This window comes from Scytonema sp. PRP1, assembly GCF_036697665.2.
In the GTDB taxonomy this organism is placed as follows: domain Bacteria; phylum Cyanobacteriota; class Cyanobacteriia; order Cyanobacteriales; family Nostocaceae; genus Kalymmatonema; species Kalymmatonema gypsitolerans.
This window is the reverse complement of sequence record NZ_JBAHYJ020000046.1, coordinates 173,015-230,685: the sequence shown is the minus strand read 5'-3', so window position 1 is coordinate 230,685 and position 57,671 is coordinate 173,015. Positions and strand designations below refer to the sequence as shown.

Here is a 57,671-nt window from a genome sequence, read left to right as displayed (position 1 = left end):
GCGAAGGCCCCACCATCGCGAACTGGAAGCGCTATCCGGACTTCAACTTCCTGCACTTCACCCAGAATACCATCTGCAATTAATTTCTCAATAGCAAGAATTGGTTCGTTAAAACAGTAATTCTGGTTTTCAATCAACCAGCGGTTGTGAGACTGCGCAAACGTCCTTAGTTCTTGAAACTCATCGTAGGTGGGTGTAATCGGCTTTTCACAGAACACGTGTACACCTGCTTCCAGACAGTCCTTTGCAATCCGCTTGTGGGTATGCGGCGGAGTGAGAATGTGTACAACGTCAGGCTTCACTTCATCCAGCATCTGACGATAGTCGGTGTAAGTCGAATCGGCACCAAACCTTCGGGCTGCATACCTAGCAGCGACTTTTGAAAGGTCACAAACACTGGCTAAATGTGCGCGCTCAGATTTGGAAAGAAAACTGAGATGTTCTTTGGAGATAGCCCCTGTGCCAATGACTGCTGATTTTAGTTTTGTTACCATTGATATTTTTTACTCTCCGTTATAGTGTTTTGTCAATTAGTGATTCATTGCATTGATTTTGATAGGTTGAGATAGTTTGTAGTCAAGGCTCAAGCGCTTACTACATACAAAAGAAAGGTTGTCTCAACTGGTTGAAGCTGCACCTTTGTACTCCACTATGCTGCGCTGTCGTTTCAATAGCCTAAAGATGTAAAATTCAATTTTACCCAGCAATTGTGGGTATTTCTCTATCGCACAAAACAGGGCGTAGACAATAGCATCCTTTTGCTGAAAACCTCTACGCAGTGTACGACGATACAGTCGGTAAGCTACCAAAGTATGAGGAATTAACAGTAACAGTATGCTTAGCCCCCGAGTTGGCAATAGACCAACAACCGCCAACAAAGGCAAAACCGCAGCCCACAACCAAATCCTGTTACTCTCTCTCACCCAATGCCGATCGGGAGTGCGACCGTATAGCCAAGCCCCCTCAGTAAAAGCATAACCACTGCGAATTGAGCGCTTCCACCATTGACCAAAACGGGTCATTTGCGCATCGTGCAATGTCATCTCTGCATCGATACGTAAAATTTTGCCACCAGCCCGACGCAGTCGCAAACACAATTCTGGTTCTTCTCCTGCAATCAATTTTGGATTGAACCCTCCCACGTTTTTGAATGCACTCACCTTCATCATCGAGTCACCACCACAGGACTTTGCTTCACCTATAGCAGTATTCCACTCGATGTCGAACAGCCGATTATAAATAGAGTTATCTGGGAATTCTTCCCGACGCCGACCACACACTACGACAACCTCAGGTTGAGCAACTAATTCACGCACGGCACGTTCCAACCATCCCTCTACAACCCGACAGTCTCCATCGACAAACTGGATCAATTCCAACTCTGGTTGTACTTGCAATAGGTATTCAAACCCTGCATTCCTGGCACGGGCTGCAGTGAATTTAATAGACAAATCGAGTTCCACAACATGGACACCAAGGGAGCGCGCTAGTGCCACACTACCATCTGTTGAGCCAGAATCAACGTAAACTACCCTTCTCCCTTCTCCTATTACTGATAGCAAGCACTGACGGAGACGATTCCCTTCGTTACGTCCGATGACAACAACTCCAATAGATTGCAAAGCCATACCTCCTATAGTATTGATTTATGTTGTACACAGTTTTAACTAACACGCAAACAGCTTTTCTTCCTTAAGATGTTATTTTCTTGAATTTGTTTTTCTGATTTATAGTAAAAACAACTGTTATAAACAAAACCCAATACACGTTTGCTAAATGCATCAAATAACTCTCTGTCACATTATTCATTGCCAAAAACGAGAGATAAGCTAATGGCCAAAGGTCTTCTGGATTTCTAGTTGCATAAGCTCGTTTCAATGCCTGAGCAAAGGTTGTGAAATAACTCATTAAAAAAAATGATAAACCAATGAAGCCAACATCAAGTAGTAAATCAATTAAGCCATTGTGAGCGTGAGGTGGAACCCAACCAGACCCTATTGCATTACCTGCTTCAATTGCATACTTACTTTTCGGTGCCCAGAATGCAGCATAACCATAACCCAACAATGGTCTTTCCATTAATCTAGCTAGTGCAGCACCCCACAGGGGCGTCCGTCCAGTTAAAGTGGGGTCTCTTCCTAAACCAGTTAACAGTTCTACCCAATAAGTGAAAATAAGTAGAGCAACACATCCCAGAATCAGAATTCCAATATCTATGAAAATTACGCTTATCTTTCCCTGCCACCGATAGTTTTTATAGAACATCATTAATAATATCAGCAAAATAGAGAGAACAAGAGAAGTTTTTGAAGTTGAAAGTAGCATCAAGACCAGCGACAAGCTCAAACCACCCCACTTATATATATTTGAATTTTCTTTTGGCAAGGCAAGAAAAGTTAATGCGCTTAAAACCATCATGCTGCCAAGACCATTTTTGTGTCCGTATACTCCTTTCCATGCTCCTGGATGAGATTCTATTCCATCTGCTTGATGTATCCCAATGGAAGGTAATCCAAGGGCAAGAATTGTACTCAATAAACTCCCTATAAAGAAAGTACAGGCAACAAGTTGTACCTGTTCTTTCAAGCTAAATCGTGTGGCAAAATATAAGCCAAAAGAGGTCATCATCAAGACATCTCTGGCATTAAATAATGTAAAGTCTGGATATTCTGACCATAGAAATGATACCAGGGCTAATACCGTTAATAGACACAGTAATTTATTTCGGCTGGCTGTAATTATCGTACTTTTCCAGAACAGACAAACGAGAATTGTTGACATTCCCCAAACAGAGAATCTCACTAATGTGACAACGAATTTTGGAAGCACAGCACCCAAAGCGTGTACACCAAATACTCCTGAAAAGAAACTTAAGCCTAAAATGATAAAAGCTTTCTCGGCAAATCTAAGAGATTTACTCACAACTGTATGTCTCTATATGAAATTTAGTCTTAGTTTTTGAATACCAGTAACTTAGGATGATAAACATCTAAAAAGTGAATCATGTCAAATATTTCTTTATAAAGTCACTTCGCTGTTGATAAACAGTTTCTTCATCAAAAAACTGACCAGACAGTGCAGCCGCTCGAACGAACTCACTCAATCTTGCTCGGTCTGAATTAAGTTCAATGACTAAATCAGCTAGTTTTTGCCAGTCGTTCATTGGCGCGAATACACCACCTCCATGTTGTGAGACAAGCCCTTGGGGATAAGAACTGCCATAACCGACAATAGGACAACCGGAGACTATTGACTCAACTAGACACCGAGGCGATTCTGGTGTTTTATGGCAAAAGAGGAAGATATGACTTTCTCGGATCGTTTGTAAAATTTTGCTTCGGTCACTAACAAATCCGACTAAATGGACACGATCAGCAATGCCCAACTCTTGAGCCAACGACTTCATCTTTGGTAGAAGCGGTCCATCTCCAAGCCAAGTCGCTTGGACATCAACGCCAGTTTTGCAAACCCGATCCACAGCATGCAGCCAATCGAGCGGACCTTTCATGTCTGCTGCTCGTCCCGCATAGCAAATCAGTAAAGGTCCACCACACAATAGTGACTCGATTTTGAGGTCTATGCTTGGTTCGTCAATCTGATCAGACTTTTTTGTGTGAACATCGTAAACGCAATGAGGCTGTTTGCAAAAAGGTGAATATGCCGAATAGCAATCTTGTCCTTGAAAAAGTCCTAAATTACTTTGACGAATCAAGTATTGTTGGTAGCGTTTCATCAATGGTAAGGTCAAAACCTCTTTAATCCGGCGCTTGAGAGGCAGACTTTGCAACGTTCGACGGATGACCTCATAATTAACGTAATCAAACCAGACAGCATAAGGTCGTTTAAGCTTAATAGCTTCCAAACAAGCGATCCCTCCCCAATCTCCAATCAGCCCAGTAAGGCTAAAACAAAGATACTGGGTCTTCTGGATCTTTTGTTTCAACAATTGGCGTGTAGCTGTATACGTCTTTATAAAGTCTTGTACTTTGTATGCATATGGTAGTGTTACTAATTCCAGCCGATCTGCACATGGTAAACTTGCAATTGGTTGCCATGTGGTTGCGGCAGTTGAAGAATCTTGTTTTACAGCTATGTGTTCTGGTAACGCAGGACCAGCCATAAGAACTCGCTCAAAATTCTCTGCCCAGCGAATCAAACCTTCGCAGGTTTGGTCATCCAAGCCCCATTGACCGTTTAGTTCCCGAAGCGGAACTGCGTTTACTAGCAAAATCGTATTCTTTTGGGTCGATGGTTGTTGAATTTTGTTCATAACCTTTTGCTTGAATCTCGAATTGCAATATCTCCATTAAGAATCAGCAGGATTAACTGAGTCCCTTTGGGTACGAACCCATACGCTTTGAGGCTTCACTAAAAACTTGAGATAAACTGGAATTTTCCAGAGAACATAAAAAGGAACAGTTAAAAGTTGCAACAGAGGAAGGTCTTGACGAGCGAATTTAGCCCAAGCTGTCATAATTGCCATGAGGAAACAAAGCCCTGCTGTAGCTACAATAGCTGCTGGTATCCATGAGACTGCCAAGACTGCAAACAGCAAAGTCACTGCCATCAGTCCTAACCAAAGAACAACAAGCAGAGATAAAGGTGGCACACACAAATCCAGAATGTTCACCAACAAGTCGAACCTTTTTTGATAAACTGCTTGTTTAAGCAGGGTAGGGACATAAGTCTGCATAATTTGTAAATGACCATGTTCCCAACGGGTTCTCTGACTTTTAGCAGCCTGCGACTGCTGCGGCAAATAGCCAGTGACTTTTGCTTCTGGGCAAAACACTGGTCTGTGTCCGGCTATAGTCAAATCCAAGCCTAGTTTCAAATCTTCAAGGAGGTGACCGTTGGCTAAACTTACTGATCGAATGACCGACCAAGGGAAAGCCATACCTGTGCCAAGCAACGGGCAGGACATTCCCAAGCGGGCTAATCCATGGGGACGAACCAGATTCCTAACGATGTTGGAAAATTGGGAAACGAAGTCTTTTGACGATTGAGAGTTTTTGGGTCTGAGCATCAAGTAGGTTGCTTGGACAGGTCTGAGTGTGGCGATCGCACACTGAGTTAGCTGCTCAATTGCACCTGGATAAACTGTACAGTCAGCATCAACAATCACAACCACATCAGGAGGATCTGACTCGATAAACTGTAAGCCATAGTCTAAGGCGTATCCCTTGCCTCTTTGCTCGAGGTTCTGACGCTCGATCACTGTCGCACCCATTGTACGAGCAATCTGAGCTGTCGCATCACTACAATTGTCAGCAATCACAACCAAACGGTCTTGTTCTTTTAATGCAGGGATCAGTGTTTTGAGAGTTGAACCGATGACAATCTCTTCATTGTGTGCTGGCACTAAGACAGTGACTTTAGCATTTTTGCGGTCAGCTCCAGGAGTCGAAGCTTTCGCAAACAAAGCCGCAGTACATTCAATGAGAAAAAATAGACAAACAATAAATAGACCTGATGCGCTAACTAACAGCACAACATTAATACACGAAGCCACGAACTGGCTAACTGACATGGCATTGTTACCTCAATACAACAGCATTGTTATCAGACTTTTGAAGAAGGAATGATTCTTGCAGGTATCCCAACTGCCGTTGCTCCTGCTGGAACATCGGACAGAACCACAGCATTAGCACCGATGCTTGCGTTATCTCCAATGGTGACGTTGCCTAATATCTGTGCGCCAGCACCAACATCGACACGTTTACCTAGCTTGGGCGCATCCATCGGACGATCTAGGTAACGCATTCCTAAAGTCACCCCTTGGCGTATAATACAATCGTCGCCAACACAGCAGTGTGAGTGAATAACTATTGCTCCTTGATGTTGAATCACCACACGGCGACCAAGCTGGACAGTGTAAGGCAGTTCAATTCCGTACGTATTCCGAACCTTGCGATATAGCATTCCATACAAAAGGCTGAAAGGCGCTTGTAAGAGTTTGGGCTTAATCTTCTTACGCCAAACCCCAAAACGGTGAATTGCGACAGCACGGAATCCAGGCTTACTCCAATCCCGTCCATGGGCAATCCAATCTTCTTTGATTTGTTGCCACAGATCTAAGGTAGAAGCTTTCGCTTGGTTTGTATTTGCCTTCAACTCTATTTGTGCATCCATTGTTGAGTCCCCGTTTGAGTTTCTGCGACATCCAGCCCGGATCAAGGGTTGGAAGAGTAAAACTAGTTGCTAGGCTCCAACCTTAGGTTCAAAGCGTTATTCTTTGATTCCCAAAATATAAGGCGAGAATCAATAGCTTTTGTGCAGCCTAAAATACTGAGCAGTTCGATTTGGCTGTATAAAACGACTAACTTCTGTTCGGACGGTATCTAGGAAGCTGGTTGTCACCTGAGCAGGGATACGTCTAATAGAAACAAATCCAACTTGCTCGCACAGTCTCTTTAAGGTGATCGGAGTAAAGGCATTAATATGTTCAAGTGGGTGAACAGCATGAAACTCTGAAAAATTTTGAGGTTGGCTAATTCCTCGGCAATCAGGAACTTCCACAATTAAAATTCCGCCATCTTCCATTGTGTTTGCAATTTTGCTTAGGACTGCTAGTGGATCTTCAAGATGCTCTAATACTTGAAAAAGTGTTACAGCATGCATTTTACCAATCTGATAAGACTCCAGACTTTCCAAGTTATTGAAAATAGCGATGCCCATTTTTGCCGCTCTTTCGTTACGGACACTGCTGAAATCAATCCCGTAAGCGCCAAAACCAAAAAGCTTGGCTAGAGCCAGGAAGTATCCATCACCACAGCCATAGTCTAGAACGCGACATCGCTCTGTTGTATTTGGCAACAGAAGCTTTTGCAGTCGCAACAGATGCTTCATACATTGTCGCCCACGTTCAAACAGAATCTCTCGCTCGTTACCTGTTTGATACTCCGCTTCCATGTGTTCGATTTGGGCATCATTAATCCACTGGCTATACAGCAAGTTTAACCATTCTGGTGTGAGAATCCGCTGGTGGAAAACCATGCCACAGTTTTCACAACGTACCAAGGAAAAGGTTTCCTCTCCTAGCAAGGGTATAACATCTTGGCTGTAGTGACACCTCTCAATAAAAGAGCGAGTGGGTTGATCAGTAAATCGCCCCTGCCAAACGGGATATAGCTTGGAGGACTCACAGCTGATGCAGTGCGATCGCTCTCTAAATGCGACAGTTTTTTTAGAGACCAGTTTTGAATTGATGTTGTTTATGGTCAGATCTATTTGTGCGTCCATTGTTCAGTCCCCACTTCAGTTTCTACCACACTCTGTCCCACTCGAGCGCTGGAATAGTAAAAGTAGCTGTCAGGTTCGTGCTTCATGTTGACAGCGTTGGCAACCATTCCTAAAATGTTAGCGTCAGAACGTTCTAGCAGGGATTTTGCTGCGGTAGCGCTTGCTGAATCCACAACACCTGGTCGAACGACTAGCAAAACTCCATCTGCCATTTTTCCTAAAACTGCTGCATCAGCTGTCCCAACTAAAGGAGGAGTATCAAATACAATGTAGTCGTATTTGTCAGAGAAAATCTTAATCACAGAAGCCATGCGATCAGAGTCAATCAAAGCCAAGGGGTTGGGAGGTACGACTCCAGCTGTAAGGACAGACAGGTGTTGTGTAACTGTTTGCACACCTTGTGGAAATTCAGCCTGACAAACAATGATGTTACTTAAACCGACTGAGTTGATCACACCCCACAAATGATGTTGCGTTGGTTTACGCATATCTGCATCGACTAGCAGAACTCGTCGTCCCGCTTGAGCCAGTACCGCAGCTAAATTAGCAGAAACTTCTGATTTCCCTTCCCCAGCTACAGAACTCGTTACCACAATTGTGCGAACTTTTTTATGGCTAATGAACTTGAGGTTTGCCTGAAGCATTTGATAAGCTTCATGAATCACCGAGCGAGGAGAAGTTGCGACAATAACTCGAGCAGAGACTCCTTCTGACATCAATTTCGTAGGAGCAGATGTGCTATTGGATTCAAACTTGGGAATTAGCCCAAGCATTGTATACCCAAAAAATGTCTCGGCTTCCTTAACTGTTTTCAACGATCTGTCTACTAGATCTACAAAGAATGCAGCAGCAACACCAAGCAGCAACCCAACAAATACGCCACCTCCTGCTAAAAGCAGTACGAGTTTGGAGAGAACTGGTTTTTTGGGAACCTTGGCAGGTTGAATCTCTTTAGCATTGCCAACGGTTTGCTTTTCTGCGACTTCGATTTCCTGTAGTCTGGTCACAAGGTTTTCATAGTTCTTTTTCGAGATAGATAACTTTCGCTCAAAATCTCCTTGCTTTTTCTCCAAATTTGGCATCATCGCAAGCCTTTGCTTATAACTGGCTTGGATGTTAGACAAAGCTTCTATTTTGCTTTCCAAACCTTGGCGTTGCGCTTGTATTCTTGCAAATTCGCTTGTCAGATTTTCCTTAATTTTCCCTACCTGTAATTTACCAGGGGGAACGTTTTGTTGAGTTCCTAAAACCTGCTTTATTCCTTTAGTTCCTAAAACCTGCTCAATCCGTTCCTGTAATAAAGCATTTAAAGTGACTTCTTGATTTTTTAACTCAGCAATGTCTGGATGTTCACTGGTGTAGCGTGCTTTTTCATTTGCTAGCTTAGTTTGCACCTTTTGTAACTCGCCTAAGACTTCTTGTACACCAGGTATCTGACTTATGGAAGTCACTTCCACAGCCTGATCTCCAGCCAAATTTAATTGACTGTTCATTTTTGCTTCCTGAGCGCTCACATCTGCTAGCGCAGCCCGCGCTTGATTTATTTCCTGATCTATCTGACCAAGATTTTGAACAGCAGCGCTCGCCTCTTCTGGAAGCTGGATGATTTTATACTGAATTTTAAACTGACGTAATGCTTCTGCTGAGCGATCTAATTCTGCCCGAGCGTGTGGCAATTGCTTTTTAATAAATTCACCTGCGGCAAAGACTTGAACTCGATTGGACTGAATGTTGTTTGCAACATAGGTTTTCATCACCTGATTGACTACTGATGCCGCCAATTCAGGGTTTTCTGAAGTGTAGGAAACCTTCAGTACGTCTGTGCCTACAATTGGTTCAACCTTGATTTTTAGTGACTCTGGCTCAAGAGTATTCCCTTTTTTATCTTTTAACCCTAGGGTCTTGATGACTTCTTCTAAAATCGGCTGAGATTCCAAGATGACAGCTTGCGTTTCTAGCGGATTCCCCTCGCGCATTAAGGATTCAAGATCCCCTATCTTTTCTCCTACTTTTGTAAGCGATGAGGTTCGATCTGATTTAAAAAGAAGCATTCCACTCGCCTGATATTCAGGTTTTTGCAGGAACACCGCAAACGTCGTTAATCCTATGGAAGCTAGAACAACTCCTGCCACAATTGGCCAACGCCGTTTCAGAACAAGCCAATATTTTTGAATATCTATTTCTTCTTGATAGCCTTTAGTCTCCATACAACTTTCCTAGCCGTAGTTCCTTACGAAATTGGAGCCAAAAATGAAATTTGATATGAATATCTTAGCTTCATAGCATCGGCTATCTTTTAACAAATTCAAATTGATTTTGATTGCTTTAAACATAATGCTACTATTGTACTAGCGTGCCTCCACAGTAGGCGCGCTCAACAAGACAATTCAAGTATTTTTGCAATCTTACTCCATCCACTATGTGAGCGCTTTGCGCTCCCTTCGCGTATACAAGCCTTGGATTGATCTAGAATTTCAAGATATGTCTCATGTGGTTTGACTGATGAAGTTACTGGCTAGTACCGCAGGGCGGAAGTCAAAAGTCACGCATTCAAAAGTCAAAAGACTTATACCGTAACAATGAAAGCTGGTTTGTAATGGTGAAGCAGCGCTCTTGGTAGGGTTTCCCGGAGCAGGCGACTGCTGTGCCTCCTAACGGAGGAGCTGCGCTAACGCCGTCAGGCGTGCCGAAGGCATACCCGAAGGGTAGCTTTATTTCCGCCGTCATGTAGTAGTAAGTGCTTCGAGTGATGCTCATTTTACTTACTCAATCAAATTCACAAGAGCTGTTTGGTTTACGATCTTGCCTGCCGTTTTTACTGATTTTGGTAAATGCACAAACTTGCATATTTATTTTAACCCTGTTTATACTTCAATTTTTGAGAACTACAAAACACTGGTCAAATGAGTGCGTACTAGCTATAAAATATGCTTTCATCAGAAGCATTTGGCTCTAGGCACAATCTCATTTTTAACAATCTTCAGTTGTTGAGATTGCCTACTGACGAAGTTAAATATAACTTTAATTGCCAGTAATTTCAAGTATAAATAAAATTTTTTTTTCAACAAAATGTAAAGCTTGCGGATTTGCTGATGTAGGAAAAGTAAGAAAAGTATGTTTTGTAAGCCAAGACTTGTATAACTGAGATTCAAATTAGTTTAGTCACGAATAGTTCCTGTAAAGTTGATGTGCAAAGAAAGAGCAACTTTAATTTTAACTATCTGTTAAAATCAATACATTTTTGCATTATTTTATAGCGTTATCAGTCTCAAAAAAAGTTTGTAGTCAGCACTTAAGCGCTTATATAGCACTCCTATTTGATAGGTAAAAATTATCAACCGCTCCTGAGGCTTAGACGCAAAGCAGCGTGCCGTAAGCTAGAGCGCCAAGAGAAGAGAGAATTTTACGTAAGTCCTGCGGACAGGCTGCGCCAACGCGTAACATGCCCGTAGGGCTTATGATTTAGGATTGCTATAGCAAATTATGTCTCCTATAGGTGACCCCCACCCTGCCTGTCGGCTGAGGGTGAGGACTTCCGCAAGCCTGTTAAGCTACTTAGTAGGCACCTGTCTTACCAAGGACAACCTTGACAGTTTTCAGCAAAATTTGCAGATCCAGCCACACAGACCAATTTTCTATGTAACCGATATCTAATTTCACCCCATCTTCAAAATTCTCGATATCGGAGCGACCAGAAACCTGCCACAATCCGGTAATACCAGGCAGAACTTCTTGCCGAATAAAGTGCTTTGTCTTGAACCTTTCTACGTCCCTCATAGGGAGAGGACGCGGACCAACCAAACTCATCTCTCCAAGGACAACATTAAACAGTTGTGGCAATTCGTCCAGACTGTAACGGCGCAGGAATTTGCCTATCCGTGTGATCCGAGGGTCGTCTTTCATTTTAAAGAGAACCCCATCCTTGATTTCATTCTTTGCTTCTAGCGCCGCCTGCAACTTTTCGGCGTTAGTAACCATCGTGCGGAATTTCCAAATCTTGAAACTCTTACCATGCAGACCAATTCGATTTTGTCGGAAGAACACTGGTCCAGAAGAATCTAACTTAATGAGTGTAGCTATCACCAGATAGACAGGAGACAGCAGGAGTAACAGAACAATCGAACCACAAAGGTCAAAACTCCGCTTTACCCAAAAATCGCCGCCTGCGATGATTGGTGCTGGTATTGTCATGCAAGGGACTTCACCAATCATCCAAAATACGGCTGATTTAGGGTGATGAACTTCACTCTCAATTGGCAGTATTCGTAGGGTAATGCCAGCTGTTTGGAAACCCCAGCAAACATATAAACGGTTCTTAATGGCATTCCAAGAAACAAAAGCCTCTTCTATACCCTGTGTGCGTAGATATTCAAAGGTTGCCTCTCGGTTCATCCGATCCAAACTGCTAGAGTCAGCAATTCCCTGTACGGTGTAGCAATTCTCTTTCTCTATTAACCGAATATGGCTTTCTTTGTCTTCGAGATCCGTAATCAGAAAAACGGGATGGCGAATTGCTCCTTTACTACGAAGCACTCTTGTGGCTACATCACAGGTAAAGCGAGCGGTACAGATGAAAACTACAGACAACAACCAAAACAGTAGAAAAGTTGAGCGCGAGACATAGCTGTCTGGTTCGTAGAGAAAAGCAATCAGCAACAGTAGAAGTTCTGACAGCGTGACTGCTTTAATCAGACCAGGATAGTTACGACGATTTCCACCTGATTTATACAGTCCTCCAGTTGCAATCATGCCTATTTCTACTGTCAGAATGAGCAGTAGAAAAGAGGCTTTTTGTGTCCAAGGGGAATCTAATGGAGTGCCATTAATGATTGCTAACTTCCATGCTAAGGTCAGAGAAATGACATCTAGCGAGATAAGTGTTCCTACCCGCAGAAATTTGCTAGTTAATCCTTTCTGTATCCTTGTGCCACTTGCTGACCTTAAATCTGGTTTAAACCCTGAAACTAATAAAGATTGAGATGTCACGATTCTTGTTACCCCTGTATTTATACTGTTAACTACATTTGCGCGATTTACTGCCTTGTCACTAACTACAGGTAGTTACGGAGTTACAGTCTATGTGGAAACACTATGGAATATACGCTTGCCATAACATTCGATACTAACTGAACTTAAGTATAAGTCCAATGGCAAGGGACGCTTAGTATTGTGATGACGGTCGAGAGCGCTTTCTTAAAAGTTTTGTAAACCGTTCCTGTAGAACCCGATAAAAAAACAGCGGATTGCCAACCACATAACGATGCCATAAGCGTTGTGGTTCTGTGATCAATCGTGTTAACCACTCTAGTCCGCTATTGGTCATCCAACGTGGGCCTCTGTTGACATTGCCAGTATAAAAATCAAGACATGCACCTAGAGGCAGAAACACTTTTGTCTCTATTTTCTCTGCATTATTTAGAATCCAACGTTCTTGTAACGGCATACCAAAGCCAATATACAAAATATCTGGCTTAAATTTATTGATTTCTTCGATGACAGATTCATTTTCCTCACCAGACTTGTCAAAATAACCGTGATGTCCTTTCACTTTTAAATTTGGTGCAACCACTTTTAGCTTAGCGATCGCTTTATCTACGGTACCTGGCTCGCCAGCAAGCAGGAACAAGGAAACATTTTCCCGTTCACAAGCTTTGGCAAAATCCTCAATGTAATCTGGACAGGTCATGCGATGAGATGAATCTGCGTTGCAGCCGCAGAGTTTTGCTCCTACTAGAACACCAAATCCATCGCAAAAGACTAAATCAGATTTGTTGAGAAACTCTCTATACCAAGGGAGTTCGTAGGCAAAGTTCATTCCCCGAATATTTACGTGACATATGGTGGTTTTCTTGTCAAGTTTTGCCGCTTTGACAGCGTAATCGATGAGTTGATTAACTTTGAGTTTATGAAACCTAGTTCCAAGTAATACTATCTCATCAAATTTGTTCATTTAGATAGTTCCTCCAAAGATTTTCTACACAACTGCTAAAAAAAAACACCATTTTTTTGGAAAGCGGTTCTCAGGTACTTAAACATGAACGGGAGTAAGTGCCTGTAAATGCAGATTGGCATTCAAATATGTCAAACACTGTATCAAGCTGGGTAACTTCAAAAATGATTTTAATTGTGGGCGACACAGAGCAAAGACTCAAGCTCCGTCCTAATCGCTGAGCTAACTTTAGCCCTGATACTAAAGCCATCAATCCGGCACTGTCCAAGGATTCTACTTGCTCTAAATCTATTAATAAGGTGGCACAATCATTTTGCATTATAGCTGTTGTCAATTCCCGCTCAAAGTCCAATGCATTAGCGGCATTTAAAGAACGTTTGAGTCGAATCACTGCAACCTTATTGGCAAGCATTTTTTCCATAATTTGAGTCGAATTAGCAATAAGTTTTCAATTCTGCAACAAAGAAAAGCTCGATGACTTGAGAAGGGTGTAGGGTCAACGTTTCCGAGCTTGATCAAACGCTCTTGCCATAGCATTCCATGCCAACTTGGGTTTGAAGCTTGAATCTAGTGGCAAAGGACGTACTGGCGCACCATCTGAGCGGGGAGTAAACGTTGAAAGCCAGGTGTGTCTATCGCTCAATCCCCAATTTAATACCGCAATCACTGCTTTTTCATCTAGCACCACCGAAAGATAGTCTTCGTATACACTGGCGACAATGCGATCGCGAACAGCAGGATCTAAAGGTAATTTTTGGTCTGACACATCTAGTTCGGTAATCAGAATTTTGAGACCAAGACTAGCCACATCAGAGAGAAAACTCCGTAGTTTTTTGGCATTTAACGCACCTTCTTGAGCAACTAGGTGAGATTGGATACCAAGGGCATGAATCGGTGTTCCTCTAGATTTCAAACGTTCTAATAGTTTCAGAACAGCGGTTCTTTTGACTTCTTCTTTGCGACCGCTATACTCCAGCGCGTTTTCGTTGTAGACTAACATAGCTTTCGGGTCCGCTTGAGCTGCAAGGCGATAGGCAAGCTCTATGTAATCTGGACCTAAAAACTCGAGCCACGGACTTTTTCGCAAGCCTGCTTTTTGTCCATCATCTGGTTCAATAGCCTCGTTGACAACATCCCAAGAGTGCATTTGACCAGCGTAGCGTTTAGTCACAGTTGTTATATGTTCCACGAAAAATTTTTCCGCATTCTGGCGGTTAACTACCTCCTTAAACCACTCAGGTAACTGCTCATACCAAACTAAAGTATGTCCTCGAAAAAGCATTTTGTGAGTGCGGGCAAATTGAGCAAGCCAATCTGATTTGCTAAAGTCAAATACGTCTGGACGAGGGCGTAAAAATTGCCATTTAAGCTCGTTCTCCGGCACCAAAATGCCGCACTCTCGAACAATACTAGCTTGTAATGTTTTGTCTGAGGCAAGAAAATCTTGCCCAGATGCTGCTCCATAAATTAATCCCTTAGCCGTAGCACGCCCTTTTAAAGGAGTTAGCCCTGCAACTTTAAAATCTCTTGTTAGGTTGTTAACCGCTTGGCTAGGGTAGATTGGTAATCTATCTTTTGCCACTGCAACAGCGATCGCCCCTGCCAAACCTGATACACCCATGTATAACAAACGACGTCTGCTCATTGAGGACTTTTTAAACATATAAATAAAGGCAATTCAAACCAATCATATCTGTATTTTTCACCCAATTTGCTAGTGACTCATTAACAGGTAATTACATAATAGAATCCCCTCCAAAATATCTTTGGAGGGGAGCATGGTTAACGCTACCGATTGTAACTCAGAATAGACATGCTTAGTATCGTTAACAAAAATCCAGTAGAGTACAGACCTGATGAAAGAAGTTCTTGACATTATCCGATATGCAACCTGATTTGCTTAGTATTGTTGACTCGATTCCAGACAAAAGATTTAGAATGAACGATGATAATCCCAGTGACGGTTATCTTCAGAGATTTTCTTCAAAACACAAATATTATTGAAAAGAAATTTGATCCCTCCGTATTCTCGTTCAAAGGGATTCTGAAGAAAACGTTTTGTAGATTTCGTTAAACCTTGCCAAATACTGGCTTTGGTATCAACCTTCGTCAACTGATAATCCCTGTTTCTTAAGATATAAGACACAAGTTTTCTAATTCCAGGCATCCATATATCATCAAAAACGACATACCCGCCTACCTCTAACAATTTGTCAACGTAGAAGAAATCTACCAAAGTGTAATCGAAATGATGTGAGCCATCAATGAACGCAAAATCAAGTTTTTCTCCTTTGGCTACAAGTTGAGGTAAAGCTTCGTCAGAACAAGCCTCTAAAAATCGTACTTTGTCTGCAAAACCGGCTCTTTCAACATTCAATAATCCAATGGATTTCCATACGCTATTTTGCATTGGGTCAATGGCAGTATGAATTCCTCTACCCTTGTCATGGTGTGCTTGACAAATAAACAGAGTAGACAAACCATAAGCCATGCCTATTTCTAGCGTTCTTTCCAGATTGTTTTTTTGGATAAGCTCATTGAGAATCGTGCCAATATCATAAGGAGTAGCGGTAGGAAAAGGATTTATTGAATTTCCTTGAGCATCCTTAACAGATTTGGTTGAATAAATTTCCTCTAAGAGTTGATTCATAACTTAGTTCTCCTTGGTAAACTAGATGGGTTTTGTGACGAATGCCGGCTGCAACGCCGTTCAACTTTCAAACGGGAAATCTTTGCAAGCTCCGTAGTCAAGCCTCTTTGCATGTCTGCGAGTAAATTCTCCGACAGAAGGGTTTCCATCGGGATGAATGACCCCCACTGCTTGCTGCCAAATTTTTCGTGGTGCTAGCGACACTTGATAAGTGCAAACCTTCTGAAGAGCCCCTTTGCTAAGGATCTTTTGAACGCGATACCATTTCGTTTCTTGGCAGCGATCGCACCAGAATGCTTCCAACCATGCACTTTCTAAATGAACTGCGGTTTCAGTTTCTACCAATATGAGGACATTGTGTCTACTGAGTCCTCCTGGCTGGAGTGGTGCGGTGCGATTAGCAAACAATGAATATTTTTGACTGACACTATCGAGATAGCATCCATGAATCGGACAGTAAATAGCGCGTCGTTTTGAACGTTTTCGATTTCGGTCACACCTTCTATGCAATTCAACCTCCCTCATTGATAAATACACCACAGATAACAAGAAGGTTTCGTTGGCGGGACTGAGATCAAAAAGACCATCGAAGCCCAAAGAAAGCGCCTGAAAAATTATTTATTCTATTTATTCAATTGTCGTTTAATACATCGTTAACAGACAAGAGTTTGAGAATCCTTACACAAGCAAAGTCATCATAACTCAGAAATCAGAATTGGTGAATTTCTGCTGGGTTCTGTGTTTTACTCTCAGGATTCATATATTTTTGTAAGAGGTTTAATCTTTCAAATCTCCTGTCACACAAAGCTATCTGTAGAAAACACTTCATCTCAAGTTGTGCCTCAGTTTGAGTATCTGTAGACAATAAAAGAAAGGAGTGAGAGCAAAAGAACTATCAAAGCCTAACTTTACGCCTCAACAATTAGTTATTGACAGCGCTTATTCTATGGTTACGCTACAAATCTTAGGTAGGGCTAAAGCCCATAAAAGCTTATGCAATGAACATTTGAGATATTGGTGACCGATGACCACAAACAAAGAAAACTCAACAATTAGCTATTTCATTTACATGCTATTTAATTTACATTCAGATATGTGGCTAGTCAACAACAGTTTAAAAATCCGGACGCTGTAAGTGTCTAAACTAAGAGTTGGCATCCTTACGCTCTATAAAAGCTAAAATTTGATTTCTCAAATTACCTCAAACAGAGTGTTAAGTTGGGAGATGGTTTGCACGACATATTCCCAAACATTCTCTTAAATTTAGTCTCTTAAATTTAGTAGTGCTTGCGGTCATAATACAGCATCAGTATTTTTTTTGGCAACTAGTAATTCATGTGATTCATCATACAGCACTATAGATTTATTAGGCAATCCCTTTATATTTTTTAAAATCTTTAATATATTATTTATAGTTTTATATAATTAACCCAGAAAAGTCATGATTTGACAATAAATAATCTGAAAAAAGTAAGAAAAGTAGGTTAATATTTGAATTCCATTAAACATGATTTTAGAAATTTTTTGTTAATGGTAGGAAAGGTAAGAAAAGTATGTATAAACTTTTGCTTATAGTCTGACAAGAATTGCTCTATGGGAAATAGAGCCACCAATATAGCCCCTTTACAAACATAGGTCTACTTACCCTGCCCCTGCAATTATGTCTTGAGAAGGATGAATTTGTATGTTATATTTACAATCATACTTAAGTCAATTGCCTAAAAGACTGAGAGTAGCTTTCCACCTAAATATTAGATTTTCAATTATTTTGAAAACGGGAAGACTTCTGAGCAAAGCAATAGTTGACTTGTAGAAAGCGTCGGTCAGAAACCCCACGGATAAATCCGGGGGCTTGAAAAGCCCATCTGACAAGCCTGAGTTCTTACTGAACTACGTTAGAGGCAAGAGTGAGCAGGCATTTCTACAAATCAAAGCACTGCTGTAGCCCGTTGGGGTGACTCGTTTTTACACTAATAGCTGGGAGACCTATAAATGTCACTATTAAATGTCACTATTTAGAAGCTTTAAGAAGTATGAACTTGACAAATACAATCTATAGAAGATAAAAATAAACACGTAAACCTAAAATTCTCAAACTAATATTTTATACCAGTAAAAAGTTGTGAAGAATTTGTCTTTCCAACGTGGTTTCTGTGGATAGCATCATAATGAGTTGATTCAGTGCTAAATGAGTTGATTCAGTACTAAGTAATAAAAAGTATAATTGGATGCTAAAATGCCAAGTCTACGACACCTTCAGATTTTCAAATGAACCGTTATACATATCAAGTTGGCGGTAGTCTAACGATTGATGCTCCTAGCTATGTAGAACGAGAAGCTGATGAACACCTCTATGAAGCGTTGAAGGGGGGTGAATTTTGCTATGTCCTTAACTCCCGGCAAATGGGCAAGTCCTCACTTCTGGTAAGAACTCGGCATCGCCTGCAACAAGATGGGTTTAGATGCACCACTGTAGATATGACTAATATTGGCTGTGAAAATATTACTCCAGAGCAGTGGTACAAGGGAGTGATTGCTGAGTTATGGTTAGGTTTCAAGCTGCTTGGGAAAATGAACTTAAAAGCTTGGTGGCGGGAGCAGGAAGATATTCCTTTACTTCAGAGACTGAGCCGGTTTATTTCCGAAGTCCTGCTGGTTCAGTTTCCTGAGGAAAGACTGTTCATTTTCATTGATGAAGTTGATAGTATTCTCAGCCTCGATTTTTCTGTTGATGACTTTTTTGCCTTGATTCGGTTTTGTTATAATCGCAGAGCTATCGACCCAGAATACAAGCGCATCACATTTGTCATCTTTGGTGTGACAACACCATCAGATTTAATTCAAGATCCAAAGCGTACTCCGTTTAATATTGGTAAAGCGATAGAGCTCAAGGGCTTTAGTATAAAGGAAGTACAGCCATTAGCTCATGGATTAGACGTTAAAGGCGGTGATGCCCAGGCAATTCTGCAAGAAATTTTAGCTTGGACAGGAGGACAACCATTTCTGACGCAAAAACTGTGTAAGTTGGTTGTCAGTTCAAGTCAAGATACAGTGAGTGGGACGATGATGATTCCCCCTGGTACCGAAGCATTTTGGGTGGAAAGTATCGTTAGGTCACACATTATCCAGAAGTGGGAATCTCAGGATGAGCCGGAACATTTGCGGACGATCCGCGATCGCCTGCTTGCGAACGAGCAAATTGCAAGTCGAACACTTGGCATATATCAACAAATTCTGGCTCTTGAAGATGTGCCAACCGATGACAGTCGAGAACAAATTGAACTGCTTCTGTCAGGTTTGGTTGTGAATCAGCACGGATACCTGAAGGTGAAAAACCGAATCTATCAAGCAGTTTTTAATTCAGAATGGGTTGCCAGACACATGGATAATTTGCGTCCTTACGCGCAACGCTTCAAGGCTTGGATTGCTTCCAATCAACATGATGACTCGCAGCTTCTTTTCGGAATCCCATTGCAGCAAGCACTGGCTTGGTCAAAAAATAAAAGGCTCAGTGACTTAGATTATCGCTTTCTCGCTGCCAGCACCGAACTTGCCAAGCGAAAAGTTGAAACTGATTTAGCACAAGAAAAACAAGCAAGACAAATCGAACGAGAAAAGGCTGAATTTGCCGTATTTGCCGCGCAACAAGCGAATCAAATACTGACTGACGCACGCAAAAGCGCGAAACGAAACGCCCAAAAACTAAATTTGGGCAAACGTTGGATTACGAGCATTGCCTGTGGAGTTGCTAGTTTGGTTATTCTTGTACGTTTTACCGGGCTACTACAGGGGATGGAGTGGACGATGCTAGATCGCTTTTTTCAGACACGTCCTGCAGCAGAAGTTGACCCTCGCATTACCATTATTACAATTGACGAGCCAGATATTGTGCAAATAGGTCAGTATCCTCTGCCGGATCGGGTGTTGGCTCAAGCAATCCAGACATTAAAAAGCTCTAAACCCAGAGCGATCGGGCTGGATTTGTATCGAGATTTGCCTGTGGAACCAGGTTATCAGGAATTAGTAGAACAGTACAAAACAACTCCGAATCTGATTGGCATTCAGAAGGCGGTGGGGAACCAAGTTGCGCCGCCCCCAGTTTTAGCACAATTAGGTCAGGTGGGTCTTGCCGATCAGGTTTTAGATGGGGATGGTAAGTTACGTCGCGCCTTGCTTAGCGTTCAACTCGAAGACTCTTCGTTACACTTTAATCTGGGTTTGCGGTTAGCACTAAGCTACTTAGAAGCTCTTGGCATCACCCCCAAACCCCAAAGCAACAATCGTAACCAAATTCAGCTGGGGAAAGCAGTTTTTGTTCCCTTTCAACCCCATGACGGAGGCTATGTCCAGGCTGATGCAGGTGGTTTTCAAATTTTGCTCAACTTTCATGGCACTCAAAAACAGTTTGAGACCTTTTCTCTTACAGATTTGTTAGCTAATAAAATACCACAAGAAAAGGTGCGCGATCGCGTCGTCCTGATTGGCTCCACAGCGGAAAGCCTCAACGACTTATTTCAAACACCTTACAGCAGCCAGATGTTTGATTTCCCTAAACAAATGGCAGGAGTAACGATCCATGCTAATATCACTAGCATGATTTTGAATGCTGCGCTGGAAGGGCGACCACTGCTAAAGGTTTGGTCTAAACCAGTTGAGTTGCTTTGGATTTTGCTGTGGGCTGCAGTCGGGGCTGCGTTAGGTTGGCAGAGCAAGTCACCCACATCTATAGTCACTGCCATTGTGATTGCAGCGGTTGGGCTGATGGGAACTGCCTACCTTGCCTTTTTACAGGCTTGGTGGATTCCTACTGTCCCCCCGATGATTGGACTTGTGGTTGCTGCTATTACCCTGCCGATGGTCACGAATCGGCAATTAGAAAAAATTCAACTTCGTCAGACAGTAGAGTTGTTAGTTGCAATTTCCACCGAGCAACCTGCTGTTGGACAGATTGCGATTGAATATCTTAAGCAAGCTGAAAGCCAAGAAAATTTGGCATTCATTGAGCAGATTATTAGTGATGCTCGGCTTTGGACAGAGCTTCGCTAACATAATTATTTGAAAGATTTATACTTAATTACTTATTCCTTCAGACTCCAACAAGTCTCGCCAGATGGCTATCAATTTGGCATCCTCAGGATTCAATTGCTTTGCTTGCACAATTGTGCTGAGCATATCGTACCAGTAGCCCATTTTACCATACCATGCCACTTGCTCAATCGCAGTTTTTTTTTGCCTCAGTTCACTCTCCAACTCAGATGTTCTCGGCACCCTCTGCACCCAACCCATAAATACAGGATCGTCTGGTTGTACAGTTTCTCCACAGACAACCACTAAAGACCATTGGTAACTTTTGCTCACAGCCAAGGGTTTCTTTTGCTTGGGTAGAGTAAAACCAACAATTGCATCGTGAGAATTGATCGGTAAAAATGCTCTTTCGTAAAACTGCCCTGTTTCATCTCGAAACATTAACACGACTTGACGTGCAGATGTTTTGGGCATCTGGATGAATATAGTTGGGCGCTCCTGCAATGTTAACCCGTAGTTTTCTTTTGGCATGAGAGGTCGAATTGCACCTTCTTTGTGGGAACACTTGAGTTCACTGCGTGAACCGGCACCAGAGGTCTGTTTTGGTTTCCCTTCTTTGGGTGGGATAAAATTCTCTTGCGATACAGTTGTATTTTTTTGTAATAAAGCAGCACTTGTTACTTTTAATTTTGGTTGAGCGTCTGCAGTTAGGCTCAAACTCAGTAAGAGTTCTAGGGTTAACCCTATTGTTAACAATTTTAAATACTCACTTGATGCCATCAGTAAATGCCGTATAGAACATCACGTCAGAAATTTTACAACAATGAATATAAATATTGGATAAACAAAATATGGTATTTAGGGTCTGGAGTTAAAGTTTTATGCAGAAAGGTGTACATACTCAATAATGAATGACCCTAACAATAATCAATCTTTACTTAATTGAACGAAATTTTTATACTCAATACGAAAGCTCAAAGCCTTATATTGGCGAGAAAATTCAATGAAAATAATGTAACTTTTAGCACTTTTTTTTCTTGTAAACGGCTTTATACTGAGGTGTGCAAGATCTGAGACAATCATAATATTGATTTGAAGTCTTAAGTAAAGTGGGAAAAAATGGGATTTTGAGGATTCTATAGCAACAGCCAAGGTGGTTAGGACATCAACAGATGATAAAACCTAGACACAAAAAGACTTTTCACCCAGTCCCCAGTCCCCAGTCCCCAGTCCCCTGCTATATCCGACAAAAAAGTGGAAAAAGTAGGAAAAGTGGGATAAAAAGTAGGCAGTCTGATTCTCCCGACTAGCGGGTTTCCAACGAGTCACCAACCTCTGACCAGATAGCCAAGCACGACTAGCCGAGCAAAAATTACCGAAAAAGAATTCAGGAGTCAGGAGCCAGGAGTCAGAATGAACTCCTGTCCGTAGGCGTGGGTGAATAATGGTCGCGCATCCCCCGGATTTATCCGTGGAGAAAAAGAAAAGCGATAGCTTCTTTACCGAAACCCCCGAATTCATGAGCCACTCCGTTGCGGGGGTCTCCCCCGTTGAAGGATGTGGCGTTCGTGGGGTTATTCTGAATTGTGAATTGTGTCTTCTGACTCCTTCTCATTGCCAATTTCCCACCAGAACAAACGCTGCCCAGTAGTAAGGATGTTTGTACTGAGGTGAATTTAACAAAGAGAGTTGGCTGTGGCGCAGTGCTTCAGCTTTGGTGACGCCAGGTTGGGTAAAGCGGCGGTAAAATTCAGCCATCAGTTGAGCAGTGGACAAATCCTGTACTGACCAAAGCGTTGCCAAGGTACTCCTGGCTCCAGAACGGACAGCAACTCCAGCGAGTCCTAAAGCAGCTCGGTTATCGCCTTTAGCAGTCTGACAAGCACTGAGAACTAAGAGTTCAATCGGTTGGCGATCGCGCAGAGAACTGTTTTTGCCCTCTCCTGTTAGCAGTCGATCCAAATCTTTGACATGAATGCGATCGTCCCAAGCTAGGAGAAAGGTGTCTTCGGCTTTCGAGCTAAATTGACCGTGGCTTGCCAGATGAATTACAGAAAACGGTTGGTTCTCAACTCGGTCTAGGAAATTAGAGCGAGTAAACTTTTCGTTGAGTAAGACTTTTGTTGAGAGGGTAGCAGCAATTTGTTGAATCTCTGTTTTTACGCCAGGTAAAGCAGAAAACCCTTGACGCGCCTCAGATAAACCCCCAGCCAAAGTTTTTATTTGTTGAGCAGATAGAGCACGCGAATCTAAAAGCTGCAAACCTGGAGCCAGGGCAATATTATACCGCTCTACCAAATACTGCTGACCATCGTGGAGAACTGCCATCGGCAGACTGCGTAAAAAATCATCGAGGACAAATACCAACGTTTTAATTGAGTGACGCTCTAACTCTGCCGACATAGGACGCACCAGCCAATCATAGACCTGTTGCGCGGGAGGTAACACCTCGTTCGGCAAAAAAACAGGGTTCAAAGACTGACGCAATTGTGCAAACACTCTCGCTGTTTCTTGTGGTGAAATCTCGATTCCGTAATGTTGCAATGGCTGTCCGGGCAGGGAGAAAATCACTTCTAAGCGTTGGTGAAGCACGATAGGATAGATAACAGCTGCTGTTGGGTCAATTGTCTCGATCGCTCTGGGTTTATATGTTAGGCAAGCTTCCCGGAAAAAGTTTTCTAACTCAGCCAGTTGCAACGCCTCAATCACTTGCCGAGAGCGTTGGAGGCGTTGTTGCTTGTTCGTTTCAGGTAAGCTGTCTACATTTTGCAACAGCAATTGCACCAACTGGCGATAGAGAGGTTCAACCTCGTCTCGGAAAGAAAACTGCACAACAGGATTTACTGCCACTAAGTCCTGACGCAAAGATTGTAAAATAGTGACTGCTTGGTCATAAGCTGCAATCGCTGCTGTTGTGTTGCCTTGTGCGTTGAGAATTCGCCCCTGTTGCCAGTACCAGGTTGCGGCAATATCTGTTGCCTGTATTTTCTGAGCCAGAACAAGTGCTTGTTGTGTGAGTATCAGTGCTTCTGACCATTGTTGAGTTTGTTCGTACAAATGCCCCAGTTGTCCCAACGCGTAAGATTCTCCCCTAGAGTCTTTTAATTCTCTTGCCTGTTGCACTGCCCGAACTAATATTTGAGAAATATCCTTTGTGTTTTGTTTTTTATTAAAAACTATTGACAACTTTGTCAAGCTTTCTGCTAAATTAACCTGAGCGTAGACAACAGCATGACTAGGAGGAAGGTTAAAAAGACGCGCTTGAATTTGAGGAAGTAGTGACAGCGCTGCTTGTTGTTGCTTTGTTGTCACCAAAAGACTAAGTTGATTAAGTTGAGCCTCTAACTGGGTGCGCGGATTTTTGCTTGTGTTTGTTGCTTGTTGATAAAACGCCAACGCAGCCTGAAAATCCCCTATTGCCCTAGCAGTGTTCCCCAATCTAAAGAGGGTTTCTCCGATATCTGGTGTCGAATTTAGCTGTTTGGCAATGGTTAAACTCTCGGTTAAAACGGTTTGAGAGTTTTGCAAATCTCCCACAACTTGCAAAGTCACACCCAAACTCCGCAATTGTCTGGCTTTAAGCAAGGAGTCAGGCAAGGCAGCCAGGTCTTGATTGACTTGCTCTAGTATACTTCGCGCTCTTCGATACAGTCCCAAGGTTTGCAGTGCTTGAGCTTGGTTAATTTGGCTAAGAACAATTCCCGTCACATCCTTGAGGGAACGATAACGTTTCTCTGCCTGTTTCCAAGTTTCCAAGGCGGTTTCGGCATGACCTGTATTTAGCTCGATACTGCCTTGGGTATTGAGGACTTGAGCGTAAAGCAAAGGAGCATCAGTACTTGGCAAGAGGTTGAGAGCTTGGGTACTGGCTTTTTGTGCTGCCTTCCACTGTCCTAAGTCTTGATACACAATCGCGAGATAGTTGTAGCTGATGGCTTGATTGTGCCGTTCTCCCTTTTGCTCAAATGCAAAAGCCGCCTTTTCCCACACTTGTGCAGCCTCTGCAAACCGTCCCGCATCGTAAAGTTGCTTTCCTTGTTCGAGTAGGGTAACTGGAGAATTCGTATTTTGTATCTCGTATTTCGTTGTACTTCTTGAATTTTCTGCGGCGTAGCCCTTCGCGTAAGATATTTTTAATTTTGAATTGAATTCGGCTGCGGCTGGTAAAACTGTGATCACCAGTAAAAAAGTCAGCAGTGCTAAGACTAGGTGGTGATAGGGTTTCACATTCTACCGTCGCTACAACTTACGCCAAAAAATTGATTATGTACCTTCAGCCCAATGTTCGGTTTGAACTATTTTTAAGATGCATGATATCAAGTCCGGTTAAATACTTATCATTACCCTAAGAACCCCACCCCGGTAAAGCTGCGCTTCACCTCCCCGGACCGCTGGGGGGGAGGGGCGGCGCGGGGTGGGGTGCAGTTAACGTGGTAATCATAACCAATTAGCCGGACATAATATGAGTTCGTCTCAATGAGAACATTCAAGTTGAAAATACATATAAAAAGTGAGGAAATAATGAGCATTTTGTAATTTTTTGAACAAAAACTTGTTTACAGCGGTTCTCTGTAAGGTGGGCATTGCCGCCAGTATCTCAAATGCCTATTACATAGGCTTTTATGGGCAATACCCAGCCTACGATTTCTAGTGCTTTCAAAACTGTAAAGTGCGTAAGTCCTAGTTGCGTTTCAATTTAGTACAATCAATTTCATCATTCCCAAAGCTGCGCTTAACTTGTGGAGTATTTGCCACCAGTTCTACCTGTCCTTGGGCATTGATCAGCCATCCCGTCGCTTCAACAAGCGAAGCTGGTTGTTGGTTTTTTGCTATCAACTGAGATTGAGAAATCCTCTCCTGCTCCTCAATGAGTTTACTACCACTTGTCAGACGTAAATCCTGCAGAATAATCTGACCTCTGAGCGTCTGTCTGGGGTCTTCCGGTAAGCCGCCTCGTCCGGTGATTATAAAGTAGTTTCCTTGATCTGCCGGACAGCCAGTGGCAATACCATCGCTCGCTTGTGTAAAATTTTCTGGTAACTGAACTAATCCTTGAGCGGGGTTAATCTCCCCGGTATCGAGTTCCACTGTTCCATTGAACTGAGGACTGAGGTTAGATGTGGCGGTGATGTCACTTTTTGGTGTCAGTTTATTCCGAAACTGAGTGCCAAAGATTCCTTGTGCGGTGATGCTAACTCTCCCGCCAGAACCTGCTCTAGCATTGGCGGTGATATCGCTATTTTCCCAAGCCAATAAGGTATCGGTATTAATATTGATGTTACCGCCAATAGAACTATCCGCATCGGTTCTAATCCGGCTACCACCGCGCAACCGTATGTCTCGCGCTCGTAGGTTAATATTTCCCCCTGCACCAGAGCCAGTAGAGGCATTAATGCTACCTTGGTTGCTAAGGGCGATCGCATCCGCTACAACGTTAATTGTACCTGCATTTCCCACCCCAATACTCTCGACATTCACAGTTGCCCCATTCTGGACAATTAACTTTCCTGTGGTCAAACTGAGATTTCCCGCTGCGCCTGTCGGGTTAAATGGGTACAAAGATGTAAGTAACCGATCCCCAGACGCTGTCGCTATCCCACTGGGGGGGAACTGAGTATCTCTGGTTTTTCCACTGACTTGCACCGATTGGGAAGCGTTAATAAAGATGTCTCCTCCCCGTCCCGTATCTAGAGTCGTGGCTCCTACTCCACCTCCATCTTGGACAATTAATTGCTTGGTATTAATTCTTAAGTCACCAGCATCAGCACTTCCAAGCGTCACCGTAACAATTTGAGAGGGGACATAAGGAGTGTTGGCTGAGGTACCAATGACTTTGACAGAGTCCGAGGCATTTATGGTTACGTTTCCACCCCGACCGCTAGAACGAATCAGTCTATTTCTTGTTGTTGCTGACCCACTTGCAGAAGTTATCGTCGCTCCCCCTTCTACAAGCACAGAACCTGTATTTATCTCTAAGTTTCCCGCCTTTCCTGTACCACGAAGAGTGCTAGTAGATAAGTTAGTACCAAACGAATTATTTTCTCGATATGTTGATAATACCACGGAGTCAGAAGCTCTCACGATGAGATTCCCGCCTTGTCCCGCACTGAAAGTGGTTGCAGATACAATTGCTCCATCCCGGACAATCAGCTTTCCTGTATCAATGACTATATTGCCTGCGTTTCCTTGATTAAAAGCTGTGGCTATCAATCCAGAGCCATTCACCTCTACCAGTTCGGAGGCGCGAATTAAAATATTTCCTCCAGATCCTGTACCAAATGTCGGGGTAACTATTAATGAGCCATCTTGAAGTGTTAACTGTCTGGTATCAATTGTGATATTTCCTGCTCTTCCCGCACCTAGAGTCCCGGTAGAAAAAACACTTTCCCGAGCACGCAACATGTCAGGCTGTCCATCCAGACTCGGTTGAAGAGAAAGGTTGACAAAGTTCTCAAATCCGATTCCTTTAAGTTCTACAGAGTCAGCGCGGACAGCAATATCCCCTCCCGCAGCCGTACTTGAAGTCCCAGCTCCAACAAATGCCTGGTCAAAAAGCTTGAACTGTGTTGCATCAATTGTGATACCGCGACCGTCAAGACTTCCTATAGTATCAGAAGCTAGGTTTGCGCGATCGCGTAACATCACACTTGCTCCCCTGACTTGGATAGCGCCACCACCCAAGCCACTAGCAGTCACTGAGGCTGTACCCGATAACTCGATGTTGCCGAAATTTTGGATGTCTGCATAGTTAAAAGCCAAGCCTGTTGGAGTTGGAATAAAGCTTACTAAGCCGGGACTCGCCACACTACCTAGTAGAATATTTCCTTGGTAAGCCGTGAGATTGCCGTTATTAAAGGTAAGATTACCCCCCACCAGTGCCAATGTTTGACCGGGCTGGACTTGGAGACCAACATTACTAGGAATTGGAATTGCGCTGTCGATGGGTGGAAGCGGTACCAAACTCGTTGCTTGAGATTGATTAATAATGCTGCCTGGATTTGACCCAAACTGCAAGCCTATTGGAACATTAATCGTTAGCAGTGGCGGCGCGCCTGGATTTATGGCACTGAAGGTGCTACCATCTGCAAACTTAATGCTACTCGCTGTAGAGCCGATGAACGAGCCACCAATATTTAACTGAGCATTCGGACCAAAGATAATTCCGTTAGGGTTGATGAGAAATAGGTTAGCAGTACCATTAGCTCGAATTAACCCATTAATATTAGATATGTTTTTCCCCGTGACGCGATTGATAATATTTTGAATATCCAGCGCATTGTTAAAGAAAGCTTCACCGCCAGTAGGCACGGAAAACTCAGAGAAGCTGTGGAACAGTTTGCCACCAACTCGCGTGCCATTCTCGATTAAGAAAGTGTTACCATTGGTTGTTACACGTGTATTACTTGGCAGCGTTCCATCTGGCTGAATTTGTGCTTCTGCTATGCTGGTATGACCTAGAAGGCAGAGGACAAGACTATTAAGCAACCAGAGATACTGACGACTTAGTTTCTGGAAAAAAATATCCATCTAAAGCTCCACAAGAGTACTCCCGCCACACCGCTCTTTGGCGGTGAGGGGAATTGTGGGGCAATTGGACTGGGTAAAAGCCCCTCCAATTGGCAATATAAGCGAAATCTTTAAAGTGCGAAGTCTCCCAATACCAGTGATTTCACGGTATAATAAAACAGATCGAGTCAGTAGTCCACCGTTCGGGTCGAAGACCGGAAAACAAAAGCCCAATCGAACGGACTGAACCTTGACAACAGAGTGTAGGGGGTTCCAAGGAGGAAAGATGTTTGACATCCCCGTTCTTTGGGTAAAACACTTTACGGATAAAGCATTGAGCATTTAGATACCTACTTGTTCAAAACAACGGAGAGGACGCTTCGTTGCCTAAGGTGGAGGATACGGGGTTACCCGTCCGATGAATCAGAAAACTCTAACTGTGAGGTTAGATGCTCCCGCTAACCTTCGGTGTAGCGGGAGAGTCGTCACAATCTTGTTTCCTCTAGCTACTCGCGGGTGAACTTCTAAAACATCTCGCCCGTTGCGCTGTAATTCTCTAAGTCTGCAAGATGATTAGGTTGATTCAGAGCAGCATTGAGCTGGATAGCCCAGGAAATAGTTGGTATACCAAACATAAAAGTTATTAATATAATCAGATCCAGATGGGGCTTGTGTAGCTGTTCCTCTGCTCGTTGTGTTATTACAGCCTGTGGAACAATCTTACGGAGTAGAATCATAATTACACCCCTTTTGTGTAAATTTTAATGACTTTATACGATTTATATTTGTGAAAATCTTATCAGCAAGCGAGAGAAGTTTATGACGGAATAATATAAAAGTTTCGTATATCTTTAATAATCGGCGTAAGTTGACTGAGAAAATCTACTTTTCCTACTTTTTTAATCAGGGTAAGAGCATCTCAATCAGGCTTGACACAAGGAATCAGAAGAATCTAATGTATTGTCAATATTCTTAGCAACAGTTTTGTGGGGAAACAGCCCAAATCGCTGAAAAACCATTGACACTTTCATCAGGCAAATCTCCCGCATCCGTTTCTCGTCTTCACCTGTCTCGGAGAGCAAATATTGCTTGAGGACTAAAAACAAATTTTTTTTCGTCACTCTCTCCCCTAATGCTTCTGAAAGGGCTTGCCACAACTGGGAGCCAATATCCTTCATCTGAGCAATACTATAGGCACATCGGGTGCCATCTCCCTATAACTGCGTCCGAGCCATGACTGACACAGGATGAAGCGCTCAAGGGGACTCAGTTGCCTAGAGAGCAGAGTTTGTTCTACAGTGTCCAGAAGTTTGTCAACATTCATGTGGTGACTCCATTTGAGTAGTGTACACACAGCAAGTTAGATCCAGACTCTTTTCCGTGTTTGTCAAAAGATTTCTTGCCTCAATCGACCTTTTTGAACCAAAAACACCCTTCTTGCCAGACTCCTAAGATGCACATTTTAGAACCTTGATATACCAAGGCTTTCAGAAAGTGAAGAATGCAGGTGCTTCTTTCAAAAGTTGCGAGGGAGTTTAATACTTTTGAATGCGTGAGTTTTGAATGCGTAACTTCCCCCTCGTGGGGCGCTCACCGGAATGCACCTGTAAACACGAATGTCAAAACCATAACTCCGTGCCAGAGGAATCATTCGTTCCAAATCAAGTAAAAGAAGAAACACAAGTATTTGGGGCAAAATCAATTGGAGGGCAATTTGAGCAGCTTCTCCCTAATCAGGCAAATCTGTAGTGTTTGTTGATAAATAAGCGCAGTGCGCCAAAATATAGGCAGTTAGGCAGAGTACCAACCAACGATATACCCTAAGCAGAGTACCCTGACCAAAACGATGTAGCCCAAAACAATGTTTAACGGTTTTAAACCAACCCACAAGAAAGCCAGCGACACTTTCCCCACCAACTAATAGTGCTAGCTTTCAGGGGTCTGGTAGACAGAACAAAACGAATTTCTACGCTTGCCATCACGTTTGTCGAATCTAGACCAAGATACTTGCCGTTAGAAGCTTTTAAAGCAATTGATTTCACGATTGATTTTAACTCTTTTTTTACTACTGCTGTTCATCGTAAAAGGGCAGTTTCCTGATGTCTAATGCTTTGTAATTATTGCAGCTATAACTTTTAGGCATACCCATGTCCTGTTCAACGTAAAAAGCCGAGTGAGGACTCGTTTACCTAATTCCGAGAGAAGGCTCCCGCCATAATCTCTAGACATCTCCGAAAAATGCTAATACCACTCTAAAACTGGACTTGAGTCACTGAACGCCAACTTGAAATATGAGCCAGTTTCAACGGAAAAATAAGGGCTTGAGACAGTTAGTGATTGATAACCAGGAAAAAATCACAAGTTAGGATATCAATTTTTCCTGGGAATTTCGCGCTATTTTATAGTGCCATAACTAATGCTCCTATTCGGAATCTTACAAGTCCACATATCGTCATGATTATTTGTTCATATTTACTTGGCTTTAATCGAAATCTTTCAGAAGCGACTCTGAAAATTTTCAAGATACGAATTAAATATTCTACAAATATTCGGTCGGAAGCCATTTCTTTATTTTTCTTTTTTTGGGATTCGCTTAGTTCTCCTCTTTTCGGTTTTTTCATGGGAGTCTTAATTGATGGCTCTCCAATATAACCTTTATCCCCTTGAAATTTTTGATGGCGTCAAAACCTTTCTGTCCTTGACGAAATAAAATTATGTCACTTTTTGGTCCTGGTTCTCCCGCGATAACATCAACAATATCTTTGCCATCTGGTAAAACAGTAATTTGATTTTTAAATGTATGGTTTTTCTTTTTCCCAGAGTAATACTTTTTCTGTTCTTTATACTCTCCAGGTCTCTCTCTAGCCTGTTCTGCACTATCTACTATTAGTTCATAGTCGGTTAAAACTTCTTGAACAATTTCATAGTCACTGGCGTTTTTTTTTACCTGTTCAAGTAAACTAGATGGCAAAAGTTCTTCTAGGAGTGGCAACCAGTAGTTAAATGTATCGTTCGCGGTTGATTCACTCACTCCAAACTGGATACCTAGCAACTGAAATGTTGTCAAATGTCTCAGATATATCAATGTTAACAGAATTTGCTCCTCCGTCGATAACTTTACTTTACGACCTCCTCCTTTATTTATGATTCTAACTTTCTGCGCTTCGACTTCTTCTTGCTTTTGGGTATGTAAGGCTAGCGCCTGTTTTATTAGTTGTTCTAGTTGCTCATACTTGAGACCAACCAACCGCTGCGTTTCCTGATGATTTTTTTTAATATAACCTAATATATCACTCATTTTTTTGTGGTACAAAAGCTACTTTGATACTCTTTTACCACAAAATACTTCTATTTTGGAGATGTCTTCTGATTTGGCGGCGAGATGAATCGCGGAAAGAGGAAATCCAAGAAGTGATTCTTGCTGTGGAATCCCCCCTATACCTGGTACTTTAGGGAGCGCGGTGGGAGGATGTCAATTGACTTTGAAAGGATGCTAATGCTCCCCCCCGCTCGCGCTTTTCTCCCGCCAAAAAACGATGCTCTTTTAAAACCGCCCCAAGGGGGCGATCCGCAATCAAATCGCGGCATAGAACACCAGTTCAGTTAAAAACCTGCATATGCAGGTTTTTTTGTATAGCCTCAGTCTTTTATGTAAACTATTTTTGAATTTATAAAATTAAAAAACTCTTTTCCTACTTTTCCCACTTTTCCTACTTTTCCCACTTTTTGTAATTGGACGTTATTTTTTTAATTTGTCAAAAATTATCGAATTTTCCTATTTTTACCTCGATAGTAAGATGAAAAGATTTTTTTAATATTTATTAGGTATTTTTTTTTGCAGAGAATACAAAGAAATGTTATAAATAACTAGGGATTAACTAAATTCAGGGTTAGCACTATGAGCGACCAAAATTCAAACCATAATCAAATAATTCCTAGAAATATAGAAGATTTAAGGAAGATTAAAGTTTTGACGCTTTTGGACGCAATCCTCTTTAGAAACTTGTGTGCGCCGCTCTAATTCAAATTACTCGACGTGCCCGAAATAGAAGAAAAACGCAACATAAAGATGGTAAAAAGTCATTTTTACTATTTACCGATGCTGTAAAAAAGAATGAGTGTTTTGGAGAATCTTCAAAAACATAGTCAAACATAGTCAGGCTAGAAAAAATCTGGCTATTAGTTATTTTTTGACCAGTTTTTAGAGGTTGTTAATCATGCTGAAAAACGTCAGTATGAGAAGGAGCGACTTATCAGAACAGCAAAAAATAAGGATGAATTCAAAGGAATGTTGCATTCCAAGTGATTTATAACTTATAGACCCTTGAAGTATGAAATTCTTCGGTTTCAACCAAAAGAAAAAAAGGAAAAAAGCGTGAGTAAGCAAGCAAACTCTATACCTGCTGTTGATTTGGTTATTGTTATCGATACTAGTCCTTCGATGAAAGACCAAGCGCAGGCTTTGAGCAATGCTGCTGCAAGTGCGATCGCCAAAGCTAAATCTAGTTGTCCATCAGATTTAAGAGTCGTTTGGTTGGGTATAGAAGGTACTTGGAAAGGTACAAACTTCGACCAAACTATTAGAGGTTATCTGACTCAAAAGAAGGTACCTGAATCCAAACTCCGGGGTCGAAAAAAAGGAGAAGTTGCAGACGCAGGAGCGCAGGAAGATGCAGCTCGCGCCATTGAAGACATCTCAGATTACTTTGATTGGCGCAAAGATGCAGCACGAGCTATCTTTTATCTCGGCGATGAAGCACTCGAAGGGGGTGGAGATAAAACAAAGCAAGAGGATGTTAACGCCGCTAATTTGGCTATCCAAAAAGCTCAAGCAGCAGGAGTGACCGTTCACACCTATTTTGGAACTTCCAAGAGCAAGCATCAAGAAGGTATCAAAACCGAATACGCCAGACTTGCAACCTCAACAGGTGGACAATCTTTTACGGATAGAGACGCTATCAGTGGTTTTAGTGGAGTCTTAGAAAAAGTTATCTGTGGCAGCCGCACACCTCAAACTATTAAGCTCAAACCAGGGGCAGTTTATATCCAAGATTGTGTCTCCAATGAATTAAGCAAACTTTATACTCTGGATTTAGCCAGAGGTAAAGCGACTTTTATTGGCGAGATAGTGACAGAGGTTTCTGACATTGCTTTTGTCGGTTCCCAACTCTATGGACTTGATCGAGAGGGCGACAAGACTCGACTAGTTAAAATTGACCTGAATTCAGGTGATGCTACGGTAATTGGTGATATTGGCTTTGCTTGTGCTGGCTTAACATACAATCGCCACCGTCAAACCCTCTACGCCACAACTGCTAAACAACTGATTGCTATTAATCTGGGAACAGGTAAAGGGACGCCAGTAGTATCGGTAGCAAATAAAGACTACAACTGTGGCGAAGTTGCATTTGATGCTGATGGCAAAGCTTATATTACCTTGATTGGTTACGACAAGAAGAAGTTATTAGCAAGCTACAACCTCGATACAGGTGAAGTTAAAACGATCGGCGATATTGGCTTTCCTGCTCTTGCCAGCATGGAATTTGTTGGCGATGTTCTCTATGGCGTGACTGGTAAGTTTTTTAACTTAGGTAAAGACGGTCAATTAATCCGTATTGATACTACCACGGGTAAAGGAACTTTAGTCGCCACGACCGATCCTGTCGGTCGTTGGGTAGGCATCGCTCTTTATGAACCAGCGACAGTAGTAACGACGGAAACCACCTCACAAGTCAACTCAGACCAAAAATCTGAAACAACAAAAGTTTCTCCAGAAATTAAAGAGGTCAAGGAGGAAGATATGAGCATTTTAACAATCGATACCAAAAACAATTGTTATGTTATCAACCCCGACCAAATGAACAACCTGCAACAAAATGTTGCTAGTTCTTTTAGTTTAGAGAAAGGTACTTTTGATATCAGAATTACCGGCGGTCGCTACAGTTATGCCAAGGCGAAAACAGAGGGAGAACCTTTTGTCTTACTCTGGATCTATGGGGTTGATGGTAGGAAATTTATCAATAAAACCACAGGTTATGAGGTAGGCGCAACCTGGACAACCTTAAATGGATATAATGATCATTTGCAGTTAGAGGTCAAAGACAAAGCCGTTGTCAATGCCTTGTTCTTTGATGTTAATACTGATGACAATAGTGGTTTAATTGAGCTTTCAATTACCAGTAATAAGCCATTTTTCAACCCTCAAACTTTAACAGTAGATAGCAAACGCAATTGTTATGTGCTGGATGAAAATAGCCTGTCGAGTTTGAAGCAATCGGGCGCTAACTTCATTGAATTAAACCCCGGAAACTATCGCCTCAAAATTCGTGAAGGCAATGCAACTTATTGGTCAGATAACAAGAAGTTTGAGCTAGAACCTTGGGCTTTAATTTGGGTTCAAGGCGGAAAATTTATTACAAACCTGACAGGCATTGAAGTTGAAGAAACTTGGTCTTCATTGAATGGTCTCAAAGATGAATTCGTTTTAGAGGTCAAAGAAAAAACTACCTTGACAGGTTTATTTTTTGACACCTACAAGGAAGATAATGAAGGACAAATTATTCTGGCAATCGAGCCAGTGAGTGCAACTGAACTGGCTGAGAACTATAAAAAGCAAGAGAATAATAACGTTACACAACAGAGGCAAGGACAGACGACTACAACCAGGACTGTTACAAACAGTGTGACAGTTATAGGTACAGGTGGATCTGTCAGTCGTGAAGCAGTCGGTGCAAACAGCTCGACGGAGAATGTAACAAATATTCAAGGCACAACAGGTGGATCTGGTGGATCCACGAGTCGTGAAGCAGTCGGTGCGAACAGCTCGACACAGTTCACCTTCCGCTTTAACGAAGACGAGTTCAAGAAAAAGTGGGAGGAGCAGTTACAGCAGATTGATGCATCTATCAATGTAATAGATGAGAACGATGTAACACTCGAGGCTAAGTATTGGGATCAGCTCGAACAGTGGCTCCTGAAGAACTACGAGAAGCACTTTAAGAACCTGGCTGTAGAAGTGGCAAAAGTCAGGTTTACGATGGATGCCTATCAGGAGCAGATGGAGTTTAGTCTGAACCAGCAATTGCAAAGCTGGTCTAGCTACTTAGACAGGCTAGTGGAAGATAAAATCAACGTTGAGATATCGAGGAGAATTAACCAGCAGATCAACCAGTACGTTGACCAAACCTTTGAGCAAAGGATACGTAACAACATCGGATTAATTATCAACAACATTTTAAATAAGCAGGAACTCAACCAGTACATTGATCGGCATGTCGATCAGCAAATCGACCAAATCTTCGACCAAAAGATACGTAACAACATCGGATTAATTGTCAACAACGTTGTACGTAAGCAGGAACTCAACCAGCACATTGATCGGCATGTCGATCAGCAAATCGACTCCTCCTTTGAGCAAAAGATACGTAACAACGTCGAATTAATTATCAACAACCTTGTCAATAAGCAGGAACTCAACCAGTACATTGATCGGCATGTCGATCAGCAAATTGACTCCTCCTTCGAGCAAAAGGTACGCAATAACGTTAACCTAATTACTCAAAATATTGTCAACAATAATACTGACCTCGACCAGTACGTCAGCCAGCAAATTGACAACACTTTTGAGCAAAAGGTACAAAATCACAGAAATGTGATTACCCAGAACATTGTGAATAACAATGAGCAATTAAACCAGTACTTCGACCAGCGTTTACAGCACAGTGTCACCAACAACACTGAAGTGAACAACCAGATTGTCAACTTGGTTGCCAACAGTACTGAAATTAACAACAAGATTTCCAACCTGCGCAACGAGTGGAATCAGACATTTATCAATCTGGCTACACAGCATGTGGATGAACTGAGCAACGTCATCGGTGGTACAGAGACATTCAACAGAGTCATTATTCAGAAGCTTGTCAATAACAATACTGACCTTGACCAGTACGTCAGCCAGCAAATTGACAACACTTTTGAGCAAAAAGTACAAAATCACATCGCTGCGATTACCCACAACATTGTGAATAACAATGAGCAATTAAACCAGTACATCGACCAGCGCTTACAGCACAGTGTCACCAACAACACTGAAGTGAACAACCAGATTGTCAACTTGGTTGCCAACAGCACTGAAATTAACAACAAGATTTCCAACCTGCGCAACGAGTGGAATCAGACATTCATCAATCTGGCTACACAACACGTCGATGAACTGAGCAACGTCATCGGTGGTACAGAGACATTCAACAGACTGATTATTCAGAAGCTTGTCAATAACAATGAGGTATTCAACCAGTACATCGACCAGCGCTTACAGCACAGCGTCACCAGCAACACTGAAGTGAACAACAACATTGTCAACTTAGTTGCCAACAGTACTGAAATTGACAACAAGATTTCCAGCCTCCGCAACGAGTGGAATCGGACATTCATCAATCTGGCTACACAGCACGTGAATGAACTGACCAACATCATAGGTGGCACAGAGACATTCAACAGAGTTATTACTCAGAAGCTTGTCAATAACAATATTGAACTGAACCAGTACGTCAGCCAGCAAATTGACAACACTTATGAGCAAAAGGTACGAAATTACATTCCAGTGATTACCCAGAACATTGTGAATAACAATGAGGGATTAAATCAGTACATCGACCGACGCTTACAGCAAAATGTAACCAACAACGTTGAAATTAACAACGAAATTGTCAACTTGGTTGTCAACAGTACGGAAATTAACAACAAGATTAATAACGTCTACAGAGATATTGACATCAAGATTGACAGCGTCCGCAACGAGTGGAATCAGACATTCTTAAATCTGGTGAGACAGTACGTTGATGAAGTGATCAACATAATAGGCGACAGAGACACATTCAACACCCAAGTCGCAAATATCATCAACATCAAGGTGGATGAGCTTCTCAACCAAATCATCAGAACCAAGAACGAATTGACTGTGCTGATCAACAGTGCAGACAGACAACTCTATGAGTGGACTCTGGGAGAACTCATGGCAATCAAAGGCTGCTTAACCGACCGTGAGGTTCTTGTCGAGACGCTAGTCACCTTTAGCGCTCAACTTAGAACCAAGCTGGATGGAACCGCCTGCGTGGACATCAACACATTCAAGCCGTTCAGACCTATCTCGATAGATCAACAGCAATCGCAGCAATTACCAGGAAGCAAATAACTAGGCTTTAGCCCTTAAAGCTAAGTTAACTCAAATTTGATGGTGTAGAGGTTGCGTTACTGCGTTGCTTTAACGCAACCTAATTCAACAAAACAAAAGTGAAAAAATTGACAAAAAAAATGATTCATGTTTGCGACAGATAGAACCGTCACATAGACAATCATGTGTTGCATTCTTTTTTTTTAATGGTATTAACTACAAAATGCTTCCTAAAGATATTTCAATCTGCACCTCTAGTCAATAAAAAATTACTTTGCGTGGCTTGGAAAGACTACTTATGGCAAAAAAAAGATATTCATATGTTGGGGTATCACTTTTCTTGGCTCTGTTGCTCCCAACCCCCGTTTTTTCTGATGCACCACCTCATTTAATTAAACAACCGTTCAAGAATTTAGAGAGTGAAGAAAACTCTACAGAAGGGATAGGAGGACAGCCTCAGGAATCCTCTAATAAAAAACCTAATCAAGTACAAGGCATCAATGATCCCTCATCTAAAAAAAATAGTATTTCAGGTGGAGGTACTGAAGGAGGCTCAAAACCAGCAGGAACAAACAACCCATCATCTGGAGTGTTGAGTAATGAAGCTACACAAAATCCTACAAATAAACCCTCTGGAGGATCTTCTGGAACAGGACAGAGTAGTCAGGTCTCGCCCATCGTTGGCGGAAACAATACATCGCCTTCCGGAAGAAAAAATGAAGCTACACAAAATCCTACAAATAAACCTTCTGGAGAGCCTTCTGGAACAGGACAGACGAGTCAGCCCTTACCCATAACTGGCGGAAACAATACATCGCCTTCGGGAAGAAATATTGACTCAGAGGATCGGATACCCTCGCCTGTAGAAAATACCTTGAACTCCCTTTATAGAAATCCATTTGCATCGCTGCCGTGGTTGTTCTTGCTGGGACTGCTGGGTTTGCCTTTCTGGTGGTTCCGCAGACGTCGTCGTCAGCAGCAGGTCAACAAGTTCGTTGACCAAATCTTTGAGCAAAAGATAAATAACAACATCGGATTCATTATCAACAAGATTGCGGATAAGCAGGAATTCAAGGATTACATCGACCAGTATATAGCTCAGCAAATCGACCAAACTTTTCAGCAGAAGATAAGAAATAACATCCCATTAATGACTCACTACATTGTGAATGATAATGAGGAATTACAGCACTACATTGACCAGCGGTTACACTACGGTGTCATGAACAACGCTCTCATTAACAGTGAGATTATAAACTTCGTTACTAACAGTACTGCAATTAACAATAAGATTAATAAAGTCTACAGAGATATTGACATCAAGATTTCGAGCATCCGCAGCGAGTGGAATCAGACATTTTTAATTCTGGTTGGGCAGTACGTTGATGAACTAATCCATATAATAGGTGGCAAAGAGACATTTAACATCCTGATTGCCAATTTGATCAGTGCCAAGCTAGATGAGCTTCTCAACCAAATCATGAGAACCAAGAACGAACTGATTGTAATAATGAACAATGCAGACAGAAATCTGTATGAGTGGACTCTGGGAGAACTCATAGCAATCAAAGGCTGCTTAACCGACCGTGAGGTTCTTGCCGATCAGCTCATTTCCTTCAGTGCTGAACTGAAAACCAAGCTCGATTGTACGCCCTGCGTAGACATCAACAACTTCGAGCGGTTCAGACCTATCTTGATAGATCACAAACAGCAAGAGCAGATTGCAGGTTCATAACTACGCACAACGACGAGCAAGGCAATGTAATTCAGTTGCAGTAACAAGTGTGAGCGATCGCCATGCGCGTGCGCTGGCACCTGTGCGATCGCCAAAATCCCTGTTTACCGAAAAAACTGGGTCTAAAGCCCCGTCCTTCTAGGACGGCTTTATTTAAACTGGGCATACGGATGTGATATCATACTTATGGCACTGCGGTAATACGCCTAAGATAGCCAACGTTGGTAGCTCGCCCTTCGGGTTCAGCAGTCGCTCATGGGGAAAACCCCCAAGACCGCGCTGCTTCACCATCCACAATGCTCAGCTGAGTGCGACATAGTGTGGGAATGAGAAATAAAAAATTTGAATAAATCGTTTCAAACGCGGTCGGACAGTCTGTGTGCGCTTGTGGACGTATCCAAACGGGGATATTTGAATGCTTGCATTTGGGTGTCTAGGGAGGACGGATGAAGCAAGAATCCCCATGCCTTTAGGCTGGGGAGTGTCAAAAACGCAACGATTGGGCCATTATCCAAGTGTGATTCCCACAGGCATCAACCCCGATTATGAATGTGACTTTAAGAACGATGTTGGATTCTTTAAATTGGCAGGAATCAAGTTTCGTGAGGTCAGCGATGCTATTGAAGATCTTCATGAAAGCGCAATTTACCGTTTGAAAAGCCGCAAGGACTATCGACCCAAGAATCTTCAAAAAATTCTCGACAAACTGAATTAATGCGCTATCTTGACATTGACTCGCTTTGAGCAATAGCAGGGGATTCTAGGTTAAACTAGTTGACTTAATACCTCATTTGAAAAAATAAAGGTAAAAACAATTATGGCTGGGAAAAGAGACACATCTAAAGATGGGTTGGATAACAAACTTCAAACATTCGTTTTAACAAATTTTAAAGGTATTTGGGACATTGTCCAAAGTAATGATTTTTTGAAACACAAAGTTAATAAAACTTTGATCAATAGTCTCATCTACAAAATTCCTACTCGTCCTAATCCCTACAGTATGATGACTCTGGATGAGTATATTCCTGATACTACAATTCCTAAGAAAACTGATACTTACACTTCCTGGGAATTACTTAATGACCGCACTTATATTGGACGACATTTACCGCCTGATCCAAAGTTTAACTCTGAGAAGAATTTGCCTAAAGTAGAAGACTTGGCAGTTTTATTTCGTAAAAGAGATGGTAAAACGATTTATTCTCCTAAATCAACTATGCTGTTTCCCTATTGGGTGCAGTGGTTTACCGATAGTTTTCTCCGCATCGATCACACTCAGGAAAAGAAATGAAAAAATACTTCCAACCATGAAATTGATTTGTGTAATGTTTATGGTTTAAACAGAAAACGAACACATCTTTTAAGAACCTTTCAAGGAGGTAAATTTAAAACTCAGAAACTCAAGCGGCAAGATGGTGTAGAAGAAGAATATCCCTTATTTTATTATGCCGACCCAGCGCAGGGTATAGTTGACCCTCAATTTGACGGTCTTTATGAACCCATTAATGATGAAAAAAGACTGCCTGTAGATAAAAAACAATATCTATTTGCGATGGGAGTAGAACGAGCAAATGTGCAAATTGGCTATGTCATGCTCAATACTCTATGTATCCGTGAACATAATCGTCTTTGTGATGAATTAGCAAGCAATTATCCAGATTGGGATGATGAACGGCTCTTCCAAACATCAAGAAATATTCTCATGGCGATTATTCTAAAAATCATCATGGAAGAGTACATTAACCACATAACTCCCTATCACTTTAAGTTGTTTGCCGATCCGATCAATCGGTTACGCAGCATTGTTTATCCTATCGTTGCTAATAACCGTCACGAAAAACGAGGAGTCAAATACCAGGAACCAACTGTGTGACTTTTCACCATTACAGGACTTACGCGAAAATCGCCCCTAAGCTTAATTTATCGAACCGCCAAGACGCCAAGAACGCCAAGAATTCGTAAGGTGTGCGTAAGTCCTACATTAGTGACAATGTATTGACCTTCTTCAGATCCCCGACTTGTTTAAGAAGTCGGGGATCTTGTTTGTTTACTGAAATCTTGCACTTTGTTACAACAGGAGGCGAAGCCTCCAAACGCTCGTTACCAGGTTCAACCTGGTAACGAGATGTTAGAACCTCTGGCTCTTAAGTTCTTAAATGCGACAATGTTTCAATTAACTTTAATCTCAACGAAGAAAGAAATCAGTACTTCACAATAAAAAACCATATAACCCTGCAACGTACATCCCCCAACGCGCGGTTATGAGGATGTGTTCTGCATTCTTCTTAACAAAATTTGCTGTTGATAAGATTCCACGTTGATAGTTACAAGGGATAAAGTACCAAAATTTGAACGCTGCTACTGAGCTACTGACATAAACAGAAGATCACAATATTTTAAAACTGGAAATACAAATAATAATTTTTTCATAAACTTATTGAAATATCGGTTTACTATAAGCTAAAAATTCCCGACCTACCCCAAAAAAACTTTTACCTTTTCTGAAAGTCTTAATAATTGGTACTTTATCTTCTTGAGTACATTATTAATTCACACTAATCAATGCAATTAATAGCGTGAGATACTGAATTGTATGAAAGATTGATTTAGAGTTAGACTCAAAGTCGCAAGTTGTCTGTACGTTTAAGCAAAATGAGACACCAAGCTACAGAGAAATATTGATTTAATATTTCGCTTCATTGATTTGAGTCTACCAAGTTCCGTTGCATTGGCTATTTCTAATTATTTTATTCATAGTTTCCTTTATGCAGTCTAAAGGAATACTTAATTGATAAAAAATGAGATTGCCAAAATGTGCAAGCTGCAAGTCGGAGTGGGGCAGTACTTTCATTTGATATCAAATTTGAAGATTACCCAGGGCTAAGAAGCTTAGGGAATTATCTATGAGCTATTAGCAATTAGCAATGTAGATATTTTGGCATCTGGGGAAACTAACAGGAGGAATGATGAACAAAACCTTTGCAACGATAGATGGGAATGAGGCTGTTGCCCGTGTTGCTTACCGCCTCAATGAAGTGATTGCCATTTATCCCATCACCCCTTCATCGTCAATGAGTGAATGGACAGATACTTGGTCATCTGAAAGTCGTACCAACATTTGGGGTACCGTTCCAAGTGTGGTTGAAATGCAAAGTGAAGGGGGAGCAGCGGCGGCGGTGCATGGGGCATTGCAAACAGGTTGTCTCACCACGACTTTTACATCATCCCAAGGATTGCTGTTGATGATTCCCAACCTGTATAAAATTGCAGGTGAACTCACCAGTGCCGTTATTCACGTTGCAGCTCGCACACTCGCGACTCACGCCCTGTCTATCTTTGGCGACCATAGTGATGTCATGGCAGCCCGTGCAACAGGCTTTGCCTTGTTGTGTTCCGCTTCAGTACAGGAAAGCCATGACTTTGCCCTGATTGCTCAAGCAGCCACCCTTAAGGCGCGGGTGCCATTTATGCACTTTTTTGATGGCTTCCGCACCTCTCATGAAATTCAGAAAGTTCAACTACTCGAAGATAACGACTTGCGATCGCTCATTGATGATGAACTGGTATTTGCCCACCGCGATCGCGCTTTAACCCCAGATCACCCTGTGTTACGGGGAACTGCCCAAAACCCTGATGTCTATTTCCAAGCCCGCGAAAGCATCAATCCCTATTACAACTCTTGTCCCGACATTGTCCAACAGGTTATGGATCAATTCGGAGAACGTACAGGACGACATTACCACATCTTTGAATACCACGGTGTCCCTGATGCAGAACGGGTGATCGTCCTGATGGGTTCCGGGTGTGAGACAGTGCATGAAACAGTAGATTACCTCAACACCCGTGGAGAAAAAGTTGGTGTTGTCAAAGTTAGACTCTTCCGTCCTTTTGATGTCAAAAGATTTGTGGAAGTTCTACCTACCACAGTAAAAGCAATTGCCGTTCTTGACCGCACCAAAGAACCAGGTAGCGTAGGTGAACCCCTATATCTCGATATAGTTACTGCTCTCCACGAATTTTCGGATGGCAGAGGTAGTGGTAGAATTTCACCCTTTCCTAAAGTCATCAGTGGTCGTTACGGTCTTTCCTCCAAAGAATTTACCCCAGCGATGGTGGAGGCAGTTTTTCAAAACCTTGCTCAGGCAAAACCGAAAAATCACTTTACTATCGGTATTAATGACGACGTTAGTTACACCTCTTTGGCATTTGACCCCAACTTCTCCATAGAACCGGATAACGTTGTACGGGCAATGTTCTACGGGTTAGGTTCCGATGGTACAGTTGGTGCAAACAAAAACTCAATCAAGATTATAGGTGAAGAAACAGACAACTACGCCCAAGGCTACTTTGTCTACGACTCCAAAAAATCCGGTTCGATAACCGTTTCGCACCTGCGCTTCGGTTCACAACCAATTCGTTCAACTTACCTGATTGACCAAGCAAACTTTATTGGTTGTCATCAGTGGGTATTCTTAGAACGCATAGATGTATTGAAAGCTGCTGCTGTTGGGGCAACATTTCTGCTCAACAGCCCTTACAATGCTGATACTGTTTGGGAATATCTGCCAGTGGAAGTGCAGGAGCAAATTATTCGCAAGCAACTCAAGTTTTACGTGATCGATGCTAATCAGGTTGCTCGCGAAAGTGGCATGGGTAACAGGATTAACACGATAATGCAAGTCTGCTTTTTTGCATTAGCAGGTGTTTTGCCACAAGAAGAAGCGATCGCCAAAATCAAACAAGCGATCGAAAAAACCTACGGCAAAAAAGGGGCGGAAGTCGTCCGCAAGAACTTGGAAGCTGTAGACAGAACTTTAGATAATTTGCATAAAGTCGAGGTACAGACAAGGGAGACAAGGAAGATAAGCGAGATAAGCCAGATAAGGGAGATAACTTCCTCATCCCCCTCATCCCCTCATCCCCAATTCCCCGTAAGTGCGCCCGAATTCGTCCGGGAAGTCCTGGGCAAAATCATGTCATGGCAAGGGGATGAATTGCCCGTCAGTGCGTTACCTGCAGATGGCACTTTTCCTACAGGGACTGCCAAGTGGGAAAAACGCAATGTCGCACAAGAAATTCCTGTTTGGGACACTGATGTCTGCGTACAGTGCAACAAATGTGTTATGGTTTGCCCTCACGCAGCCATCCGTAGTAAGGTTTATCAAGCGGGTGAATTAGCTAACGCCCCAGCAACTTTTAAGTCAGTCAGCCCTAAAGATAAAGACTTTGCCGAACAGAAATTTACCATTCAAGTTGCCCCAGAAGACTGCACAGGATGTGGTATCTGTGTAGATGTTTGCCCTGCCAAGAATAAATCCCAGCCAGAACGCAAGGCAATTAACATGGAACCACAGTTGCCATTGCGGGAGCAAGAGCGCGAAAACTGGAATTTTTTCTTAAGTTTGCCAAATCCTGACCGTCAAGGGCTTAAAATTAACCAAATTCGCCAACAACAACTGCAAGAACCTTTGTTTGAATTCTCCGGTGCTTGTGGTGGTTGTGGTGAGACGCCATATCTGAAATTGCTCACACAATTGTTTGGCGATCGCGCCATTATTGCCAACGCCACAGGTTGTTCTTCAATCTACGGTGGAAATCTACCGACAACCCCTTGGACAACAAACGCCGAAGGAAAAGGTCCCGCATGGTCTAATAGTTTATTTGAAGATAACGCCGAATTTGGTTTTGGCTTCCGCCTCTCCTTAGATAAGCAAGCCGAATTCGCCGCTGAACTCCTACAAAAATTAAGCAGTGAAATTGGCGATGATAACCTTGTTGAGTCTATTTTAAATGCCCAGCAAAACACCGAAGCAGATATTTACGAACAACGCCAACGGATTGAGCTGTTAAAACACCGATTAGATAAAATCCTCGCTAATGTAGAACTCTCGGATGGCGCGTCTGATGTAGAGACGTTGCATGCAACGTCTCTACAGAATAACAATCTAAAATCTAAAATCCAAAATTTTAAATCAATCGCTGATTATCTAGTTAAGAAAAGTGTCTGGATTGTTGGCGGTGACGGTTGGGCGTATGATATTGACTTTGGTGGACTTGACCATGTGCTTGCCACCGGTCGCAATGTCAACATCTTGGTCATGGACACAGAGGTATATTCTAACACAGGCGGTCAATCCTCTAAAGCCACCCCACGAGCAGCAGTTGCTAAGTTTGCCGCCAGTGGCAAGCCAGCAGGCAAGAAAGACTTAGGGCTAATTGCCATGACCTACGGTAATATCTACGTAGCAAGTGTAGCGCTTGGCGCACGTGATGAACATACCCTCAAGGCATTTCTAGAAGCAGAGGCTTACGACGGACCATCGCTGATTATTGCCTACAGCCACTGCATCGCCCACGGTATCAACATGACTACAGCGATGAGTCACCAGAAAGCTTTGGTAGATTCAGGTCGTTGGCTGCTGTATCGGTATAATCCTGAGTTACAAAAAGAGGGTAAAAATCCTTTGCAGTTGGATATGCGTCAGCCCAAGCAAACAGTAGAACAGTCAATGTACCAAGAAAATCGCTTCAAAATGCTCACCAAGAGCAAACCCCCCCTTGCTCAGCGCCTGTTGGAAGCAGCGCAAGCCGAGGTGGATGCACGCTGGCAGATGTATGAGTATTTGGCGGCGCGTAAACTACCTTAATCACTGCTGATGTTAGGTTTATAACTTAGTACAGCATTTCATTAATTCATAGCCCATTAAAGTTGGCAAGACTCTGCGTCCCTTTGCGCTACCTTAGCTACCTGGTGCGTTTAAAAAAGTTACTTATCACTACATTGCCCCGAATTGTTCTGTTGCTGGCTACTACCGGGATAGATTTGGTTCGGCAACACCTGGAAAGCTTTCAAAATTTCGCCGTACCCAATCCATTCCCACTTCATTGTTTAACTTAATTCGCTGCGGTGTATTGGCGTAAATTTTACCTAAAATCTTTGCGTCTTGCTCCACAACCACATTAATCAACTTCAGGAGATTGCCTTTGATCAAGTGTGCAATCGGAGAATGCGCCTTCATGTACATCAACACAAACACACGAGATTGATGCTCAGCTTCTGGAAGATAGAAGTGACATTCTTTCAGGCTCAGCAGCTTATTCTCACCGTGCATCAATCCCATGAACGGAAAGAAGTTTTCTAGATGAGCTTCCAACACTTTTGGCATCGCCAGCAGACCGGGATTTTTCAAAATGTCACGAAATGTAGGTTTTTTCCTGGGTTGCGACAAGTAGGCATGAGAATGTAACCCTTCGTCGATGAACTGCTTCACGTGGACTTGTTCAATCTCAAATAATTCTCGATGCGTACCATTTTGATGGTTGTAGTCGTGCATATTCAGCAGCAAGCTCAAAATATCAGTCGGAATGCTGCGTTCACCCGTAACCCCGATGAACTCATACTCTGCTGCAATCTCATTCATGATGTTTGGAATTGGTATCTTCGGTTCATGTCCTCCGTAAGACCAAATAAAATCACCTTCGATAATTAACTCTAGCGGCTGCATTAACGATTTAGTTTGTTTGTTAGAACCAGGTAGGACTGTGCAACCCAAATGGTCAAATTCCAACGCATGAAAAGGGCAGGCGATCGCATTACTGCCATCGGGTTTTGTCACACACCATCCCTCTGACAGCATTGCGCCCATGTGAGGGCAAGCGTTGGGCAAGGCACTAATCGCACCATCACTGTTTTGCCAAAGAACGTAATCATTGCCCAACAGAGAAATTTTCATGGGTTTATTGGGCTTTAGCATTGAACGATGTGTCAAAAGCCACGGTGCACCTTGCAATTGCTTCATAATTGCCCAAACTAACTTACTAATTAATTAGTAAGTCTATCAATGACTTACTGCTGCGTCAATTCAAAGATTGAATATCTTCAGGAATGGTAGCTTTTTGGTACGATAGAAGGACAAACTATGAATCAAGATACTGTGGTTCGATCAAGTAAACGAGTTGCTAAATCAGTCCGCCCGTTTCGAGATGCTGAAGTGACGCAGCAACAAATATTGAATGCCGCAGAGCAAGAATTTTCACGACATGGCTTAAAAGGTACGCGGATGAGTGCGATCGCTGAACACGCCAAAGTGACAACTGCAACGCTTCACTACTATTTTGAGAACAAAGAGAACTTGTATAAAGCAGTCTTGCAACGCCCAGTCGATGAAGTGCAAGCTATCCTTGGGCAATTAAACTTTGATACTTTTTCCTCAGAAGAAGCTCTTAAGCAGATTATTCGCATCGCAATTTCAAATGAAGCTAAAAACCCTCAGCGCCAAATGCTCTGGTTTCAAGAAGCTAGTCAAAATCAAGGAGCTTATTTTAGGGAATGCAATGTTTTAAATCTTCACAAACACCTACTTAAGGTTTTGGAGAGAGGCATGGCAGAAGGATGTTTTCGTCCCCTCAAGCCATTTTTGGCATTGACTCATATTTTGAGCGTTTGTCTGTTTTACTTCACAGTGCATGAAAACTGGAAACACTTAACACCTGATATTGATCGCCTTAATCCAGAAATGATTGAGGAACACACAGAAGAAGCGATCGCATTTATTTTGGCAGCTGTGAAGCGATCACAGTGAGAAACTCTTGCGACGCATATCCATGATTCAAAGTTTATGCTCAGACTGCGGGGCGATTTTAACACGGTTATTACTTATCACGCTTTCCCAGCTACAATTCCATACATCAGTGGCAAATTCGGCACATCCTCAGGCGGAAACATACGGCGTCCGGCGGCTTCCCGCATCCGTTCAAACAGCTTGCAGCCATTGGCGTAAGGGTACTCTTTCAAAACCTCCAGAGTCAGTCCAGCTTGTAACAGCGCCGTGACTATATCACCAATACCCCATTGAAACTCATGGGAACGGTGGGGATTACGAAAATTCTCAATACCAGCTTCATAGCCGCAAGGAGCCAAGCTTGTACCAGATTCTGCCACATAATCGCTTATACCATCTTCCCAAGTCAGGTGCTTTCCTTCACTGAAATAAGAAAACTTGTGGCTATAATCAGTATCAAACATCATAGCCACAGGGTGGAAGTCTACCACAACAAAGCGTCCACCAGGCTTAAGAACGTCTGCAATTCCCTTTGCCCAAACCTTAAGATTAGATATCCAACAAACTGCACCATAAGACGAGAAAGCAATATCAAATTGCTCGCGTCGGTTTGCTGTCTCTTGGAGCCAATCAAACACATCTGCACGATAAAAGGACGCTGGAATTCCAGATTCTTCTGAGAGTTTTTGAGCAAAGGCGATCGCCTCATCACTTATATCTACACCAGTCACGACAGCACCAAGTTCTGCCAAACTTAGAGTATCTTGCCCAGCGTTGCACTGAAGATGAACCAAAGATAACCCAGCAATATCGCCTAAAAGTTCTTTTTCTTCAGGAAACAGAGTGCTTCCTCCCAAACGAAAAAACTTCGCCTGATCACCCTTATGGCTATTGTGCGCCTTGGTAGCTTCATTCCAAGACAAACGGTTTTCTTCGTGAAGGTCTTTTCTTAAGGGAGAAGTTGTCATCATCTTGCACCAGTTCTATAGCAATTCTAAATCATTGTGAAATTCTCTCTTCTCTTGGCTTCTTCAGATCCCCGACTTCGTAAAAGTTGTCGGGGATCTTGTTTGTTCACAAATCATTTAAATCGCAAAAAAGGTGAGCATTGCCCACCCTACTTTAAATATTCAACGCCAAAAAATTTTGGCTTTTTTCTTCGCTTTTCTTTCTTTTTTCTTTTTTTTTTGAGTTTCTTAACTATACATTCACTTTCTAGCAATTACCCAGATTGCATGAACAATGCCAGGAATATAACCGAAAAGTGTCAAAACTATATTAATCCAAAAGTCTATACCAATACCAACTTGCAAAAATACTCCTAAAGGTGGTAGAAAAATAGCACATATTATTCTAACTAAATCCATCGCTCCCTCCTATGAATATCAAAACGAGCAGGATTTCTGTACTTATTAAAGATAACATTTATGTTTTCAACCAGCAGATTTCTGGTGTTCGGTAAACTGCACTCCCTAACCACCACTAATTTTTGCTTTATAACCTAGCTTGAGCAAAATCTCCAAAATTTTCTGCTTCTGGTCGCCTTGAATTTCAATTTCGTTGTCTTTTAGTGTACCACCTGTACCGCACTGAGTTTTCAACTGCTTCAGTAACGCTTGCAAGGTTTCTGGTTTGGCTTGAAAGCCAGTAATCACAGTTACAGTTTTCCCTTTGCGTCCGGCGCGGGTAGCTTGCACGCGCACATTTTGCTGTTGAGGGGGTAGTTCTTGTATTGGTCTTTCTAGCGCAGGAGATGTTGGTCTTTGTAGGGCGGCGGAATTATCGTTGCCAAATTCCCGGTAGACAAGACGGTTTTCAGAGGATTTGGGATTGGATGAAGACATAAATTTAATTTAACGAAGCACAAGAGATGCTGAGAACTAAAGGGAGAGAGAGTTATATATAATTATGGTCGTTATGTCATTCTAGCTTGTCCATGACTACTACTCCCGTACCCTGGATAAGTTCTATGTAGGAGGGAAACTCTGATGGACAAACAATTCATACACCCAATGCTGCCGCAAGCCACACACGACGAGCTGGCACGGCAAAACTTTGTTCAAAGTCTGAAAAAGCACATTTTTCAGAATATCGCTCCTGGCAATAAGGTCATTTTTGAAACAGTAGCAAAGCCAAGATTTGAGCGGGAACATCAGCGTCCTCCCCAGAACCGTCATGAAATCCGGAAGGTTATGCAGCAAGAACCACAATATCGTTGGTGGGGTGCGCTGAAGCGTCTTAACCAAGAGATGTTATGGGATGCGGTAAACGCTAGCGTTGAGAGACAGCTACCAGAACTAATAGAACGAGCTAAAGACAAGGGTGGCGAACTCGGTACTTTAACAGTTGAGCCTAATTTCCAAATTCCTGCTTACCAAACTGCGGTAGACATTCACTGTATGCCTGGTGGATATCACAGTGAATTTGCTCAGAACGATGTTGCTGCTGGTGCAATTTATGATCGCGGAGCTTATGTTTATGGTATCGGTTGGCTAGGACCCCTTAACGATGACATGGGTCTGTCTATAGTCGAGAACTACCTCAAGCCAGAATATCCTGACTTTCAACCGAAAAAAATTCTTGACATGGGTTGTTCTGTAGGTCACAGTACCCTACCATACGTGGATGCTTACGCTAATGCAGATGTCTACGCCATAGATATCGGTGCGCCGATGTTGCGTTACGCTCATGCTCGTGCGGAAGCCTTGGGTAAACGGGTTCACTTCTCACAGCAAAATGCTGAACATACCAATTTTGCGGATGGCTCGTTTGACCTGGTGGTTTCGCATATTTTACTACATGAAATTCCTAAACCAGCCATTCGGAATGTGCTCCACGAGTGTTATCGTCTGCTGGCTCCCGGAGGGATGATGATCCATGTTGAAGCACCTTTGTACAGTCACATGGATGCGTACACAGCTTTCGTGTACGATTGGGAAACTGCTAACAATAATGAACCCTTCTGGAGTGCTATGCGCGATTTGGATTTCGGAGCGTTAGTGACTGAGGCTGGTTTTGCAGCGGATAAGGTGATTCAGAAGTTTGTCCCTAATGGTGCATGGCAAGCAAAAGTGTCTAGCAATAATTCTCAAAATGGTGGTCGGGGTAGTCGGGGTAGTTGGTTTATTGTCACAGCAACGAAGTAGACAGGGATTTCTAGGATGAATAAAATAGCAAAGGGAAAACGACCTGTTTATTTTGATGACCCTCAAACCGATAAGGTGCTAGCAATAGTTATGGCTCTTATCGGTGAGGTGTCTGTGCTGCGAGAACGTCTCGACACTATCGAACGTTTGCTTGAAGCTAAAGATATTTTAGCGATCGCCGACATCGAAGCATACCAGCCAGACGACTCGGTAGCTAAGGAAAGGGAGCAATGGCGTGCAGAATATATTGCGCGGGTGCTGCGGGTGCTACAGACAGAGAGTTAAACTTTTTGTTTAAAATTTTTGTTTGAAGCTTAACAATTCAAGCATAAGGAATGCGGTTTTGTATGGACGCAGTTCATAAGGAGAGTTTTGTTTGTCTACTCCCGCAATGTGGATATTTGTCCGGATAACTACAGAAATGGATGGGTATTTTTTATTATGAATGACTTTACCTTTTTAAAATGAGCATGAAAAACTATTGGCGCGGCTACTTTGATACGCAATGAGTTCCTAACCTCTGGAATCCTGAAAAGTATACGGTTATATACAAAAAACAAAAAATCACCGATATTGAAGGGCGGAAGCCCCTAAATTCTATTTATGGGGATGAAGCCCGTTCGCGCAGCGTGCCCGTCAGGGCTTAGGGAAATTTATTTCTCGTCGAACTTATCCGAAAAATCCCGTTTCCGGGAAACCCCATCTCTGGGTAAGGTTTGCCTGGTTCATGTTTACGGTCGCAAACTACCAGATTACACTGCCTTAACCTCATTGGACGTTTAACAATCTACTTTCAGAGCTTGGGGCTGGCACGCACCCCAAGGTGAGTTCTTAAACACTTGCCGTAAACGTAGCCCTTTGACGGACTTGAACTGGTCAACTACTGTGAACTACAAGCCCCTGCCTTTTAGTGCCTGGAGGTTGCACTCAACGCTTAGGTCGTTGACGGTGTGCGTCTGATAACTCTACACATTACTTAATTTTCCATGTTCCGACAAACTGCTTTTGGCATAGCTTTAAGTACGCTTTTCCTTGGCAGCGCATTATTATCCAATTCTATAGTAGGTCAAACCTCTACAAAGAAATCAGAGTACAGTAAGGTGTTGTCAATGTCGTCACCTCAAGTGACATCACCTGTTACTATTAAGCCTACTGATTTAGAAAAGTCAGTTTTTGACCAAATTAATCGATATCGAGCTTCCAAGGGTTTGCCAAAGCTCTCCCTAAATGCAAAAATCTCACAACAAGCAAGGATTCACAGTCAAAATATGGCTAGGGGTAAAGTTCCGTTTAGCCATCAGGGATTTGTCAAGAGAGTCGGTGCTATTCCTATTCGCTACAGAAGTGCAGGGGAAAATGTCGCCTTTAACCTAGGATATAGCGATCCCGCGCAGGAAGCTGTGACTGGTTGGCTCCACAGTCCCGATCATCTCGTTAATATCAAAGGAAATTACAACATGACTGGAATTGGTGTAGCAACCAATAGCGAAGGGGAAGTTTATCTGACGCAAATTTTCCTTCGCAGCAATAGATATCAGCGCTTAAGCGCTCACAAGAAACGTAGATAATATAGGTGTTTCACCGAACTTAATCTGATTCATGGAAGATTTTCAGGTTTGCGATCGCGACCTTAGTGACGATGCTCTCTCCCATTATCTACAAGCTCTTGTCATTGCTGTAGATACCGAAACTATGGGATTATTACCGCTGCGCGATCGCTTGTGTCTCGTCCAGCTATGCAACACTGAGGGTAAAGTCACTGCAATTCGTATTGCTAAAGGTCAAACGGATGCCCCAAACTTAAAAAAACTCTTAGAAGCTGCGAATGTCCTCAAGGTCTTTCACTTTGCGCGTTTTGACATTGCCACGCTGCGTTACAATTTGGGCATTCACGTTGCTCCTGTTTTCTGTACCAAAATTGGCAGTAAGTTAGCCCGTACCTACACCCAACGTCACGGACTCAAAGATGTGGTGCAAGAATTGGAACAAGTGGAACTCGATAAAAGCGCTCAAAGTTCTGACTGGGGAAACGCTGCTAATTTATCCGAGGCACAACTCAGTTACGCCGCCAACGATGTGCGCTATCTCATTGGTGTACAGCAGAAACTCGCAGAAATGCTCAAACGGGAAGAACGCTTAGAACTTGCTCAAGAATGCTTTCGGTGTTTACCAACGATAGTTTCCTTGGATTTGTTGCAATTCAAAGACTTGTTTGAACATTAACAACTCAGTAATTAGTTAATAGTCATTAGTCAATAGGAACTAATGACTATTGCCTAAAAACTATACTTGTTTTTGCTGTGTTTCTGCGTGATTTTTTAAACGGTCTACAACATTGTAGTCATCTGCGCCAGGGGGAGTTCTTGATTCTAGAGTTCCTTCGGTAGGACCGCCGACTGCCTTCCATGCTGCCAAACCGCCTTTGAGTTCAGATACGTGTACATACCCAGCATTTCTCAGCAATTGTGCAGCTTGAGCAGTTTGTTCCTCACTTTCACCGTAAACGTAGATATCACGGCTTTTAGCTAAAGATCCTGCTCTGTCTACCAATTGATCAACTGGAAAAGGCATAGCGCCCATGATACGACCTTGGTTATAGGCATCGCGATCGCGCACATCCAGAATTGTCAAAGCTGGTTCACCCCATTCCAAACGAGACTTGAGGGCATGAACATCAGACTGTGGCTGAATTGGTGGTTCTGAGGGAATAACACCGAGATTTTCCCCAGCATTCTTCGCTGATTCCACTGTATTCTTCACTGCTGATTCCACAGTATTCTTCGCTGATTCCACAGCATCCTTCCCTGATTCCATAGTGTTCCTCCCTAATTAGATTAGACGCCTTGCAAAAGCCTTTGTGCGCTAACATACAAACAAACGCGCTTGGACTGCGCGTCTCCAAATTAGTCAGCACACCCTCTACAGCTCTTTCATCCTCTATTTAAGAGGAAAACAGGGTAATATCACAACGCCTGATTTGTTAAGTACTTTTGCAAGAATTGTATTGACTGTCCAAACTCTACCGAACAAGAGGAGCCGAATTGATCTTTCTTGAGAATGAAGATTGAGAATGTCTATCTAATGGTAGACTTGTTAGTCAAAACATCTTTTTACTAAATTCTGGGGCAATTTCTTCCCATCCTATAAAAGATTAACCCACTATGAAGCATCAGGGGTTACTCAGCCAAATATTGTGTTTTTTACTTATGACATAACTTAAATGTGCTTTTTCTGCAAGTAGTTGAAACTAAATTTAGCAAAGTTGATGAGAGAAATGTTTATATAATAATTGTTCTTCAATCTGGAACTCACCATTTATTCCTAATTAATTAAAAAGTTAATGAAAAGTTATATCCAAATTTATTTCAGGATTTTCACTGAATATAAATATAAAACACCGTGTTAGTTTGGGTTGTCGATACCAAACTAAAAAGATTAGGGGATTTTGTGTCTGCTGTAGCCTCTGACAGAAGCTCGATTACTTTCAATTTATCGCTTCAACGTAAGTGCCAAGAAAGTAAAAACTTACTGAAATTATCCGACGTCTCCCAAATAGGCACAACTTGGGACAAGCATAGAGCCAATGCTGACAAAGTTTCCAAATATTATGCAAGCGCAGGTGAAGATTGCTTCAATCAGTATGCTTGGCGGATAAGAATGTGTTCAGAGTTGCTAGAGTTTCGATTGGTGCCAGAGGAATCGGAAGGTATTCTCAAGTTACAACTATCCGATGCTCGCTTTTGTCGGGTTCGTCAATGTCCTATGTGTCAGTGGCGACGATCGCTTTTGTGGAAAGCAAAGGCTTACAAAATTCTCCCCCAAGTCGTCGCAGATTATCCTAAGTATCGTTGGCTGTTTATCACCTTAACAGTAAAGAACTGCAAAATTTCAGAACTACGGGAAAGTTTGGATTTAATCAACAAAGCTTTTAAGCGCTTGACTGAATTGAAGTCATGGTCTGCGAAAGGTTGGGTGAAGTCAATAGAAGTGACTAGGGGTCGAGATGGAGTATCGGCACACCCACATTTACATATTTTGGCAATGGTACCGCCTTCGTATTTCAGTCATCGATATCTTTCCCATGCAAAGTGGGTAGCACTATGGCAGCAGTGTTTGCGGGTTGATTACCAGCCAGTTATTCATGTCAGTGCGATCGCCAAGCATCACGATCCTAAAGCACTTATTCCAGAAATTCTCAAGTATCAAGTGAAGGAGTCAGACTTGGTGGCTGATATCGAATGGTTTTTGGAGTTAACCCGCCAGTTGCACAGAACCAGAGCCATTGCTGTTGGGGGTGTACTCAGGCAATATATGCGGGAGTTAGAGGAGAAAAATCAAGACCTCATTGGTGAAGGTGAAGCGATGGATGAGGTTGAGGAGGAGAGTCTGTATTTTAGGTGGGAGCGAAAGTTAAAGAAGTTCAATTGTGAGTGACAAGCGTTGCAACATCTCTTTGAGATTTTGGATTGTCGCCTCAGATTGACTTAGGTATTTCCAAAAAATAAATTATTAAATCTTGTGGGGTGGGCATCCTGCCCGCCCTGTTAATAGGACGGGCTAGAAGCCCATCCCACAAGAAAAAATTGGATACTTTTTAATTTGGAAGTTCCTTAACTGTGACTGCTAGCTGCAACCCTAACGTATTCAGTAAAGCAGTCAGACAATAAAATTCAACCTCTCTCTTCTCCAATAACATCACGTCAAGTTTCTCGTAACATTTCTTGACTTGTGCTGAAAGCTTATTAATTCCGCCTTGCGCCTCAATAACATTTTTTAGCGCCTTACTTAACATTTTCGGGTCGCCCTCTTCTAAAACGACTTCGATATAAGCTGCTGCTTCCAATGGATCTTTGAGGTCTTTAATCAGTTTTTCGTGATAACTTGTACTTCTACGCATCATCCCTGTTCCTATAGTCTTTTTAAGGATGGAAGCGTCAACTATCCTAAAATTGCCATTAAAGGTAAAGCGCTTCTTAGCTTGCCACCTTATCTAAGAAACTGTCGAAAGCATTCTTATCAATTAACTCGTTTTCTATCAGTATTCGCCGTACAGCTACCAAATGCACAGGATGAACATATGCTTGCTGCTCGTAAGCAGGTAAAATGACTAGTACTTCCGATGATGGATACTGAAAAACTTTCTGAAAGCCAGCCGTTGGTAAGGTAGTAAAACCTAGCTTCAACAGGTATTTTTCTAATTCACTAAAAATAATATCTCTATGCATTATGACGAATTACTCCTTGTAGCTGGCGCAAAACATCATCTCTGTATCTAGCAAATTTTTTAACCATTTACATGATTTTAAGCCTCTGAGATACCAACTCAGCCGCCAACTGTATGGCTGCTTTCATACTCGTCGCATCAGCAATTCCCTTACCCGCAATATCAAACGCCGTCCCGTGATCTGGTGAGGTACGAACAAAAGGAAGACCAATAGAAGTATTGACTGCTCTGTCAAATGCCATCAGCTTTACGGGTATCAAGCCTTGGTCGTGGTACAGTGCGAGGTAGGCATCCGCCGCTTTTGAAGGCTCAATGCTACCGTACCAAGCTTGACCCGGCTTGACCCACATTGTATCTGGTGGAATTGGACCATCTAGCTGTAAGTTTGGGCGGTTTTTACGTTCTTGCTCTATCCAGGGAATTAACCAATCTTGTTCTTCGTGTCCTAATTGTCCCTGTTCGCCGCTGTGAGGGTTTAAACCAGCAATGACAATCCTAGCTGTTTGTAAACCAAAATCTTTCTCCAAACACTCCACCAACAAATCAAGTTTTTCCGTCATCAACTGCGGTGTTAATACTTTAGGTACTTGACTTAAAGGAATATGTGTAGTGGCAAGCAGAGTACGAAGTGTCCAGCCAGAGTGGGGCGATGCTCCCTCTGGGAGCCGCCCAAAGGGCGATCGCGCTACAAATAACATTCCCACACGCTTTGCGCCGGATTTTTCGGCTAAAAGTTCCGTTTGACCAGGGTAATTATACCCCGCCGCCTTCCATGCTGATTTCGCGATGGGACCTGTGACGATACCATCAAATTGTCCTGCAACTGTGGAGGCGATAGCTGTTTCCATATAAGCAAAGCTAGCCGCACCACTTGCCGCATTACCCGTCCCGATGATAATTTCATCCTGTATGTGCTTGTCTAACGGCACATCAAGTATTGATAGCTCTGCTGGATTTGCCAACGGCTGAGAATTCTCGGCTTGTAGTTTGGTATAAGTCTCTACTAGTAAATCCCGGCTACCCACCACTGTTACGTCACTGCTTTTGCTAACTTCCGGGTCTCTAAGAGCTTTCAAAATCACCTCTAGGTCCAATCCCCCGCCGGATCTCCCGAGTGTCAATGCCAAGCGTGGGCGGCTTTGCACTGATGTTATATTTTTTTCATTAAATTTAGACATACAGATAATTGTATAAGCAATCTAGCTTTACAATGTTTCACATACATCTAATACTATGGCAGCTCTTTGCGGCTCTGGTAGACTTAACTTAATTAAACAATGTTCAAAGGAGAATGACACTCATGGGCGGCGAAATTTTGAATGCAGCGCTGTTGTCCTTCGGTTTAATCTTTGTGGGCTGGGCTTTGGGTGAGTTGTTGCTCAAAGTTCAGGGTGGAGAAGAGGAATCCCTGTAAGGGAAGCTTTCATCGAGGCAAGAGGCACCTAAGAAGCCTCTGTGTC

Annotated in this window: 47 protein-coding genes and 1 pseudogene (1 of these 48 cut by a window edge); 14 read left to right on the top strand and 34 right to left on the bottom strand. The window is 42.5% G+C overall.

Features of this window, described 5'->3' with window-relative positions; translation table 11 throughout:
- From V5G28_RS09775 to V5G28_RS09705, 15 genes are all read right to left on the bottom strand, one after another.
- A protein-coding gene (locus V5G28_RS09775; RefSeq protein ID WP_332993358.1) for a Gfo/Idh/MocA family protein crosses the window boundary here: on the bottom strand, positions 1-494 show its 5' end (the start). 559 nt of this gene lie to the left of the window's left edge; 494 of the gene's 1,053 nt are visible here — the first part of the coding sequence; it begins with the start codon at positions 492-494; its stop codon lies off the left edge, out of view.
- Positions 495-617: 123 nt separating this feature from the next.
- Positions 618-1,622 carry a glycosyltransferase gene (locus V5G28_RS09770; RefSeq protein WP_332993407.1) on the bottom strand — a complete coding sequence of 335 codons (1,005 nt, stop codon included), beginning with the start codon at positions 1,620-1,622 and terminating at the stop codon, positions 618-620.
- A gap of 70 nt (positions 1,623-1,692) precedes the next feature.
- Entirely contained in the window at positions 1,693-2,922 is a 1,230-nt protein-coding gene (locus V5G28_RS09765; RefSeq protein WP_332993356.1) for an O-antigen ligase family protein, read from the bottom strand.
- 79 nt (positions 2,923-3,001) lie between these two features.
- Positions 3,002-4,270: a glycosyltransferase gene (locus V5G28_RS09760; protein WP_332993355.1), complete on the bottom strand. Its 1,269-nt coding sequence runs from the start codon at positions 4,268-4,270 to the stop codon at positions 3,002-3,004.
- Positions 4,271-4,306: 36 nt separating this feature from the next.
- Positions 4,307-5,530 (bottom strand): glycosyltransferase family 2 protein, encoded by a 1,224-nt coding sequence (locus V5G28_RS09755; protein ID WP_332993353.1) that lies wholly within the window; start codon positions 5,528-5,530, stop codon positions 4,307-4,309.
- A 32-nt stretch (positions 5,531-5,562) separates the two neighbouring features.
- A complete protein-coding gene (locus tag V5G28_RS09750) occupies positions 5,563-6,132 on the bottom strand; it encodes a serine O-acetyltransferase (protein ID WP_332993350.1) in 570 nt (189 codons plus the stop codon).
- A gap of 129 nt (positions 6,133-6,261) precedes the next feature.
- A complete protein-coding gene (locus tag V5G28_RS09745) occupies positions 6,262-7,242 on the bottom strand; it encodes a class I SAM-dependent methyltransferase (protein ID WP_332993348.1) in 981 nt (326 codons plus the stop codon).
- Positions 7,227-9,449, bottom strand: a complete 2,223-nt coding sequence (locus tag V5G28_RS09740; RefSeq protein WP_332993346.1) for a GumC family protein — start codon at positions 9,447-9,449, stop codon at positions 7,227-7,229. The genes V5G28_RS09745 and V5G28_RS09740 overlap by 16 nt, the downstream gene beginning before the upstream one ends.
- A gap of 343 nt (positions 9,450-9,792) precedes the next feature.
- Positions 9,793-9,999: a hypothetical protein gene (locus V5G28_RS09735; protein WP_332993343.1), complete on the bottom strand. Its 207-nt coding sequence runs from the start codon at positions 9,997-9,999 to the stop codon at positions 9,793-9,795.
- A gap of 798 nt (positions 10,000-10,797) precedes the next feature.
- Complete coding sequence (locus V5G28_RS09730; RefSeq protein WP_332993340.1) at positions 10,798-12,228, bottom strand: sugar transferase; 1,431 nt, start codon at positions 12,226-12,228, stop codon at positions 10,798-10,800.
- A gap of 175 nt (positions 12,229-12,403) precedes the next feature.
- Positions 12,404-13,192, bottom strand: coding sequence for a WecB/TagA/CpsF family glycosyltransferase (locus tag V5G28_RS09725; protein ID WP_332993337.1), 789 nt, complete (start codon positions 13,190-13,192; stop codon positions 12,404-12,406).
- Between the two features lie 70 nt (positions 13,193-13,262).
- Positions 13,263-13,613: an STAS domain-containing protein gene (locus V5G28_RS09720; RefSeq protein ID WP_332993335.1), complete on the bottom strand. Its 351-nt coding sequence runs from the start codon at positions 13,611-13,613 to the stop codon at positions 13,263-13,265.
- A gap of 75 nt (positions 13,614-13,688) precedes the next feature.
- Positions 13,689-14,855, bottom strand: coding sequence for an endo-1,4-beta-xylanase (locus V5G28_RS09715; protein ID WP_332993332.1), 1,167 nt, complete (start codon positions 14,853-14,855; stop codon positions 13,689-13,691).
- 270 nt (positions 14,856-15,125) lie between these two features.
- Complete coding sequence (locus V5G28_RS09710; RefSeq protein WP_332993330.1) at positions 15,126-15,842, bottom strand: class I SAM-dependent methyltransferase; 717 nt, start codon at positions 15,840-15,842, stop codon at positions 15,126-15,128.
- Between the two features lie 60 nt (positions 15,843-15,902).
- Positions 15,903-16,367 (bottom strand): hypothetical protein, encoded by a 465-nt coding sequence (locus tag V5G28_RS09705; protein WP_332993327.1) that lies wholly within the window; start codon positions 16,365-16,367, stop codon positions 15,903-15,905.
- Between the two features lie 1,743 nt (positions 16,368-18,110).
- Between V5G28_RS09705 and V5G28_RS09700 the strand changes: the two genes are divergently transcribed.
- Positions 18,111-20,888, top strand: coding sequence for a CHASE2 domain-containing protein (locus V5G28_RS09700; RefSeq protein WP_336230186.1), 2,778 nt, complete (start codon positions 18,111-18,113; stop codon positions 20,886-20,888).
- Positions 20,889-20,912: 24 nt separating this feature from the next.
- Here V5G28_RS09700 and V5G28_RS09695 read toward each other — a convergent pair whose 3' ends face one another.
- The 10 genes from V5G28_RS09695 to V5G28_RS09650 all read right to left on the bottom strand — a co-directional run bounded on the left by V5G28_RS09695 (position 20,913) and on the right by V5G28_RS09650 (position 31,671).
- Entirely contained in the window at positions 20,913-21,647 is a 735-nt protein-coding gene (locus V5G28_RS09695; protein WP_332993322.1) for a DUF928 domain-containing protein, read from the bottom strand.
- A 402-nt stretch (positions 21,648-22,049) separates the two neighbouring features.
- Positions 22,050-22,388, bottom strand: coding sequence for a hypothetical protein (locus V5G28_RS09690; protein ID WP_332993318.1), 339 nt, complete (start codon positions 22,386-22,388; stop codon positions 22,050-22,052).
- Positions 22,389-22,478: 90 nt separating this feature from the next.
- The gene (locus V5G28_RS09685) at positions 22,479-25,094 is read right to left on the bottom strand and encodes a CHAT domain-containing protein (protein WP_332993315.1); all 2,616 of its coding nucleotides are present in this window, start codon (positions 25,092-25,094) and stop codon (positions 22,479-22,481) included.
- A 453-nt stretch (positions 25,095-25,547) separates the two neighbouring features.
- Positions 25,548-28,394: a two-partner secretion domain-containing protein gene (locus V5G28_RS09680; RefSeq protein WP_332993313.1), complete on the bottom strand. Its 2,847-nt coding sequence runs from the start codon at positions 28,392-28,394 to the stop codon at positions 25,548-25,550.
- A gap of 503 nt (positions 28,395-28,897) precedes the next feature.
- Positions 28,898-29,110, bottom strand: a complete 213-nt coding sequence (locus V5G28_RS09675) for a hypothetical protein (RefSeq protein ID WP_332993311.1) — start codon at positions 29,108-29,110, stop codon at positions 28,898-28,900.
- 186 nt (positions 29,111-29,296) lie between these two features.
- Complete coding sequence (locus V5G28_RS09670) at positions 29,297-29,551, bottom strand: hypothetical protein (RefSeq protein WP_332993309.1); 255 nt, start codon at positions 29,549-29,551, stop codon at positions 29,297-29,299.
- On the bottom strand, positions 29,548-29,697 hold the full coding sequence (locus tag V5G28_RS09665) for a hypothetical protein (RefSeq protein WP_332993306.1): 150 nt from the start codon (positions 29,695-29,697) through the stop codon (positions 29,548-29,550). Before V5G28_RS09665 ends, V5G28_RS09670 begins: the two co-directional genes overlap by 4 nt.
- 550 nt (positions 29,698-30,247) lie before the next feature.
- Positions 30,248-30,415 carry a hypothetical protein gene (locus V5G28_RS09660; RefSeq protein WP_332993305.1) on the bottom strand — a complete coding sequence of 56 codons (168 nt, stop codon included), beginning with the start codon at positions 30,413-30,415 and terminating at the stop codon, positions 30,248-30,250.
- Between the two features lie 357 nt (positions 30,416-30,772).
- A complete protein-coding gene (locus V5G28_RS09655; RefSeq protein WP_336230184.1) occupies positions 30,773-30,994 on the bottom strand; it encodes a transposase family protein in 222 nt (73 codons plus the stop codon).
- Positions 30,991-31,671 carry a transposase family protein gene (locus tag V5G28_RS09650; protein WP_336230182.1) on the bottom strand — a complete coding sequence of 227 codons (681 nt, stop codon included), beginning with the start codon at positions 31,669-31,671 and terminating at the stop codon, positions 30,991-30,993. Before V5G28_RS09650 ends, V5G28_RS09655 begins: the two co-directional genes overlap by 4 nt.
- Positions 31,672-32,748: 1,077 nt before the next feature.
- On the opposite strand from V5G28_RS09650, the gene V5G28_RS09645 reads away from it, so the two are divergent.
- The gene (locus tag V5G28_RS09645; RefSeq protein WP_336230181.1) at positions 32,749-37,566 is read left to right on the top strand and encodes a hypothetical protein; all 4,818 of its coding nucleotides are present in this window, start codon (positions 32,749-32,751) and stop codon (positions 37,564-37,566) included.
- Between the two features lie 277 nt (positions 37,567-37,843).
- Entirely contained in the window at positions 37,844-39,280 is a 1,437-nt protein-coding gene (locus tag V5G28_RS09640; RefSeq protein WP_332993297.1) for a hypothetical protein, read from the top strand.
- Between the two features lie 31 nt (positions 39,281-39,311).
- Here V5G28_RS09640 and V5G28_RS09635 read toward each other — a convergent pair whose 3' ends face one another.
- Positions 39,312-39,446, bottom strand: a complete 135-nt coding sequence (locus V5G28_RS09635) for a hypothetical protein (protein WP_336230180.1) — start codon at positions 39,444-39,446, stop codon at positions 39,312-39,314.
- A 297-nt stretch (positions 39,447-39,743) separates the two neighbouring features.
- On the opposite strand from V5G28_RS09635, the gene V5G28_RS09630 reads away from it, so the two are divergent.
- From V5G28_RS09630 to nifJ, 4 genes and pseudogenes are all read left to right on the top strand, one after another.
- Positions 39,744-39,995, top strand: coding sequence for a hypothetical protein (locus V5G28_RS09630; protein ID WP_332993291.1), 252 nt, complete (start codon positions 39,744-39,746; stop codon positions 39,993-39,995).
- Positions 39,996-40,097: 102 nt separating this feature from the next.
- A complete protein-coding gene (locus V5G28_RS09625; protein ID WP_332993289.1) occupies positions 40,098-40,571 on the top strand; it encodes a hypothetical protein in 474 nt (157 codons plus the stop codon).
- Positions 40,572-40,586: 15 nt separating this feature from the next.
- Positions 40,587-41,153 (top strand): annotated as a pseudogene (locus V5G28_RS09620) (peroxidase family protein); the annotation flags it as partial.
- A 1,093-nt stretch (positions 41,154-42,246) separates the two neighbouring features.
- Entirely contained in the window at positions 42,247-45,927 is a 3,681-nt protein-coding gene (nifJ, locus tag V5G28_RS09615) for a pyruvate:ferredoxin (flavodoxin) oxidoreductase (RefSeq protein ID WP_332993402.1), read from the top strand.
- Between the two features lie 162 nt (positions 45,928-46,089).
- On the opposite strand, the gene V5G28_RS09610 is transcribed toward nifJ, so the two are convergent.
- The gene (locus V5G28_RS09610) at positions 46,090-47,079 is read right to left on the bottom strand and encodes a Rieske 2Fe-2S domain-containing protein (RefSeq protein ID WP_332993286.1); all 990 of its coding nucleotides are present in this window, start codon (positions 47,077-47,079) and stop codon (positions 46,090-46,092) included.
- Positions 47,080-47,199: 120 nt separating this feature from the next.
- Here V5G28_RS09610 and V5G28_RS09605 point away from each other — a divergent pair, with 120 nt between their 5' ends.
- Entirely contained in the window at positions 47,200-47,862 is a 663-nt protein-coding gene (locus tag V5G28_RS09605; RefSeq protein WP_073635701.1) for a TetR/AcrR family transcriptional regulator, read from the top strand.
- Between the two features lie 77 nt (positions 47,863-47,939).
- On the opposite strand, the gene V5G28_RS09600 is transcribed toward V5G28_RS09605, so the two are convergent.
- From V5G28_RS09600 to V5G28_RS09590, 3 genes are all read right to left on the bottom strand, one after another.
- Positions 47,940-48,812: a class I SAM-dependent methyltransferase gene (locus V5G28_RS09600; protein WP_332993284.1), complete on the bottom strand. Its 873-nt coding sequence runs from the start codon at positions 48,810-48,812 to the stop codon at positions 47,940-47,942.
- A gap of 237 nt (positions 48,813-49,049) precedes the next feature.
- Positions 49,050-49,208 carry a YqaE/Pmp3 family membrane protein gene (locus V5G28_RS09595; RefSeq protein WP_073635703.1) on the bottom strand — a complete coding sequence of 53 codons (159 nt, stop codon included), beginning with the start codon at positions 49,206-49,208 and terminating at the stop codon, positions 49,050-49,052.
- 105 nt (positions 49,209-49,313) lie between these two features.
- Complete coding sequence (locus V5G28_RS09590; RefSeq protein ID WP_073635704.1) at positions 49,314-49,685, bottom strand: translation initiation factor; 372 nt, start codon at positions 49,683-49,685, stop codon at positions 49,314-49,316.
- Positions 49,686-49,829: 144 nt separating this feature from the next.
- On the opposite strand from V5G28_RS09590, the gene V5G28_RS09585 reads away from it, so the two are divergent.
- From V5G28_RS09585 to V5G28_RS09570, 4 genes are all read left to right on the top strand, one after another.
- On the top strand, positions 49,830-50,987 hold the full coding sequence (locus tag V5G28_RS09585) for a class I SAM-dependent methyltransferase (protein ID WP_332993278.1): 1,158 nt from the start codon (positions 49,830-49,832) through the stop codon (positions 50,985-50,987).
- Positions 50,988-51,002: 15 nt separating this feature from the next.
- Positions 51,003-51,272 (top strand): hypothetical protein, encoded by a 270-nt coding sequence (locus V5G28_RS09580; protein ID WP_096564567.1) that lies wholly within the window; start codon positions 51,003-51,005, stop codon positions 51,270-51,272.
- A gap of 701 nt (positions 51,273-51,973) precedes the next feature.
- Positions 51,974-52,555: a CAP domain-containing protein gene (locus V5G28_RS09575; protein ID WP_332993275.1), complete on the top strand. Its 582-nt coding sequence runs from the start codon at positions 51,974-51,976 to the stop codon at positions 52,553-52,555.
- A 31-nt stretch (positions 52,556-52,586) separates the two neighbouring features.
- A complete protein-coding gene (locus V5G28_RS09570) occupies positions 52,587-53,210 on the top strand; it encodes a ribonuclease H-like domain-containing protein (RefSeq protein ID WP_332993272.1) in 624 nt (207 codons plus the stop codon).
- A 60-nt stretch (positions 53,211-53,270) separates the two neighbouring features.
- On the opposite strand, the gene V5G28_RS09565 is transcribed toward V5G28_RS09570, so the two are convergent.
- Positions 53,271-53,801 carry a rhodanese-like domain-containing protein gene (locus V5G28_RS09565; RefSeq protein WP_332993269.1) on the bottom strand — a complete coding sequence of 177 codons (531 nt, stop codon included), beginning with the start codon at positions 53,799-53,801 and terminating at the stop codon, positions 53,271-53,273.
- Between the two features lie 585 nt (positions 53,802-54,386).
- On the opposite strand from V5G28_RS09565, the gene V5G28_RS09560 reads away from it, so the two are divergent.
- Positions 54,387-55,421 (top strand): protein rep, encoded by a 1,035-nt coding sequence (locus V5G28_RS09560; RefSeq protein ID WP_332993266.1) that lies wholly within the window; start codon positions 54,387-54,389, stop codon positions 55,419-55,421.
- Positions 55,422-55,581: 160 nt separating this feature from the next.
- On the opposite strand, the gene V5G28_RS09555 is transcribed toward V5G28_RS09560, so the two are convergent.
- The 3 genes from V5G28_RS09555 to pdxA all read right to left on the bottom strand — a co-directional run bounded on the left by V5G28_RS09555 (position 55,582) and on the right by pdxA (position 57,389).
- A complete protein-coding gene (locus V5G28_RS09555; RefSeq protein ID WP_096571052.1) occupies positions 55,582-55,884 on the bottom strand; it encodes a helix-turn-helix domain-containing transcriptional regulator in 303 nt (100 codons plus the stop codon).
- 76 nt (positions 55,885-55,960) lie between these two features.
- The gene (locus V5G28_RS09550; protein WP_096564572.1) at positions 55,961-56,212 is read right to left on the bottom strand and encodes a hypothetical protein; all 252 of its coding nucleotides are present in this window, start codon (positions 56,210-56,212) and stop codon (positions 55,961-55,963) included.
- A gap of 67 nt (positions 56,213-56,279) precedes the next feature.
- Positions 56,280-57,389, bottom strand: coding sequence for a 4-hydroxythreonine-4-phosphate dehydrogenase PdxA (gene pdxA, locus V5G28_RS09545; protein ID WP_332993259.1), 1,110 nt, complete (start codon positions 57,387-57,389; stop codon positions 56,280-56,282).
- Positions 57,390-57,511: 122 nt separating this feature from the next.
- On the opposite strand from pdxA, the gene petM reads away from it, so the two are divergent.
- Entirely contained in the window at positions 57,512-57,625 is a 114-nt protein-coding gene (gene petM, locus V5G28_RS09540) for a cytochrome b6-f complex subunit PetM (protein WP_073635712.1), read from the top strand.
- Positions 57,626-57,671: the final 46 nt, after the last annotated feature.

Coding starts and splice junctions, on each gene's coding strand:
- V5G28_RS09760 (WP_332993355.1), bottom strand. CDS start 4,270: ATGAACAAAATTCAACAACCATCGACCCAAAAGAATACGATTTTGCTA.
- V5G28_RS09755 (WP_332993353.1), bottom strand. CDS start 5,530: ATGTCAGTTAGCCAGTTCGTGGCTTCGTGTATTAATGTTGTGCTGTTA.
- V5G28_RS09750 (WP_332993350.1), bottom strand. CDS start 6,132: ATGGATGCACAAATAGAGTTGAAGGCAAATACAAACCAAGCGAAAGCT.
- V5G28_RS09745 (WP_332993348.1), bottom strand. CDS start 7,242: ATGGACGCACAAATAGATCTGACCATAAACAACATCAATTCAAAACTG.
- V5G28_RS09740 (WP_332993346.1), bottom strand. CDS start 9,449: ATGGAGACTAAAGGCTATCAAGAAGAAATAGATATTCAAAAATATTGG.
- V5G28_RS09735 (WP_332993343.1), bottom strand. CDS start 9,999: ATGAGCATCACTCGAAGCACTTACTACTACATGACGGCGGAAATAAAG.
- V5G28_RS09725 (WP_332993337.1), bottom strand. CDS start 13,192: ATGAACAAATTTGATGAGATAGTATTACTTGGAACTAGGTTTCATAAA.
- V5G28_RS09720 (WP_332993335.1), bottom strand. CDS start 13,613: ATGGAAAAAATGCTTGCCAATAAGGTTGCAGTGATTCGACTCAAACGT.
- V5G28_RS09715 (WP_332993332.1), bottom strand. CDS start 14,855: ATGTTTAAAAAGTCCTCAATGAGCAGACGTCGTTTGTTATACATGGGT.
- V5G28_RS09710 (WP_332993330.1), bottom strand. CDS start 15,842: ATGAATCAACTCTTAGAGGAAATTTATTCAACCAAATCTGTTAAGGAT.
- V5G28_RS09705 (WP_332993327.1), bottom strand. CDS start 16,367: ATGAGGGAGGTTGAATTGCATAGAAGGTGTGACCGAAATCGAAAACGT.
- V5G28_RS09700 (WP_336230186.1), top strand. CDS start 18,111: ATGAACCGTTATACATATCAAGTTGGCGGTAGTCTAACGATTGATGCT.
- V5G28_RS09695 (WP_332993322.1), bottom strand. CDS start 21,647: ATGGCATCAAGTGAGTATTTAAAATTGTTAACAATAGGGTTAACCCTA.
- V5G28_RS09690 (WP_332993318.1), bottom strand. CDS start 22,388: ATGAATTCGGGGGTTTCGGTAAAGAAGCTATCGCTTTTCTTTTTCTCC.
- V5G28_RS09680 (WP_332993313.1), bottom strand. CDS start 28,394: ATGGATATTTTTTTCCAGAAACTAAGTCGTCAGTATCTCTGGTTGCTT.
- V5G28_RS09675 (WP_332993311.1), bottom strand. CDS start 29,110: ATGATTCTACTCCGTAAGATTGTTCCACAGGCTGTAATAACACAACGA.
- V5G28_RS09670 (WP_332993309.1), bottom strand. CDS start 29,551: ATGAAGGATATTGGCTCCCAGTTGTGGCAAGCCCTTTCAGAAGCATTA.
- V5G28_RS09665 (WP_332993306.1), bottom strand. CDS start 29,697: ATGAATGTTGACAAACTTCTGGACACTGTAGAACAAACTCTGCTCTCT.
- V5G28_RS09655 (WP_336230184.1), bottom strand. CDS start 30,994: ATGAAAAAACCGAAAAGAGGAGAACTAAGCGAATCCCAAAAAAAGAAA.
- V5G28_RS09650 (WP_336230182.1), bottom strand. CDS start 31,671: ATGAGTGATATATTAGGTTATATTAAAAAAAATCATCAGGAAACGCAG.
- V5G28_RS09640 (WP_332993297.1), top strand. CDS start 37,844: ATGGCAAAAAAAAGATATTCATATGTTGGGGTATCACTTTTCTTGGCT.
- V5G28_RS09635 (WP_336230180.1), bottom strand. CDS start 39,446: ATGCCCAGTTTAAATAAAGCCGTCCTAGAAGGACGGGGCTTTAGACCC.
- V5G28_RS09630 (WP_332993291.1), top strand. CDS start 39,744: ATGCCTTTAGGCTGGGGAGTGTCAAAAACGCAACGATTGGGCCATTAT.
- V5G28_RS09625 (WP_332993289.1), top strand. CDS start 40,098: ATGGCTGGGAAAAGAGACACATCTAAAGATGGGTTGGATAACAAACTT.
- nifJ (WP_332993402.1), top strand. CDS start 42,247: ATGAACAAAACCTTTGCAACGATAGATGGGAATGAGGCTGTTGCCCGT.
- V5G28_RS09610 (WP_332993286.1), bottom strand. CDS start 47,079: ATGAAGCAATTGCAAGGTGCACCGTGGCTTTTGACACATCGTTCAATG.
- V5G28_RS09605 (WP_073635701.1), top strand. CDS start 47,200: ATGAATCAAGATACTGTGGTTCGATCAAGTAAACGAGTTGCTAAATCA.
- V5G28_RS09600 (WP_332993284.1), bottom strand. CDS start 48,812: ATGATGACAACTTCTCCCTTAAGAAAAGACCTTCACGAAGAAAACCGT.
- V5G28_RS09595 (WP_073635703.1), bottom strand. CDS start 49,208: ATGGATTTAGTTAGAATAATATGTGCTATTTTTCTACCACCTTTAGGA.
- V5G28_RS09590 (WP_073635704.1), bottom strand. CDS start 49,685: ATGTCTTCATCCAATCCCAAATCCTCTGAAAACCGTCTTGTCTACCGG.
- V5G28_RS09585 (WP_332993278.1), top strand. CDS start 49,830: ATGGACAAACAATTCATACACCCAATGCTGCCGCAAGCCACACACGAC.
- V5G28_RS09580 (WP_096564567.1), top strand. CDS start 51,003: ATGAATAAAATAGCAAAGGGAAAACGACCTGTTTATTTTGATGACCCT.
- V5G28_RS09575 (WP_332993275.1), top strand. CDS start 51,974: ATGTTCCGACAAACTGCTTTTGGCATAGCTTTAAGTACGCTTTTCCTT.
- V5G28_RS09570 (WP_332993272.1), top strand. CDS start 52,587: ATGGAAGATTTTCAGGTTTGCGATCGCGACCTTAGTGACGATGCTCTC.
- V5G28_RS09565 (WP_332993269.1), bottom strand. CDS start 53,801: ATGGAATCAGGGAAGGATGCTGTGGAATCAGCGAAGAATACTGTGGAA.
- V5G28_RS09555 (WP_096571052.1), bottom strand. CDS start 55,884: ATGCGTAGAAGTACAAGTTATCACGAAAAACTGATTAAAGACCTCAAA.
- V5G28_RS09550 (WP_096564572.1), bottom strand. CDS start 56,212: ATGCATAGAGATATTATTTTTAGTGAATTAGAAAAATACCTGTTGAAG.
- pdxA (WP_332993259.1), bottom strand. CDS start 57,389: ATGTCTAAATTTAATGAAAAAAATATAACATCAGTGCAAAGCCGCCCA.
- petM (WP_073635712.1), top strand. CDS start 57,512: ATGGGCGGCGAAATTTTGAATGCAGCGCTGTTGTCCTTCGGTTTAATC.